This window comes from Acetanaerobacterium elongatum (assembly GCF_900103835.1).
Taxonomy (GTDB): domain Bacteria; phylum Bacillota; class Clostridia; order Oscillospirales; family Ruminococcaceae; genus Acetanaerobacterium; species Acetanaerobacterium elongatum.
Genome location: NZ_FNID01000009.1, coordinates 1 through 57,671, shown reverse-complemented (window position 1 = coordinate 57,671; position 57,671 = coordinate 1). Strand labels below are relative to the sequence as shown.

Here is a 57,671-nt window from a genome sequence, read left to right as displayed (position 1 = left end):
CTACCATATGGTAGAGCACGTGCGGGGTGCTCACCTGAAACTCGTAGCCCTCGCGGCGCATGGTTTCTATGAGGATGGAAAGGTGCATCTCGCCGCGGCCGGACACCTTGAAGCTGTCGGCGGAGTCGGTTTCCTCCACGCGCAGGGATACATCCTTTAAAAGCTCCTTAAACAGGCGGTCGCGCAGGTGGCGGCTGGTTACAAACTTGCCCTCGCGCCCCGCAAACGGGCTGTCGTTTACCGAGAAGGTCATCTCCACGGTGGGCTCGGAAATCTTTACAAACGGCAGCGGCTCTACGGCGGCCGGGTCGCAGATGGTGTCGCCGATCGAGATGCCCTCGATGCCCGAGAGGCAGACGATATCGCCGATCTTTGCTTCCGTTACCGGCTCGCGCCTAAGGCCCTCAATCTGATAGAGGGATACGACCTTGGAGCGGTAGGGGGTTTTGGTGTTGTGGTAGTCGGCTACCATGACGTCCATGTTCTGCCGGATAACGCCGCGCTCTACGCGCCCGATGGCGATTCTGCCCACATACTCGTTGTAGTCGATGGAGGATACCAGCATCTGCAACGGCTGTTCCGGCTCGCCCTCTGGGGCGGGGATATAGTCAAGAATCATGTCAAACAGGGGTTTCAGGTCGGTGCCGGGTGAGTCGGGGGAAAGGGTGGCGGTGCCGTCGCGGCCCGAGCAGAAGATTACGGGGCTTTCAAGCTGCTCCTCGGTGGCGTCAAGGTCAAGCAGCAGCTCGAGCACCTCGTCGCCGATCTCGTACAGGCGGGCATCGGGGCGGTCCATCTTGTTTACCACCACGATTACCTTGTGCCCTAGCGCCAGCGCGCGCTCCAGCACAAAGCGGGTTTGCGGCATGGGGCCTTCAAACGCGTCTACCAGCAGCAGCACGCCGTTTACCATCTTTAAAATACGCTCTACCTCGCCGCCGAAGTCGGCATGGCCGGGGGTGTCTACGATATTGATCTTAACGCCGTTGTAGCGAACGGCGGTGTTTTTGGCAAGGATGGTAATGCCGCGCTCGCGCTCGAGGTCGTTGCTATCCATTACGCGGTCGTTTACCACCTGGTTTTCACGGAACGCGCCGCCCTGCTTGAGCATCTCGTCCACCAGCGTGGTTTTACCGTGGTCTACATGTGCGATGATTGCAATATTGCGCAAATCTTCTCTTATCAAACGATATTACTCCTTCTATGCGAGGCGCTTATGGCGCACTCATGCGGCAAAAATCATACTTTTTTATTATACTGCTATTATTTCAGTATTTCCACAAGCCGTTTCGCTAAACTATGAGGCAGGATATTACGGTTTTTTGCCGTTTATTACAAAGAAAGTGATATGTGCGATAAAGAGAGCGACGGCTTGAACCCTTGCTTTTACTTTTTAACGGGCAGACAATATTTTTTACGGATAACTATTTGACTTCACAAAGCTTTTCTGCTATAATTACCTATGGTAATTACCAGTGGTAATTAAAAGAACGACAACCGGAGGGTAAAGCCTAAATGAAAGCAGTAATTGTGAATGGTTCCTATCATCAAAATGGTGTAACGGCGCTTATGGTGCACGAGTTTATCCGTGGCCTGAAAGAAAGCAAAAGCGGTATTGAAGTAGAAGAGGTTAACCTGTCGCAGGTGCCGCTAAAGCTTTGTAAGGGCTGCGGCTGTTGTGTTAAGAATGACGGGAAAAGCCTTGCGGAATGCCCGCAGCCGGATTACCCGGCGATAAAGGGAATCCTTCAGGATATGATTGATTGCGATATCCTGGTTTATGCATCCCCCGTTTATGAAAAAGCGGTGACAGCCCTGTTGAAGCGATTCTTAGAAAGGTCGATGACGATACTGTATCTGGGCGAAACGGGGCCGGTACCCAGAAATGCAGTGAACGATAAAAAAGTTGGTGTTGTGCTGGTATCCTGCGGAACCCCTTTCCCTGTGAACAGAATACAAGGCATTACAAAATATCCCTTAGATATTCTGGGTATGTTTTGCCGAGGGTTTGGATGCAGTAAGGTAAAGAAAATTGAGGTTACGAGTGCGTACTCCAAAGAACAGGTGAGCGATAAGCAAATCAGGCGGGTTTACAAGCTTGCAGTAAAACTGGGAAGCATGCTTTAAGGATGCTTCCCAGTTTTTTATGGTATTTAGGAGGACAACAAGAGGTTTAGACCTCAGCCTTCCTTTTTAATCATAAGCCGGATGCCGAAGAACACCAGCAGGCACCCCACGGCAGCATTGAGTACGGTGAGCACGATGGCGGGTAAGAAGGTGTTGAAAATACTGCCCAGCAGAGCAACCGCGGTTAAAAACAAGAGGGTGGCAAGCACGCACCCTAGGCCGAAGAAGAACAGCCCCGACTTGCTCATATTCTTTTCCGCCGCCTTGGCCGAGAACACCCCGCCCCAGAACAGGATGGTGAGCGGGTTTGAGGCGGTAAGCAGCAGCCCCTGCACGAAAACACCGCCCGCGGGCACCTGCCCGAACAGGCTGAGCTTGGGCAGCAGCGAAAGGCCGAAGACGCTAAGCACCATGTTCAGCCCGAACAGGCAGAGGATGACGCAGCCGAACAGCTTTACACACAGCCGGACGCGCGGGCGATTAAAAAATACCGAGGCGCCAAACCCCGCAAGGGTGATATAGGCGGCATCGGCGAGCGCTGCGGCAAGCACGCACAACAGCCCCGCCAGCAGCCCCCTGCTGCCGGAGGTTTGGAACACAAACAGGCACACCGGCCCGACGGAAAGCTGCAGCAGCATCCCGAATTTTAATCCGTCGAAAATCATGGGGTGTCCTTTCTGCATTGATAGCGCAGGGTTGATTGTATAAAAGACCTGTGCTCTATCGCGGAACATGCGATTATATAACCGTTCATCAGTTCGCTGTGGGGCCGGGGTTATTCCGCCCGAATGTATGATTCACAGTCTACGGTAATATGTAGGGGCGCGCATTGCGCGCCCGCGGTATTTCAGCGAATGCGTTAGGCCGCGGGCGCTTAGCAAGCGCCCCTGCATCCCCATCGTGGATTTGGCTGTAGACTGTGGGGCGCCGAGGGCGCCGCACTATATGTGTGCCCCTGCAGGAGTGCGCATTATACGTTTGCAGTATTTATAAAAGCCCGAAGAGCCTTGAAACGTATACGAGCACAAACATCGTTACCGCCGACACCGCCGAGGAGATGACAACCAGCTGCCCGGCAAGCTCGCCGTCGGCTTTTTCACGCACTGCCATCACATAGCTGGAAACCGCGATGGGGGTGCCGAACACGCACAGCAGCACCGCGTAGCCGGTTTTATCAAAGCCCGCGAGCGCCGCCAAAGAGAGCATGAGCGCGGGGAAAACAAGCAGCTTAAGAAACAATACAGCGGTAAGCGCGCGAGCGTTGTGCGGGACGGCCTTGAACTCAAACCCCGCGCCGAGCATGAGTAGGGCAAGCGGGGTGGCGATAGCCGCCACATCCGATACGGCGGAATTTACTGCTTCGGGCAGCCTGATGCCGGCAAGCGAGAAGGCAAGACCGATAACGCTTGCGATAATCAGGGGGTTGAGCAGTACCTTTTTCGCTACCGCAGTGAATTTGGGCTTTCCGTTAAACGAATAGCGTGCCAGCACAACGGTAGCCAGCAGGTTGAAGGTGGGGATGACAAAAGCGGCCATTAGCGAGGCGGCCTGTGTACCCTCGCAACCGGTTAAGCGTGTGCAGAGCGGAACGCCCAGCAGCAGGAAGTTGCTGCGGAACAACGCCTGAATGATTACCCCGCGGCGCGGGTTTTGTTTGATAATAAGGGGGACGATCACGCTCATTAACACACAGAGCAGCGTAGTGCCGCCCACGCCGAACAGCAGAGTTTTCAGGTTAAAGGCGGTTTTAAAATCGGAAGACGAGATATTATAAAAAAGCAGTACGGGCAGAAAGACCGTAAAGCACACGTTGTTGGCCTTTTCAACAAAGGGCGGGGTAAAAACCTTTAAGCGCGAAAGCAGATAGCCCGCGCTCATGATTAAAAAGATGGGCAGGACGGCGTTTAAAGAGAAGATGAAATCGTTCATGGGTAAGCTCCGTAATCCCTGTTTATTTGACAGTGCTGTATTCATTATAGTGGCTTGAGGCTAAATAAACAATAAGGGGAGCGAGGTGTTGCGTTCTGTCCTTTGTCTGCGTGCTTTAGCCTCTGAAAGCCCACCCCAACCCCTCCCGTTTTTTGGGTAAGGGAGAAGTTTTTAGCGTACCAAAACGGGAGGGGCAATTATCAGCCCTTGTGCGGTTATAATCGGATGGTACAAATACCGCGGGCGCGCAATGAAGCCCCTACAATTGCCGTGGAAATATCACAGGGGGAACAACAGGTGTTTCCCGGGAAATAAGCGGGGGCAATCGTCTGGCGACGAAGCCCCCGGACATTTCTCCCCCTCCCGCATATGGTTGCTTAAAATTCAGAACCAATCCTGTTGTGGGATGAGGGTAAAGCTTTGCTGCGGCGAAGCTCTGGGGGTGGGTAAATAGCAGCTTTTTTGCAGGGAATGGTCTTGACCATTCCGCAAAAATTATGTGGCTGCGTTAGAATCGCGGGCGCTTAGTAAGCGCCCCTGCATCCTGTTGAGGGTTTGATGAATTTCCGCGGGCGGGAGAACCCCGCCCCTGCGATGGGGATTGCGGAAAACGGTGGGCAACGGGATTGCAGTTCTCGTTTCTCCTTGTAGGGGCGATTATCAATCGCCCGCGTGTATTATCTGTAATTGCATCAGAGCGGCGGACGCGTAATGCGCGCCCCTACATGTATCAGGCTATGAGGTGGATTAGCAAAACGGCCAAGACCTTTCCCTACAATTCTTATCCCAACGTTCGATGGCTAACGGGGCAGAAACCGGGGGAGAGGGGTAGAAGCGGCAGCCATTCCCTGCAACCGTGGACGGTTTAAATATAATGAAAGGGCGGACGCACAGGTCCGCCCCTAAAGCCGTATTGTTATAGCCGTTTACCATTCATAGGTGCGAAGGATGCCTTCGGCGACCTCTTTTTTGGTAATGCGCATATCCATGGCCTGACGCTCGATGTATTTGTGTGCCTGCTCCTCTGTCATGCTTAAGTATTGTATCAGCGCGCACTTGCCGCGGTCGATGAGCCGAATCTCCTCGATATTCTTCTGCAGCTTGAGGTTTTCGCGCTTGAGCATCTGCAAACGCCGGCGGGCGGCGGTAACCAGCTTTAAGGTTTGAAAAAACAGCTGACGGGAAAGGGGCTTGGGGAGGACAAACACACCGAAGTTTTCCACCCTGGCTGCGACATCGTCGGCAAGCTCGCTTTTTACCATCATGATGACGCCCGACATGGTTTTTTCGGCGGTGATAATCGCAAGCTCATGGCCGAATTCATCGGAAAGAGGGGCGTTGATGATAATCAGGTCGTAATCCTGCCCGGAATACATGCGCCGGGCCTCGCTTCCGCTCTGCGCGGTGGTAATCTGCGCCGCGGAGTCCTCCTTGAGCAGCTGTGAAATAAACTCTATGCTCTTATCGGTGCTTGAGACGAGAAGCACGCTATCCATACCACCACCACCAATCCGCTTTAGCGTATACTTATCTCGATAGAGATTCGCGTTGTTGTTTTAAATCGTATTAAAGTACATATCGCGCTCGATGCCGTCTTTATCGGTGTGCGCGCTGAACTTTTCCCATTCGCGGCGCTTTGCCATAAGGAAGTTGTCGATGGTTTTAGCAGGCAGCACGGTAGATAAAAAGCTGCTGTTCTGTGCTTCTACAATCGCTTCAAACAGTGATTCGGGCAGGATGCTGAGCTTGTTTTCGGGCACCTTCACGTTAGCCTGCGACGGAATATAGTGCAGCGTGTCGGCAAGAGGCAGGTTTTTTTCAATGCCCGAAAGCCCCGCGCGCAGCGCAAGCGCAAACGCGATGTAGGGGTTGCAGGAGGGGTCGCTGGAGCGCAGCTCTACAAAAGGGGTATGGCTTGTGCTGCCCGGTACACGCAGAATCTGCGAAAGGCTGGAGGACGACCACCCCACATACTTTAACCCCTCGGGGCTGCACAGGCGTGCGTAGGAATTGGTGAGCGGATTTAAGAAGATGGTGGTTTCGCGCGCATACTTGAGCAGGCCCGCGATAAACGATTTACCCTCGGTGCTCATCTCGCCCTGCTCACTGTGAAAGATGTTAAACCCGCTTTTGTACAGCGATATCTTGATATGCAGCCCGCTGCCGCATTCATCGTGGATGGGCTTGGGCATAAAGGAGGCGAACAGCCCGTTTCGCGCGGCCATGGTTTTTACCACCGATTTGAAGGTGGCGAAGTTATCGGCTGCGCGCAGGGCCGCACCGCTTTTAAAGTCGATCTCGTTCTGCCCGGGCCCCATCTCATGATGAGAGCTTTCGGGTTTGATATCCATCTCCTCCAGGGTGAGGCAGATATCGCGCCGCACATTTTCGCCCTTATCGAGCGGCGCTACGTCGAAATAACGCGCGCTGTCGTGCGGCGTTTTGGTGGGGCGGCCGTCGTCGTCGGCCTCGAACAGATAAAACTCGCAGTCGGAGCCGATGCGGCAGGTGTAGCCCATCTCCTCGGCCTTTTGTATTGCGTTGCGCAGGATATAGCGGCCGTCGCCCTCGAAGGGGGAGCCGTCCTGGTGCTTGATATCGCAGAACAGGCGCACCACGCGGCCCTGCTGCGGGCGCCACGGCAGCACCGAGAGGGTGGAGGGGTCGGGGAACAGGCAGAGCTCCGATTCCTCTACATAGGTAAAGCCGTTTACCGCAGATGCGTCAAAGAAGATGCCCTGTTCAAACGCTCTGGAGAGCTCATCCGACATAATAGACATGTTTTTGAGCGTGCCGAACACATCGCAGAACGCAAGCCGTATAAACTTCACATCGTTTTCGCGAACAAACTGCAGAACCTCGGTTGCCGTGTAGTCCATAGCTAATCCACGCCTTTCTTTCAAAAAAAGGGCGCGACGCACCCTTTTATTAAGCCCAATCCCACCGGCAGACACCAATGGTTTTATACTTATTGATAGTATTATACTACTTTTTTATTCAACAATAAACTGTGCAAAGCCAAATTCTGCATAAAGAATCGAGTTACGCAGATGTGGATAGACCTGATAAATTCCGCGGCTTTCCTTGTAGGAGAGGTTATCAACCTCGCACGGGATTATCTGCGGTTGCGTAGGAGCCGCGGGCGCTTAATAAGCGCCCCTACATCCCCATCGAGGATTCGGTTGTAGGCCACGGGCGTCAGGGATGCAGCCCCCTACATCCCGCCGCTGGGCAGCGAATATATGGGGGTATCCGTCCGGGGGCGAAGCCCCCGGACATTTCTCCCCCTCCCGCATGGGTTGGCTTGGATTTTTCGTCTGCGCCGTTGCGGGAGGGGGTTGGGGGTAGGTTTCGAGAGGGCAGAAGCAAACGCCGTAGGGAACGGTCTTGACCGTTCCGCGGAAATTATGCGGCTGTGTTAGAAGCGCGGACGCGCAATGCGCGCCCCTGCATTTCTGCCGCGAGTCTGATGAAATTCTGCGTTCGATTGATAATCGCCCCCCACATTCCCGCCGCGGATTTGGTTGCAGACCGCGGGGTGCCGGGGACGCCGCCCTCTACATCCTGCTGCGGGGCTGATGAGGCTGCATGGTGGCTGCCGGCTTTATGCAAGAATCTTAGTCTACGATAAACAGCTTGGCACCGTTTTTTGTGTGGGAGCGGTGCGGGTTCAGCTCGTCAGACACCTGATAGCTCATTCCGGCGGTTAAAACAAAACTGCGCCCGTCGGAAAGCTCGGTGACAAGCTCCCCCTCCAGCACAAGCAGAACGTGGCCGCGGCTGCACCAATGGTCGGCAAGGTAGCCGGGCGTATACTCCACCATCCGCACACGGATATTGCCCATCTCGAAGGTTTTCCAGATTGCCTCTCCGGTTACGCCGGGGTGAACAGTCTGGGAGACGGCACTCCAATCAACGGTACAAAACGGAACATTCTCAATCTTCATCAGTCAATCATCCTTAATGTCAGATTAAATACCAGCGCGGCTATACCGTCTTGAAAAAAGACTGGTATTATGGCCGCGCTGAATAATTCCTTTTATTGTACAGCAACTAGTTGTGGGTGTAAAGCTGCTTGTAGGGGTTTTTGGTGTCGGGCACCAGCACAAGGAACTTCTCTTTAATGATCTCTTCCTTGCTCTCGCCGAAGGCTGCGCAGAACTCATCGATATACGGGGCGATTTCGTTTAAATCCTCCACCGTTGCCTCGCGCACGGTTACCTGCTTGGGCAGGCCCTCGGGCGGGGTATCGGTGCGCAGAAAGATCTTGCCGCCGTGCATACCGGTGCCGCAGAAGCTGCAGTAATCCTTATCGCGCGTCTGGCGCAGGCCGAGCACCACAATCAGCCCGCCGGCCTGATACTCGCCGAGGAAGCTGCCCGCCTTGCCGCCGATGATGAGCACCGGCAGCTTCTCCTTGTACGCCTTCATGTGAATGCCCGCGCGGTAACCCGCGTTGCCCTGCACATAGATTCTGCCGCCGCGCATGGCGTAGCCGGTGGCGTCGCCGGAGGAGCCGTGGATGATGATGCGCCCGTCGTTCATGGTGTCGCCGGTGGCATCCTGTGCGTTGCCGTTTACCTCGATGGTGGCGCCGTTTAAGTAGGCCCCCAGTGCGTTGCCCGGCACGCCGTTGATGGTGATGTGCTTATTGCCGAGACCGCTGCCGATATACCGCTGCCCGATGCAGTTGTCGATAACTACCTCGGCATCTGTTGTTTCGCGAACCTGTTCGTTTAAAAGCTGAAAATGCAGAAGCCCTGCAGTAATTTTCATAATACCATTCCCTTCATGAATAGTTGTTTCTCTCGCCATCCCCTTCTTGCAGGGAACGATTGTAGGAAAGGCCATTGGCCTTCCGCGGTATCCGTACAACCTCCCGATAAGCAGGGGCATTTGGCGGCTCATCGAATCCAAGCCTTCCGGTGAAACCGCGGGTGCGCAATGCGCGCCCCTACAGGCTGTGGCTGTGTTCCGCCAGCTTGTGCGCACGGTCGGCTTTGCTGAAGGCCATGAGCTGGGGCTTTTCCTTAATCAGGTCGAAGTCTATGGTATCAAGCGGTGTTTTCTCGCGGATGAGCGCGGTGTAGATGCCCGCGCGCGCAACCTCGCCGATGAGGATGTAGCCCTTGAGAAGGCCGTCTCTGGTTACCAGCTTCTTGTAGCTGCCGTTGCCCCTGCTGATGGTTTCATCGCCCTTGTAGCTGCCCGCGGTGATGATGTGCAGCCCGAAGAACCCGATGGCGTTCATGGGGATAGCCTTGTTATACAGCTTTTCGCCGCCCGCCATGTTGATACCCGCGCACTCGCCCTGCATATAGGCGTTGGGCAGAAGCGCCAGCACCTTTACGGTGTCGTCGGTGATGTCGGTGCTCTCGGTGCAGTCGCCCGCGGCATAGATATCCGCAAGGGTGGTTTGGCAGTGGTCGTTGGTGGCAATGCCGCGGTTTACAACGCCGCCAGCCTCTTTTACAAGCTCGGTGTTGGGGCGTACGCCTACGGCGATCACCAGAATATCAAAATCTATTGTCTTGCCGCTGTTTAGAACGGCGGAGTGCTCGGAGAATTCCTTTACGCTGTCGCCTAAGATAAACTCAACGCCGCTTTTTTCAATGTGCCGCTGCATCATGGCAGAGCCCTCGGTATCCAGGATGCTGGGGAGGATACGGTCGGCAAGGTCTACCACCGTGATGGAGGCAACGTCTTTGCGAATACCCTCGGCGCATTTTAAGCCGATTAGGCCCGCGCCGATGATGAGCACGCGGCTCTGCTTGGTGAGCGCTGCCTGCAGGGCCTTGGCGGAATCGAGCGTCATGAAGGTAAACTGGTTCTTCACCTTCTCCAGCCCCTGCATGGGGGGCACGAACGGGCGTGAACCGGTGGCAACCAGCAGCTTGTCGTAGGCAACGGCGCTGCCGTCGTCGAGCATTACCTTCTTTAAGTCTTTATCAATCTTCACGGCGGTTTTGCCCAGCAGGGCGGTAACGCCGTTTTTCGTGTAGAAATCGTCGGGGCGGTACTTCATGCGCTGCTCGTCGGTTTTGCCGTATATAAGGTAGGAGATCAGCGGGCGGGAGTAGGTGTGGTGCAGCTCGCTCGAGATTACGGTGATGACACCCTCTTTATCTACCTGACGGATGCCCTCGATGCAGCCGACAGCGGCGGCGGAGTTGCCGAGTATTACATAGTTCTTCATTTCGCCTAACCCCTTTCCTCAAATACGATTGCGCGGTTGGGGCAGCCCTTAACGCACGCGGGCTCGCCGCAGGCGTTTTTGGTGCACAGCTCGCACTTCTGCACGGCGCCCGTTTCTGAAGGCATTACGGCACCGTAGGGGCAGGAGAGGATGCAGGTGTAGCAGCCCACGCATTTGTTCTGGTCGATGGAGATGACGCCGTTTTCCACCGTGAGCGCGCCGGTGATGCAGCCCTTTACGCAAAGTGGCTCGTCACAGTGGCGGCAGGATACGGCAAACGAGATGTCGCCCTGCTCCTCGATCTTAATGCGCGGGTTGATGGTAATGTCTTTAAGCGCCTTGGCCATGTCGTCCTCGCCGGAGGCGGCAAAAGCGCAGTAATATTCGCAAAGATGGCACCCGAGGCACCATTTCTCATTGACGTAGATACGCTTCATTCGTAACAAATCCTTTCGGTTTAATCCCTTACTGCAAAAAATGACCTTGTTGCCGGTATTGTAGGGAACGGTCTTGACCGTTCCGCCTTTTACGTTTCATCCGCTGCCGATGTGAAATAACCCTTGTAGGGGCGGCCATCGGCCGTCCGCGGTATTCCTGCGGCTGCCGGTGAGACCGCGGACGCGCAATGCGCGCCCCTACATTCCCGTCGTGGATTTGGTTGTAGACCGCAGGCGGGAGAACCCCGCCCCTATGCCTCACCGCACGTCTGTTCAAAATCCGTGGGGCATCGGGGACGCCGCTCCCTACATCCCACCGCAGAATGCGGTGAATATACGGGGGTACCCGTTCGGGGGCGAAGCCCCCGAACATCTTTCCCCCTCCCGCATAAAGAAATCTTGGACAATATCCGCCTTAAAATGCGGGAGGGGGTTGGGGGTGGGCCTTATCAGGCGCCCCATGCCACGCGGTATTCATGCGGCTACCGGTGAAACTGCGGGCGAACACAGTTCGCCCCTACAGGCGGGCCATTTTCTGCGTTGGTTGCAGGGGCAGAAGAAAGACAGATTAGAACGCCTCGCCCGCATGCTTGATGCCGAGCATCTCCAGCTCTTTCTCGTTTAAGCCTACGCCTCTGAGCATCAGGCGGTTGCCTCTTAATGCTTCAATCGAGTTGATGCCCATGCCGCCCATGATCTCCTTTACCTCGTGGTCCCACGCGGTAATGAGGTTTACCAGACGCTTGTAGCCCACATCGGGGTTTAGGCGCTTTACAAGCTCGGGGCGCTGGGTGGCGATACCCCAGTTGCATTTGCCCGCATGGCAGCTGCGGCACAGGTGGCAGCCGAGGGCCAGCAGCGCGCCGGTGCCGATGTATACCGCGTCGGCGCCAAGGGCCACGGCCTTTACAACGTCGGCGCTGCTGCGGATGGAGCCGCCCACAACGATGGACACGTTGTTGCGGATGCCCTCCTGACGCAGGCGCTCGTCTACGTTGGCCAGTGCAAGCTCGATGGGGATGCCCACGTTATCGCGGATGCGGGTGGGCGCAGCGCCCGTGCCGCCGCGGAAGCCGTCGATGGCGATGATATCGGCGCCGCTTCGGGCAATACCGCTGGCGATGGCGGCCACGTTATGAACCGCAGCAATCTTTACGATAACCGGCTTTTTATACTCGGTGGCTTCCTTCAGCGAGTAAACCAGCTGACGGAGGTCTTCGATGGAGTAGATATCGTGGTGCGGGGCGGGGGAGATGGCATCGGCACCCTCGGGTATCATGCGGGTGGCGGAAACGTCGCCTACAATCTTGGCACCGGGCAGATGCCCGCCGATGCCGGGCTTTGCACCCTGGCCCATCTTGATTTCGATGGCGGCGGCAGCCTCGAGGTAATCCTTGTGCACGCCGAAGCGGCCGGAGGCTACCTGAACGATGGTGTTTTTGCCGTACTGATAAAAGTCCTTATGCAGGCCGCCCTCGCCGGTGTTGTAGTAGATGCCCAGCTCCTGCGCGGCGCGCGCAAGGCTCTCGTGCGCGTTGTAGCTGATGGAGCCGTAGCTCATGGCCGAGAACATAATCGGCACCGAAAGCTCTAGCTGAGGGGTGAGGTTGTTTTTAAGCTTACCGTCTTTATCGCGCACAATGCCGTCGGGCTTTTTGCCTAGGAAGGTGCGGGTTTCCATCGGCTCACGCAGCGGGTCGATGGGGGGGTTGGTTACCTGCGAGGCGTTGATGAGCATCTTATCCCAGTAAACGGGGTAGGCCTTGGGGGTGCCCATCGAGGAAAGCAGTACGCCGCCCGATTCGGCCTGCTTGTAGATTTCGGAGATCGTCTGGTTGCTCCAGTTGGCGCTCTCTTTAAAGGTATTGTCGGTTTTAACAATCTTTAATGCGCGGGTGGGGCAGAGCGAAACGCAGCGCTGACAGTTTACGCATTTGGTTTCGTCGGCCTTCATACGCTTTAGGTCTTCATCGTAGCGGTGCACCTCGTTGGCGCACTGGCGCTCGCACACACGGCAGGCGATGCAGCGGTCTGGGTTACGGATTACTTCGTATTCTGGGTAGATATAATTAACAGCCATCTAGCGCACACCTCCGTTTAAGGTTACAATTACCGGCTGGCCGCCCTTGGGCGCCCAGATACGGTCAACATTCGGCTCAATTACGCGGATGGCGCATTCCTCACTCGCGATATAAACCATATCATCCTTTTCGCCCACTACCATCGAGCGCAGCTTTAGGCGGTCGTTTAGCGCCATCATGCCGCCTTCAAAGCCCAGCAGGATGGAAAACGGCCCGGTAATCAGCATGCCCGCAAACGCGTTGCGCAGGTATGTAAGGCGCGCCTTCTCCTCTTCGGGCAGGCGGTCGATCTCTTTCCAGAAGGGGGCGGCGATTACGCTCGCAACCTCCTCCAGCGTAAGCCCTACCTTGCGCACCAGATAGTCGATGATATAGGTAATGGCCTCGGTATCGGTTAACAGGGTGCACTTGTAGCCGAACATCTCGATGCAGCGGCGGTTGGCGTCGTAGCTCGAGATCTCGCCGTTGTGCACGATGGAGTAGTCAAGCAGCGCAAAGGGGTGCGCGCCGCCCCACCAGCCGGGGGTGTTTGTGGGGTAACGGCCGTGCGCTGTCCAGCAATAGCCGGAGTATTCCTCCAGACGGTAGTACTCGCCCACATCCTCGGGGAAGCCTACGGCCTTGAACACGCCCATGTTTTTGCCGCTGGAGAACACAAAGGCGCCCTGAATTTTGGTGTTGATTTCGGTAACCACCTGTGCCACAAATTCCTTTTCATCCACAAGGCTGTGCTCCAGCTTCTTGGGCAGCGGCAGCATAAAATACCGCCAGATGAGCGGCTCGTTTTTGATAATCAGCATCTTTTTTACGGGGATCTCGCCGCAATCGGCTATCTCAAACCTTTTTGCAAGATACTCCTCACAGGTTTGCTTGGCAGCCTTGTTTTCGTAAAAGATGTGAAACGCATAAAGATCCTTGTGCTGCGGGTAGATGCCGTAGCCGGCAAAGCCGCCGCCCAGGCCGTTAGAACGGTCGTGCATGGTGGCGATGGATTTGATGACACCCTCGCCGCTTAAGCGCTTGCCGCTTTTTGAGAAGATTCCCGAAATGGCGCAGCCCGACGGGATTCTAACCTCGCCTTCTCTTGGAATAGTCTGCATGGTACTCTCTCTTTCCTCCAACGTGATATAGTTCTGCGGTAATACCGGCCTTTCATAGCGGCGGCCTTTCGCCGGCGTTCCCTCTTTTTCTTGTGAAATGTGCAAAAAAAGAAGATGCCCATAAAAAGCTGTATCAAGCACGTTTAGATAGCGGCACCCCGTGGTGCAGCCGCCCCGTTGGCAGGCGGCATTCGCGCATTGCTCCCCGCACACGGCGTTTGATGCAATGCTTTAAAGTTTTACCCCTGTGAATTGCCATGGTCTAAAAGAAGCCGACCGCAAAGGTGTCGGCTGTCGGCCCGCCCGTAACCGGTCAGGCAAAAGACAAAAAAATAGCGTTCACCAAGGGGACGCGTGGCTTGCCGCCTCGTGCCCCTTGATGAACGCCATTGTTCATTGCTTTATATTATACATTATACGGGCCTGATGTCAAGCAAATTGAATGCGAAAACTAAATTTACTGCAATATACACAAATATTTACCGCTGACATGCCGCTGCTACGGTGTTTTAACAATTGTATAATGCAAGATTGTTTTTATGTTCTTGCAAAATTTTTGGCAAAAAGGGGGTTGACAAATTAAAAGCCCAAGTATATACTGTTAATATCAACAGCGAAGGCGCTGTGGGCATAAACCCACGGTGTCTTTTTTTGTTTTAATCGGTATTTTTACAGGGATAGCCGAGATGAAAACTTTTTAGAATGTGAGGTAAATGGTATGAGCAATGTTCCAGAGTTATTCGGAAGCTTGGTGTTTAACGACAAAACCATGAAAGCCAGACTTCCCAAGGAAACCTACAAGGCCTTTAAGGCAGCGGTTGCAGACGGCAAGCCGCTGGATGTAGGAACCGCAGGCGTTATTGCAAACGCCATGAAGGATTGGGCGATTGAGAAGGGCGCAACCCACTTCACCCACTGGTTCCAGCCCATGACCGGCATTACCGCCGAGAAGCACGACAGCTTTATCTCCCCCACCAAGGACGGAGAGGTTATTATGGAGTTTTCGGGCAAGGAGCTTATCAAGGGCGAGCCTGATGCCTCCAGCTTCCCCTCCGGCGGCCTGCGCGCCACCTTTGAGGCGAGAGGCTACACCGCATGGGATCCCACCTCCTATGCCTTTATTAAGGACGGCACCCTCTGCATTCCCACCGCCTTCTGCTCTTACGGCGGCGAGGCACTGGATAAGAAGACCCCGCTGCTGCGCTCGATGGACGCCATTGACGTGCAGGCCATGCGCATTCTAAGGCTGTTCGGCAACGACAAGGCGAAGCATGTAAGAACCACCGTTGGCCCCGAGCAGGAGTACTTCCTTGTAGATGAGAAGCTTTATAACCAAAGAAAAGACTTAATCTATACCGGCAGAACCCTGTTTGGCGCAAAGCCCCCCAAGGGCCAGGAGCTGGATGACCATTACTTCGGCGCTATCCGCGCCCGTGTATCCGCATTTATGAAGGAGCTTGACGAGGAGCTGTGGAAGCTCGGCATCCTTGCAAAAACCAAGCATAACGAGGTTGCACCCTGCCAGCACGAGCTTGCGCCGATCTTTACCACCACCAACATCGCCACCGACCACAACCAGCTGACCATGGAGCTGATGAAAAAGATAGCACCCCACCATGGCCTGGTTTGCCTTTTGCACGAGAAGCCCTTTGCGGGTGTAAACGGCTCGGGCAAGCACAACAACTGGTCGATGTCTACCGATACCGGCGTAAACCTGCTGGAGCCCGGAGATTCCCCGCTGGAGAACGCACAGTTTTTAACCATTTTAAGCGCCGTAATCAAGGCGGTTGACGAGTATCAGGATCTGCTGAGGATTTCGGTATCCAGCGCTGCCAACGACCACCGTCTGGGCGCCAACGAGGCCCCTCCCGCCATCATGTCGATGTTCCTTGGCGAGGAGCTTTCTGCGATTGTTGACTCGATTGTTGACGGCACCGCCTACGATAAAAAAGAGAAGGTTCAGATGCAGATTGGCGTAAACGTTCTGCCCACCTTCCCGAAAGACACCACCGACAGAAACCGCACCTCGCCCTTTGCCTTTACCGGCAATAAGTTTGAATTCCGCAGCCTTGGCTCGGCGTTCTCGATTGCGGGGCCGAACATCATCCTGAACACCATCGTAGCCGAAGCGCTTAAGCAGTTTGCCGATGTGCTGGAGAACACCTCCGACTTTACCGGCACCCTTAACAAGCTTATTAAGGATACTATTAAAGAACACAGGCGCATTATCTTTAACGGCAACAACTACTCGGAAGAGTGGGTGGCGGAAGCCGAGAAGAGAGGCCTCTTAAACCTCAAAAACACCGTAGAGGCGCTGCCTTACTTTATAAGCCCCAAGAATATCGCGCTGTTTACCGCGCACAAGGTATTCTCGGAGGTTGAGATGCACTCCCGCTACGAGATTCTGCTGGAGAGCTACTCTAAGATTATCAACATAGAGGCGCTTACCATGGTTGATATGGCGAAGAAGGAGATTCTGCCCGCCGTTATGAGCTATGTAAGCGAGCTGAGCACCACTGCCGCAGCCAAGAAGAGCGTTTCGAGCGCCATTACCTGCGACGTGGAGGAGAAGCTCATCACCAAGCTTTCCAACCTTGCTTCCTGCATGTATAAGAAGATTGAGGCGCTGGATGCCGTGATGCTGGATGTAAAGAACTACAGCGACGGCATGGAGCTTGCGAAGTTCTACAGGGGCAGCGTAATTCCCGCCATGGTGGAGCTGCGTGCGATTGCCGACGAGCTGGAGGGCCTTACCGCCAAGAAGTACTGGCCGTTCCCGACCTACGGCGACCTGCTGTTTTACGCATAATCACTGCCTTGGCAGCTGCGCGGAGGGGATGCCGCACAGCCGCCGTAAAAAAAGGTTTTAATGCTTTCTGGGGATAGAGGGCGTTAGAATAAATAAGTAACACCAGCAAGTGTGTATGAGGAGGAGTAACTATGTCGGAGGTTTTTTCAACTTCCAACACGATTTGGCTACTGGTTGGCGCCGCGCTCGTATTCTTTATGCAAGCCGGCTTTGCAATGGTAGAAACAGGCTTTACCCGCGCCAAAAACGCCGGTAACATCGTAATGAAGAACCTGATGGACTTTTGTATCGGCACACCGATCTTCTGGATTCTGGGCTTCGGCATTATGTTCGGTGCCGGCAACGGCTTCTTTGGCTGGATAGACTTTTTCAGCCGCGGCGACTACTCTCATGTGGTTGCCGGGTATCAGGTGCCGACACTCGCGTATCTGGTATTCCAGACGATGTTCTGTGCCACCGCCGCGACGATTGTATCCGGCGCGATGGCAGAGAGAACCAAGTTTATCTCTTACTGTATCTACAGCTTTATGATCAGCGCCGTGGTTTACCCGATTTCCGGCCACTGGATCTGGGGCGGCGGCTGGCTGGCTCAGCTCGGCTTCCATGATTTTGCCGGTTCCACCGCGGTACATATGGTAGGCGGCGTTTCGGCGCTGATTGGCGCGGCGTTTCTTGGCCCGCGTATCGGGAAATACGATAAGCAGGGCAAGCCGAAGGCGATTCCCGGCCACAGCATTACCCTTGGCGCTTTGGGCGTATTCATCCTTTGGTTCGGCTGGTTCGGGTTCAACCCCGCCTCCACCATTGCGGCGGAAGGCTTTGAAGGCTTAATGGGCCATATATTCGTAACTACCAACATCGCTGCGGCGGTAGCTGCATGTGCCACCATGATCTTTACATGGATCCGCTATAAAAAACCCGATGTTTCGATGACGCTTAACGGCGCCCTTGCAGGACTGGTTGCCATTACGGCAGGCTGCGACGCGGTTTCTCCCGCAGGCGCTGCGATTATCGGCCTTCTTGCCGGTATTATAGTTGTGCTGGCAGTTGAGTTCTTTGACAAGGTAGTTAAGATTGACGACCCGGTTGGCGCTATCAGCGTTCACGGCGTGTGCGGTGCCTTCGGCACCCTGTGCGTGGGCCTGTTCGCAACAGACGGCGGCCTGTTCTACGGCGGCGGCTTTGCCTACCTTGGCAAGCAGGCGCTGGGTGTGTTCTCGGTAATGGCGTGGGTAGTTGTTACCATGACCATCATCTTCTTTGTAATTAAAAAGACAGTTGGCCTGCGCGTTACCAAGGCGGAAGAGATTGTTGGCCTTGACGTGGAGGAGCACGGACTGGTTAGCGCATATGCTGACTTTATGCCCGCAGTTGAATCCATCGGCAGCGAACCTGCAGAGGCTTCGGCGGTAAGCGGCAATGTGCCGATAGAGAAGGCTGTACCCGTAAAGGTAATCGACAGTACCCCGGTTGACGGCGTAAAGATGTCAAACGTAGTGATTCTGATGAACCAGAACCGATTTGAAGCCCTGAAGGCGGCGCTTAACGAAATTGGCGTAACCGGTATTACCGTAACCCAGGTGCTTGGCTGCGGCCAGCAGAAGGGTGCCCCGGAGTACTATAGAGGCGTGCCGATGGAGATGACGCTGCTGCCCAAGATTAAGGTGGAGGTTGTTGTGTGCAAGGTGCCTGTTGCCCAGGTGGTTGAAACCGCCAAGAAGACGCTGTACACCGGCCGTATCGGCGACGGTAAGATATTCGTATATGATGTTGAGAATGTGATAAAGGTTCGTACCGGCGAGGAGGGCTACGACGCCCTGCAGGACGAATAGCAGACAATTGATTGTTTAGAGGTTACCCTTACTACTCTGCTTACTTCTTTTTATCCCTGTTTACCATAAAATGATGCGTAAAAGCGGCTGCTGTGATGGGCGGCCGCTTTTACGTTGTTTTTATCTTTGCGGTATATACTATACAAATAGAAGGCACCCTAATATCGGTATAGGCAGACGGGCGTTGCTTGTATTCGGCATAACAGGCGGAAAGGGTAGATTATGCCTAAGCAGATTCTGGGGTATAATATCAAGATTTACTTTAATCTTATGAAATATTTAAAAATAATTCTGGAAAAATAAAAAAGGATTTGCTATAATAAATTGATAACTGCATAAATGGCTTAACACTGCGTTTTCGCAGTTTAATATAAGTTGTATATTATTTCAGGAGGTAGAATGATAGTGAGCAAAAAGTTTGTTTACCTTTTTTCCGAAGGTAACGGAAAAATGAGAGAACTGCTGGGCGGCAAAGGTGCTAACCTTGCAGAAATGACCAACCTTGGTCTGCCGGTTCCTCAGGGCTTTACCGTAACCACCGAGGCCTGCACCCAGTATTATGCTGACGGCGGCAAGATTAACGACGAGATTCAGGCAGAGATCCTCAAGTATATTACTGAGCTTGAGAAAATCTCGGGCAAAAAGTTCGGCGACCCCAAGAACCCCCTGCTGGTTTCCGTTCGTTCCGGCGCTCGTGCTTCGATGCCCGGCATGATGGACACCATCTTAAACCTCGGCTTAAACGAAGAGGTGGTTGAGAGCTTTGCAAAGCTTACCAACAACCCCCGTTTCGCCTACGACTCCTACCGTCGTTTCATCCAGATGTACTCCGACGTTGTTATGGAGGTTGGCAAGAAATACTTCGAAGAGCTCATCGACAAGATGAAGGAAGAGAAGGGCGTTAAGCTTGATACCGAGCTGGATGCCGACGACCTGAAGGAGCTGGCAAAACAGTTTAAGGCTGAGTATAAAAAGGCCAAGGGCGTAGAGTTCCCCTCTGATCCGGTTGAGCAGCTGATGGGCGCAGTTAAGGCTGTGTTCCGTTCGTGGGATAACCCCCGCGCTATCTACTACCGCCGCATGAACGACATCCCCTCCTCTTGGGGTACTGCCGTTAACGTACAGGCAATGGTATTCGGCAACATGGGCGATACCTCCGGCACCGGCGTTGCGTTCACCCGTAACCCCTCCACCGGCGAAAAGAAGCTGTACGGCGAGTTCTTGATGAACGCACAGGGCGAGGACGTGGTTGCAGGTGTTAGAACCCCTCAAACCATCGACCAGCTTGCAAAGATCATGCCCGACGCTTACAACCAGTTTGTTAAGATCTGCGGCATTCTGGAAAACCACTACCGCGATATGCAGGACATGGAATTCACCATTGAAGATAAAAAGCTCTATATGCTTCAGACCCGTAACGGCAAGCGCACCGCTGCCGCCGCTTTAAAGATTGCCTGCGACCTTGTAGAGGAAGGCATGATTACAAAGCAAGAGGCTGTTTGCATGGTAGACCCCAAGCAGCTTGATGCGCTGCTGCACCCGCAGTTTGATGCCGCTGCCCTGAAGAAGGCACAGCCCATCGGTTCCGCTCTTCCCGCTTCCCCGGGCGCTGCCTGCGGCCGTGTGGTATTCACCGCCGAAGATGCTACCGAGTGGGCCAAGAGAGGCGAGAAGGTTGTTCTCTGCCGCCTTGAGACCTCTCCTGAGGACATCGAGGGTATGCACTACTCGCAGGGTATCCTCACCGTTCGCGGCGGTATGACCTCTCACGCCGCTGTTGTTGCGCGCGGCATGGGCACCTGCTGTGTATCCGGCTGCGGCGACATTAAGATGGATGAAGCAAACAAGAAGTTCACCCTTGGCGGCAAGACCATCAGCGAGGGCGATTATATCTCGCTCGACGGCTCTACCGGTAAGATTTACGGCGAAGCAATCCCCACCGTTCCCGCTTCGATCTCGGGCTACTTCGGCACCCTGATGGGCTGGGCCGACGAGTTCAGACAGCTGAAGGTTCGCACCAACGCCGATACCCCCAAGGATGCGAAGCAGGCTGCTTCCTTCGGCGCGGAGGGCATTGGCCTGTGCCGTACCGAGCATATGTTCTTTGATACCGACCGTATCGCCGCTATGCGCGAGATGATCGTTTCCGAGACCGAGGAGCAGAGAAGAACCGCTCTTGCAAAGCTTCTGCCGATGCAGAGAGGCGACTTCGAGGCGCTGTATGAGGCAATGGGCGGCTATGCCGTAACCATCCGCTTCCTTGACCCGCCGCTCCACGAGTTCCTGCCCACCGCCGAGGATGACATTGTTGCCCTTGCCGGCGAGATGAAGATGAGCGTTCAGGCTCTGAAGGATGTTATTGCATCCCTGCACGAGTTCAACCCGATGATGGGTCACCGCGGCTGCCGTCTGGCTGTTTCCTACCCCGAAATTGCCGAGATGCAGACCACTGCCGTTATCGAGGCTGCTATCAACGTTAAGAAGAAGCACTCCGATTGGGATATCGTGCCCGAGATTATGATTCCGCTGGTTGGCGATATCAAGGAGCTGCAGTATGTTAAGAACGTGGTAACCACCACCGCAGACGCTATCATCGCCAAGAGCGGTTCCAGCCTGCACTACAAGGTTGGTACCATGATCGAGATTCCGCGTGCTGCCCTTACCGCTGACGAGATTGCAAAAGAGGCTGAGTTCTTCAGCTTCGGCACCAACGATCTTACCCAGATGACCTTCGGCTTCAGCCGTGACGACGCCGGTAAGTTCCTGGAGGCTTACTATGCAAAGAAGATCTACGAGAACGATCCGTTTGCTAAACTCGACCAGATCGGCGTAGGCAAGCTGGTGAAGATGGCTTCCGACCTCGGCAAGCAGACCCGCCCCGACATCAAGCTGGGCATCTGCGGCGAGCACGGCGGTGATCCTTCCACCATCGAGTTCTGCCACAAGGTTGGGCTCACCTACGTTTCCTGCTCGCCCTTCCGCGTGCCGATTGCCCGCCTTGCCGCTGCACAGGCCGCAATCAAATATCCCCGCTAATCAATAACAAAACCGATTTGAAAAGTGTCGTTGCCGCTTTAGCGGCAGGAGTGGTTTTACCGCGACAGACATTTTTACAAGGATTGAAAGATGTTCTTTCAATCTACTGCCTGAAATAATGGGCCGCCCGCACCGTAGATTGCTTCGGTGCGGGCGGCTTGTTTATGTTGCAGCAGAACTCACTTTTGTAATGTTGAAGTTAATTATTCTGCTGTATCGTATCATATATGTAAAGAAAAGAGTATACAGATATAAAATATGAGGTTAGTCTTTTGAAAACAGCCGGATGGAAAACATTTACTTGCCGCTGTTGAAAGACAAGCATCGTTATGTTATACTTCAAGATGTAAAGCACAAAAATGTAAATCAGTGGCTATAACCTGCCATATTACAGTGGGAACAGCCGCTACTTATAAAATTTATGCCGATATATAACGGCGGATTGGATGATGAATCATGTATTGCAAGAACTGTGGCAACGAACTGTTTCGGGGCGCAAGCGTTTGTACAAAGTGCGGTGCGCAGGTAGGCGCAGGCGGTAACTTTTGCCCCAACTGCGGCCAGCAGACTGATCCGCTTGCCGTTGTATGCGTAAAATGCGGCTATCAGCTTACCGGCCGACCGATCCCTGCCTACGGCACCGAGCAGAAGAGCAAGATTGCTGCGGGCCTTCTGGGTATCCTGCTGGGATCGTTGGGCATACATAACTTCTACCTTGGCTTTACCAACAAGGCAATTGCCCAGCTGCTCATCACCGTATTATCCTGCGGCGCTCTGGGTGTGGTTTCGGGCATCTGGGGGTTTGTTGAGGGCATTATGATCCTGACCGGCAGTATGAGTTTTGACGCAAACGGCGTTCCGCTCAAGGAGTAAGCCGCTGCTATCACAGAGAGACGCACCGTTAGGTAACGGCAATAGAATAGTTATTCAAGCAGCTGATTTTGCGCAGGCAGAGTCGGCTGCTTTTTGCTTTGCCGTTTCTTTACCGCCCGCATAGAAGCGTTGTTTGTATGCGGGCGGCTTTTTATTCCACGGTTATAAACTAACATACATTAATTTATGTATTGAAAAAACTATGGAATGATAGTATAATATTAAAAAGGGGAGAAAATACTTAATATGCTAGAAAACAAAAATACAAACAAAAGAAAAAAGGGACTAGAAACGCAGCAGCAAATCCTAGAAGCAGCCTCAGATTTATTTGCACGAAACGGATATGAGGGTGTCTCGGTACGGGAGATTGCGGAAAAGGTCGGGATTAAGGAAAGCTCGCTGTACAACCATTTTAAGAGTAAATCGGATATTCTTGAAACACTCTTTGACGATTTTATACGGCATGTTCCCGAAACAAGGCCATCTGACCAAGAGCTTGACAACATGCTTATGATGATGGAGCCGGAAGAGGTATTTAAGGCCATACTTTTTCATGTAGGAAAAAGCGTAAACGGAACGCTCTCTAACACGGCAATGATTATAAACTATGAGAAGTTTCGGAATCAACGCGCTGCCGAGATGTACTATCAATATGTAATAAATGAGCCTGCCGGATATTATGAGCGCCTGATTAACAAGATGATTGACCGAAAGATGGTGAAGCCTGTTGACGCACGCTTAATAGCAGAGCAGTACAACTATATATCAGTTGCGTTGACAAAGGAATTCATCATGGCACGGTATGGCTTTGCAGATATCCATGCCGTTGTGGCGTATATGGTTAAGACATTAAAGTTCTTCTGTGGACTGATGAAGAATGACACCGGTGACTGCAATGAAAAGAAAGAAGAATAGGTCTTTAAAAGAAAAATATCCTTCCTCCGAGCCGTGCAGCTGTGAAATATGCAGATCATACTGCGCTCGTCCCGGCTGGTGGACTGTAGAAGAGGCGGCACAGGCAATCAGGGCAGGCTATGGTGGGCGAATGATGCTGGAAATAGCCCCCGATATGACGTTTGGGGTGCTTTCCCCCGCATTCAAAGGCTGCGAAGGGAATTTTGCATTGCAGGAATATGCAAACAACGGATGTAATTTTATGAGAAACGGTCTGTGCGAGTTACACGGAACAGGCTTTGAACCGCTGGAATGCCTTTTCTGTCATCACGAGCGAAAAGGGCTGGGGCAGAAATGTCATGAGGATATTGAAAAGGATTGGAATTCGGCGGCCGGCAAGCGATTAGTCAACAGGTGGGTTAATACTAATCTTTGATGAAATTATTGATAATAATCTGAATCAAAAATTATAAACAAAAGGTTTTGGTTTTATTCTTATATACTTCTTAATCGGGTATTAGTATAAGCAGATGATGAAACAAGGAGAGGAATAAGATAAATATATATAATAGCTAAAGCCCGTCGGTATATCATCCGGCGGGTAATCTTTTTATTGCGGGGATAGATTGTCGTCTGCATTCATAGCCGTGCGCTCTGTGGGTATCCTAATGGTGTATATCAGTGAATCGGAAAACATAGGAGGCTTGCGGGATGAACTACGCGTTTCAGATTACCCCCACGCAGGTGGACGGACAGTACTATTGGTCGGCGGAAAGCACGGTGCTCAAGGGCTGTGCGGCGCAGGGGGAAACACTGGCCGAGGCGATTGCGCGGCTGGAGGTAAACGAGCGGGAGTGGCTGAGCTCTGCGCAGAAGCACGGCATTCCTATACCCGAGCAGGGGGCGCCGCCCGAAGAGTATAACGGCAAGCTGACAATACGGCTTTCTAAAACCCTGCACCGGCAGCTTATGCGTTATGCGGAAAGAGAGAATATCACCGTAAACCAGTTTATCAGCGACGCGGTTGCACAGCGGATTGGATATCATAACGGGCTGAAGGAAGCTAGAGAAACCGAGGCGCTGCCGCCCTCGGTTTAAGCCTTGACGGCGGCAGGGTTTTGTATTACGATTATTGAAACGACAACAGCCGAACGGGGGCGTAAAGTATCAAGAAGATTAACTCCATCGGCTATGGGTATAAGCTTGTTTTAGCAATCCTGCTGTTTTTGGTTGTGCTGCCGTGCGTGATACTGCTGCTGCGGTGGTTTTGGCCGCTGCCGGTGTTCTGGGTGCTGCTTACGGTTTCGCTGATGATCGGCGGGCTGCTGGCGGTGTTTCTGGCGGTGCTGCTGATGACAGAGCTTAGGCAGGATAAGCGTATAGCCCGCTACTATGAAAAGCACCAAAACCGGGCGCTGCCGCTTTCAGACGGCAGATACGAATGTCAGCACTGCGGGAGCACAAGGTTAAAGCAGGGCGACAAGGTGTGCCCCACCTGCGGGGTGCGATTTGAAAACGATTCATCCATTTATAATACAGCAGCTCGGCAGGAGGAACAAAAATGGAATATTCACAGTTAGGAAATTCAACTCTTCAGGTTTCACGTCTTTGCGTAGGCTGTATGAGCTTTGGTGACCCCGAAAGCAATTTCCACGCATGGACATTAAGTGCCGGGGAAAGCGAAAATCTTGTTAAACACGCGCTTGACCGGGGTATTAATTTTTTTGACACCGCCAACATCTATTCAGCCGGAACCAGTGAGGAATATCTGGGCCGGGCGATCAAGAACAATATTGCACGGGATAAGGTAGTACTCGCAACAAAGGTTTATTTTAATGAGGGTAAGCTTTCAAAGTCGGCAATACTGCATGAGATTGACGGGTCACTTAAAAGGCTGGGCACCGACTATGTTGACCTTTATATCATTCACCGCTTCGATTATGATACCCCGATTGAGGAGACGATGGAGGCGCTGAATAGTCTTGTAAAGGCAGGCAAGGTGCGAGCCCTTGGTGCTTCCGCAATGTACGGATACCAGTTTTATAATATGCAGATTGCTGCAGAGAAGAATGGTTGGACGCCATTTGTTTCCATGCAAAACCACTATAATCTGCTTTACCGTGAGGACGAGCGGGAACTGATTCCCATCTGCACACAGCAGAAGGTCGCGCTTACTCCATACAGCCCCCTTGCGGCGGGCAGGCTTTCGCGCCTCGAGTGGAATACGGATACAAAACGCAGCCAAACCGATAAAACGGCCATTTCTAAATATGACAGCACACAGGAAACGGACTATACTATTGTTCTTCGTGTACATGAAATCGCACAGAAATATGGAGCCACAATGACGCAGGTTTCTCTTGCATGGCAGTTTGCCAAGGGGGTTACAGCCCCCATTATCGGAGCAACCAAGGCAAAATACTTTGATGATGCGGTTGGGGCCTTCGATGTAAAGCTTGCGTCGGAGGATGTAGCCTATCTTGAGGAATTATATATTCCGCATAAAATCGTAGGTGCCATTTAACGCTTTAGTTAAAAATATATTGCAGATTAGAGGTTCAGCCATGTTTTTAGATAACCTGTTTAAACCCCGCAAAAGCGAGCAGGAACTGAAGGAGGAAACCGAGGAGCTTGGAAGGCTGGTTTTTCCGCTGGGCGACGGGCAGCGCGCAAAAATCGAGGCATTGCTTAAGGAGATTGATTCGAAGAAGATAGACCAGATCGACCTGCTGATCTGCTTTATCGCCGGAAAAAAGCAGTATTTAAAAGAGGGCAGCCTCGGCTTTGTATACCGTAAGGCGATGGGCAGCAACGCCACCCTTACCAAGCAGCAGGGCAAGGAGATTGCAGCACTGGTGGCCTTAGACAGCAAGGCAGAGACACTGGAGCAGCTGCCCACCATCGAGCAGATTCGCGCCTACGCGCAGCAGCTTGAGGTGGAAGGCTGATTGTGGCCTATGGCTTTACACCGTGCATGAATACAAGCGATACATAAATATACTGCTCCGCGGATGGAACCTTGAAGAAGGCTTATCCGCGGAGTTTTCTTGTTAAAATCGGTATATAGCCTAAAAGGAAAGAATATTTAACGGTAGGTAAGCTTAAGCACATTCTCAAGCAGGTATTTAATGCCGCGGATCGGGCTGGGAACATCCACCCCCATGGCGTACAAAAGACATACCACGAAGGAGAAAACAAACAGCACCGAAAAAACAACAAGCTCGCGCCACATCTTCTTTTGAATGAGCGCCGGGGTTTCGGTAAAGCCGATAAGGGCAAAAACGGCGACGACAAACCATACCATTTTAAGCTTCTGTCCTTTCACAAACTGATTTTAGTGTAACCAATGACGCTTTGCTTCAGGAGCGGTGATGCTAACGACAGCTTCCTATGCATACCCCTTTTTAGCCTTTTTACTCTTCAGCTTGGCAATAAGTGCCCGTAACAGGTAAATTAAAAGCGTTAGCAGCGGCAACAGAATGTTAAAAAAGCTGGAATACACGGCGGCGGTATGCTGCCCCCAGTCGTAGCTTTCGGAGGCTGATTCAAATGCAAACAGCGCAAAGAAAGCCGCCAATATGCCAAGGGTTGAAACAAGAGGGACATAATCATTAAACTCAAAAATCTGTGCCAGACAAAGCGCCGCCCCATATAAAAGAATGCTGATTTTGAAAAAACGCAGGACGATGAGTATAAGCCCAAATATAGTATCCATACGGCTGATGACATCATATACATCAATAAGTCGAGCCGATTCAAAGCGGGGTATGGTGAAATACTCGAGCAATGGGCCGAGCACCGCGGTATCGGTCAGTACAATCATAAGCATGACAGAAGCGCCCAGAGTAAAGCCGCCGAAAAGGGAACGCTTCACCTTGTTCTGCTCGGTAACCAGCGGCATAAACATCATAAGGATAATCAGCTCGTTAAAGGGCAGTGCAACGATGGTATTAACGCCTTGAAGGAAGGCTTTAGGGGTTATATCAAAAAGCGGAAGCATGTTATAGGGCTTCATGTTCGGAAGCAGCAGCAATGCAAAGCTTATTGTGACGATTAGCTGCATAATGCTGAAAAAGGGGCCAAGCCGAAAGACGGCATCAATCCCTTTTCTAACGGCAAAGATGACCACCACTAAGCACAGTATGCTGATGGCAACAGGTGGGGTTTCGGGCATCATGTAATTATCGATAAATGCAACAACATCCGCCGTGTTCAGCGGAACCAGCGAGAGAAAGTAAAAGAAATATAAGAATGAAATTGCCTTCCCCGCTATTTTGCCAAAGACGGCCTCGTTCAGCTGAACCAAACTCTTGTTTGGGTGTTTGCTTAACAAAAAAAGGTATAGCGAAAAGGTGGCGAGTGAAACAAGGTAGGCTATCAACACCCCGATCCAGCTGTTTTGCTTTAAGCCGCCTACAAAAAAAGAGGTAAGCAGAGAAGACCCCTGCACGAATGCAGCAGCCGAGAAAAACAGCTCGCGCGGGACAATCTTATCAGATGCTTTCATAGGCCGCTCCTTGGAGTGACAGCTTTAGGACGTTTTTGCCTTAAGCTTTTTGAGTAGTAGTTGAATCAGATATACGATAAAGGTTAATAGAGGCAGCAACGTATTAAAGAACGTACCGTATATTCCGGCGGTGTTTGCTGCCCATTCTGAACTCTCGGAGCCGGAACGAAAGAGAAACAACGAATAGATGGCGGTAAGTATGCCGAGCGTGGAAACTAAAGGGACATAGCTTTTTAATTCAAAGATCTGCGCCAGAAGTAAGGAGCAGACGTACAGCAGGACGCAGAGCTTAAAATAACGCAGCACAATCAGTACATATGCATACACGATATCCATGCGGGTAAAAACATCGGCGACATTAATCAGCCGAATGGATAAAAAGCGGGGCAGAGTGATGTTGCTTAGCAGCGGGCCAAGCACCAGGGTGTCTGTAATAACAATCAGCAGCGTAATCACAGCACCAATGGTAAACCCCTTAAAAATAATACTTTTATAGTTTTTGATGTTGCTTACGGCGGGGATGGCCAGTATTACGATAAACAGATCCCCGAAGGGCAGTGAGTAAAGCGTGTTGGTTCCCTGCCAAAATTCCTTTGGGGTTAAATCTAAAACAGGCAGCATATTTGCAGGCTTCATATTTGGTATAAGCATAACCGTAAACAGGATTAACGTAATAATCTGCAAAGCACTGAACAGTGGGCCAAGCCTAAAAACGGAATCAATCCCTTTGCGTACCGCTATAACACAAACAAGCATCAGGGGCACAACGATGGCAATAGGCGGGGTGTCGGATAGGATGTAGCTGTTAAGAAACCCGTTTAGGTCCCCGATATTTAGTGAAACGAGGGTGAAGATAAAGAAGAAGTAACAAAAAGAAACAATCCTGCCCGCTACCTTGCCAAAAACCGCATCGTTAAGCTGTACCAACCCCATACCCGGGTGCCTTTTGAATAAAAAAAGAAGTATGGCCAGTAAAATAAGCGCCAGAGCATAGGCGGCAACCGTACCAACCCAGGAGCTTTGCCTTAAAGTACCCGTGATAAAGGCCGTTAACAGGGAAGAGGCCTGTACATAAGCAGCCGCAGAAAAAAGCAGATCTCGCGAGGATATTTGGTCTTTGGCAGCGGTATTCATAGCGGATCCTCCTCGGTGAACTGCAAATTAACGAGGTTGTTTTGAGCTTAATGGGGTGGGGCATAGAATCAAGCGGCAGAAATAACCCGCTTGGATAAAAAAGTCAGGGCAAGCGAGGGCTTTAACCGGCTATCCTTGTTTCTGCACCGGCGGATAGGCCGGCCTTGTAACCTTCCCCGTTGCATTCAGCTGGGTTTTTACCGTAACCTCTACCTTCAAATCCCGGTAGAGGTCTTTCCATTTGTCCTCCATAGCCTTCCATTCCTTGTGATAGTGCTGGTGGAAAAGATCGCCGAAGCCGTAGATATCGGTGCCAAGCACCTTGGTTTTTTGCAGGGTATATAAAATCTCAGACTTTATTACCTCGGCGGAACGGTTTTCAAGCATGTTCATCATTTCTACCGAGCTCATATCAATCATACTGTTCTGGGCACCAAGATTGCTGGTCTCGGTAACCTCCACCTTTACCATCGGGGTGCCGTCGGGGAGCAGAATGGGCTTTACCTTGCTTTTAGCCTTGATAATCTCGAGCGAAACATCTCCGTCCATAAAAGGAAAGTTGATAATACCGCTTTTAACCTTGCCCTTTACCCATAAAAAACCGCGGGTTTCCACGCCGTTTAGGGCACTGACGAGCTTGTCCCCCTTAAAGATGCCGGTACCCGCCACCACCGACTTGGTTTTGTCGCCATCCTTTTCAATCGAAACCAACGGGGCAACCGCAGAGGTGGTGGGGCTTATCAGTGCCGTTAGCAGGTCTAAAACCTCAATTTGAGGGGCCTCGGAGGTGTTTTCCTGCGACTGCAGCATATTGACAATATCTATTACCGGCGCCCCCTCCATAACCGTCGGCTGGTTCATAGCCTCAGAGGCCTTGCCCATCGCCACAAAAACCATAACCGTCATGCGGGTTTCCGGGTCGCGCAAAAAGAAGTCGAGCTGTTTTCGTATGCCTTCCTTGGCAAAATCCTCGCCGAAGATGAGAACCTGATTGTGCGGAAAGTACAGCTTGCGCCCCAACTGACTGTTGCAGTCGCGCAGTATGGTAAACACATCAGTGCCCTTGTTGACAACATTGAGAAATTTGGCTGCAGGTGCGCCTGCTCCGCCCTCACCGCCGGCCGGCGAGGGTTTTTCTATCTGACAGATTAAATTGATCTCGCCGGGCTTTTCTCCCTTATCAATGCCGCAGCCCAGTACAATCGACATGGTATCGAGCTCCCGCCGGTTCCAGCAGCCGCAGAGCAGCAGCAGCGAAAGAAGTATGGCGGCAATACGAATGCCAAAGTGCCGTACAGCATGTGTATTCACAAGGCTGCCTCCTGTTCCTTAGGGTTTTGAGGTGGGGTCCTTCACCGGTGCGGTGATGTTGCGGCGTTTGCGGTCTTTGCCCGCAAGGGCGGTGGGGCGGCTGATCATCATCCACAGGGGTGCGCGTATAAAGCTGTCCTTTAAATCCCGCGGGTGCAGCGGAGCATAGGGTGACAGATACGGCACACCGTAGGAGGTGAGGGAGGAGAGGTGAACCAGCATCAGCAGCAGGCCGATAACAATGCCGTACCCGCCCATAGAAGCGGCCAGCAAGAGCAGCAGGAAGCGTACCTGGGTTGCTACATCGGACAGGGTAGGTACTACGAAGTTTGAAACTGCGGTAATCGCTACCACAATAACCAGCGGCGCGCCCACCAGGCCCGCCTGAACGGCGGATTGGCCCATAACCAATGCGCCGACGATGCTGATGGCCTGACCGACAGGCCGCGGCAGACGAATACCGGCCTCGCGGATAATCTCAAACGCCAGCAGCAGCACTATCGCCTCCAGTGCGGCGGGAAAGGGCACGCCTTCACGCGCCGAGGCCATGGAGATTAGCAGCTTGGTTGGAACAAGCTCCTGATGAAAGGTGGTAAGCGCCACATAGATGGCGGGCGCCAGAACGCTGATGCCAAAGGAAACATAGCGCAGCACACGCATAACCGAGGCAAAGAAGTAGCTAACATAGTAATCCTCGCCGGTTTGAAAGCATTCCATAAAGAACATGGGTACACTCACCACAAAGGGGGTACCGTCGGTAAGCACAGCAACCCGCCCTTCCAGCAGACGAGCCGCGATAACATCCGGCTTTTCGCTGTAATGGGTAGTGGGAAAGGGGGAAAAGGGCGCATCGCCGATATACTCTTGAATATAGCCGGCTGCAAATATACTGTCGGTATCAATCTTTTTCAGACGGTCGCGCACCATCTGTACAATATTCTCATCCGCAAGATTTTTCATGTAGGCAATCATTATAACGGTGCGGGTTTTTCGCCCGATCGTCAAGGCCTCTAGGGTAAAGTCGGGGTTTTTTAGCTTGCGGCGCAGCAGCGAGGTGTTCACGCGTATGCTTTCGGTAAAGCCTTCCCGCGGGCCCTTTACCACCGTTTCGGTGCTCGGCTCGGTAATGCCGCGCTTTTCCCACCCGCGGGTGCTGATCTGAAGCGCCTTCGGGCAGCCGTCGACCATAAGCACCGTATCGCCGTTTAAAAAGGCGTCGATGGCTTCGTCTATCTGGGCAATCTCTTTTACCTCGCCTACCGAGAGCAGCGACTGCATCACCTGCTCGATGCCGATATTCTTATCCTTTGGCAACGGTACCATCTGGGATTTATACATCAGCGGTTCAATAATACTCTCGTTGATGGTTTGGGAATTGGTAAGGCCATCTACATAAACCAGCCCCGCGTGGATACCCTGATTAAGACCAAGCGAAAATTCACGCACAATAAAGTCGTTGCTGCTGCTCATAATCGTTTTAAGATTATTCAGGTTGGTTTGCAGCGATTTGCTCAGCGCCTCGTTTATCTTGCTTGCGTCGGGGTTATTCTTGTTTTGTTCGGCATTAAGCTGCTTGTTCATTAAATAAAGCGACAGCTTGTTAAGCATATTCTTGAGCATGGTGTGAACCTCCCTTCACAAGAGCGAAACAAACAAAAGGAATAAATAGTAGTATTTCTAGCAGGGAGATATTTATACGAAATACCCGGCCGCATATACTATCGTTTCCTACAAAAACTAATTGTGAAGGCCTATATTTTTTCATAAACAGATAGTTGGATTTTTGGAAAGCAACGATAGGAAATGAAAGAAAACCAAAGTTATAAAGAGAAAAACAGTGTTAAGCCCGCAGTTAAAGTGAACAAATATAAGATTATTAAGATATTTCACAAAATTCATTGACATATTCAAGTTTTTACTGTATTGTAATGTTCGAGTTTGAATAAACTTACGAACATAACGAACTTATTGAAAGGTTGTGATGGCAGGGTTGGAGAACAAGCTGAAACTTTACGGCTTTAACAACCTCACAAAAACACTTAGCTTTAACATCTACGATGTGTGCTATGCAAAAAGTGAGCGGGAACAAAAGGACTATATTGCCTACATCGACGAGCAGTACAACTCCGAGCGGCTTACAAAGATTCTTTGCACGGTTACCGAGATGATCGGGGCTCATGTGCTCAACATCTCGAAGCAGGATTACGACCCCCAGGGCGCAAGCGTTACCCTTTTAATTACCGAGGAGGCGCTGCCTGCGGAGGTAATTGATAAATCCTGCAACCGCGGAGAGATTTCGGTGCTTGAAACGCGCGAAACGGTGGTGGCGCACCTGGATAAAAGCCATGTGACGGTGCACACCTACCCCGAATACCACCCCGGCAACGCTATTGCTACCTTTCGGGTAGATATAGATGTTTCCACCTGCGGGCGGATTTCGCCGCTGAATGCGCTGGATTACCTGATTGGCAGCTTTGATTCCGACATTATTACAATAGATTACCGCGTGCGCGGCTTTACGCGCGACGAGGACGGCAACAAGCTTTACATGGACCATCGGATGGATTCGATTCAAAACTATATCGCGGACGATACCCTTAGAAAGTACGACGCGGTGGATATAAATGTGTACCAGGCCAACCTTTTTCACACCAAGATGCTGATTAAGGAGATCGACCTGCAGAACTACCTGTTTAACAACGATGTATACGAATTCCCCCCCAAGCAGCGCCTGGCTATTACCGACAGCCTGCGCAAGGAGATGATAGAGATCTTCAGCGGCAGCAACATCTACGCCACGGGGAAGGACTAAGCGCATGGCGGGATTAAATCAAAGCAGGGCACCGATCTTTGAGGCGCTTAAGGCCTACCGTGCCGCGCGCATCGTGCCGTTTGACGTGCCGGGGCACAAGCAGGGGCGCGGCAACCCCGAGCTTACCGAGTTCTTGGGCAAGGACTGCCTTTCGGTGGACGTAAACTCGATGAAGCCGCTGGATAACCTTTGCCACCCCGTTTCGGTGATACGGCAGGCCGAGCAGCTTGCCGCCCAGGCGTTTGGGGCAAGCCATGCGTTCTTTATTGTAAACGGAACCTCCTCCGCAGTACAGGCGATGGTGATGAGCTGCTGCAAACGCGGAGAAAAGATTATACTGCCCCGAAACGTACACCGCAGCGCCATCAACGCGCTGGTGGTGTGCGGAGCTGTGCCCGTGTATGTGAACCCCGGCGTGGAAAAGAGCCTTGGCATCCCGCTAGGGATGACCACCGAGGATGTAAAGCGTGCCATCGAGGCGCACCCCGACGCAAAGGCGGTGCTGGTGAACAACCCCACCTACTACGGCGTGTGCTCTGATTTAAAGGCGATTGTAGGCCTTGCACACCAAGCGGGGATGAAGGTGCTGGCAGACGAGGCCCACGGCACCCACTTCTACTTCGGCGAGGGGCTGCCCCTTTCGGCGATGGCCGCGGGCGCGGACATGGCGGCGGTGAGCATGCACAAAACGGGCGGGTCGCTGACGCAGAGCTCGTTTTTATTAACCGGCCCCTCGATGAGCGAGGGCTATGTGCGGCAGATTATCAACCTCACCCAGACCACCAGCGGCTCGTATCTGCTGCTTTCGTCGCTGGATATCTCACGCCGCAATCTTGCGCTGCACGGCAAAGAGATTTTTGACAAGGTGGTGCGGTTTGCCGAATACGCGCGTGCCGAGATCAACAAGATCGGCGGCTATAATGCCTTTTCGCGCGAGCTTACCCGTCACCCCGCGGTGGCGGATTTTGACGTGACCAAGCTTTCGGTTCATACGCGCGATATCGGCCTTGCGGGCATTGAGGTGTACGACATTCTGCGCGACGATTACGGCATACAGATAGAGTTCGGCGACCTTGGCAACATGCTGGCAATTATCTCGGTGGGGGATACCGAGCTGATGCTCGAGCGCCTGATTTCGGCGCTGTCCGAGATCAAGCGCATATACGCTAAGGATAAAATAGGGCTGTTTGACCATGAGTATATTAACCCGCTGGTGGAGATGACGCCGCAGGACGCCTTTTACGCCGAGAAGCGCCCGGTGCCGATTGCGCAGTCGGCGGGGCTTATCAGCGGCGAGTTTGTAATGAGCTACCCGCCGGGTATTCCGGTGCTGGCCCCCGGTGAACGCATTACGAGTGAGATTGTGGAGTATGTGGCCTATGCCAAGGCGAAGGGCTGCTTCTTAACCGGCACGCAGGACGCGGAGATTGAGCATATTATGACGGTGTGAAATCGCGCGGCCTGAGACGCCCTGCAGGTCAGCCCTGTGGTCTGCCGTGGATATTATATGTCGGGCTGGTTTTGAATGCGGGCGAACACAGTTCGCCCCTACAAAGAAAACGCGATAGTCGCTGTAGGGGCGCGCATTGCGCGTCTGAGGACTAACCGAGCGCTATATAAATACCGCGGACGGCCGATGGCCTCCCCTGCACCCAAACCCTTGGTGGACGGAGGTAAGGGTACCCGTACGGGGGCGAAGTCCCCGTACATTCCTCCCTGCCGCCTTTGAGTGCCGACATCTCGCAGGAAACATCGTGACCGTTTTGCATATAGTATCGTTTTTAGATATATCCTCAAAAAAGAAAGGACAGTTCATCATGGAGTTATGGTATACCGAGGAGCACAGCGAGCATGTGCGCTTTTCGATTAAGGTAGACAAGCAGCTCTGCTCGAAGCAGAGCCGGTTTCAGCGCATTGATGTATTTGAATCCCCCGAATTCGGGCGGTTCTTCACCCTTGACGGGCTGATGATGCTCACCGAGAAGGACGAGTTTATCTACCACGAGATGATTGTGCATGTGCCGATGGCCACCAACCCGAACATCAGGCGCGTGCTGGTAATCGGCGCGGGCGACGGCGGTACCGTGCGCGAGCTTACCCGCTACAGCACCATCGAGCATATTGACATGGTGGAGATTGACGAAGAGGTGGTAAACGTTTGCCGCGAGCTGCTGCCGCAGACCGCCTGCAAGCTGGACGACCCGCGCGTATCGCTGCGGTTTGAGGACGGCTTAAAGTTCGTGCGCAGCAAGGAAAACGAGTACGACCTGATTATCGTGGACTCCACCGACCCGTTCGGCCCCGGCGAGGGCTTGTTTACCCGCGAGTTTTACGGCAACTGCTTTAAGGCGCTCACCGAGGACGGCATCCTGGTGAATCAGCACGAAACCCCCTATTACAGCACCTATGCCAAGAGCATGAAGCGCGCGCACAAGCGCATTAAGGAGTTCTTCCCCGTTTGCCGCGTGTATCAGGCGCATATCCCCACCTACCCCTCGGGGCACTGGCTGTTCGGCTTTGCCTCGAAGAAATTTGACCCCATCAGGGACTTGGATGCCGACCGGTGGAACGCGCTCGGCCTTGCCATGCGCTACTACAATACCGATATCCACACGGGGAGCTTTGCCATCCCCACCTATGTAAAGGAGCTGCTGGCCGGTGACGAGGAATAGAAACGTTCACACCTTTATAGGCTGCGACAGCGAATATGACGCGGCGAAGATTGTGCTGTTCGGAGCACCCTTTGACGCCACCACCTCCTACCGCCCCGGCACGCGGTTTGCCTCCTCGGCCATGCGGAACGAATCGTTCGGGATAGAGACCTACAGCCCGTATCAGGACAAGGACCTGCTCGACCTAGCGGTGTTTGACGGCGGCGACTTGGAGCTTCCGTTCGGCAGCCCCGCGAAGGCATTGGAGGAGATTGAGCGTTATGCGGCCGAGGTGCTGGGCGACGGCAAGCTGCCCTGTATGATCGGCGGCGAGCATTTGGTAACGCTCGGTGCGGTGCGCGCGGCGGTGAAGAGATACCCCGGGCTGCACATCATTCATTTTGACGCACACGCCGACCTGCGGGAGGGCTATCTTGGAGAAGACCTTTCCCACGCGAGCGTCATCCGCCGCGTGTGGGAGCTGACGGGGGATGACACCATCTACCAGTTCGGCATCCGCTCGGGCGACCGCGAGGAGTTTCTGTGGGGCAAGGAGCATGTTTTTACCCAGAGGTTTGATTTCACCGGGCTCACCGAAACGGTGCAGAAGCTCAAGGGCAAGCCGGTGTACCTGACCATTGATTTAGACGTGCTTGACCCTTCTGTCTTCCCCGGCACGGGAACCCCCGAGGCGGGCGGGGTGAGCTTTACACAGCTGCTAAGCGCGATACTTGCGGTTGCGCCGCTAAACATCGTGGGCATGGATGTAAACGAGCTCTGCCCGGTGTATGACCAGAGCGGGGTTTCCACTGCGGTGGCCTGCAAGGTGCTGCGGGAGCTGCTGCTGGCGGTGGATTCACAGGCGGCAGAATAAAGCCCATTTTCTTGCAACGGATAACATAGTGATATAGAATGGTGTTTTAAGGTGAGGAGGATTCCTCACCTTTTTTGCTGCTGATGGTATAGCCTTGGCTGATTCTATCGCGCCGGAACTTTACAACACAGGCTCTGCTTGAGTGAAAGGAACGGAATAGTCTTTGCATGAATATGATATACTGCAACGGTTTTATATACAGGGTACATATCTCAATGAAAGGAGGTATACCTGATGTGTTGTAATCGTTGCCGAAACTGGCGATGCGGCTGGGCTTGGGACGGCCGCGGCTGGCGCTGCTGCTGTGGGCCGATTCTCAGGTGATTTATATACCGTAAGCGTTTAACGGCCCTTGAATTATTGATATAGCCGGGGCACCTGCCTTTATGGGTGCTCCGGTTTTATTGAATAGCGGGTACAGAGCGCTTACACAGTTTAAAGCGTTACAATAATATTTTCATAAAGTAATTGACATGAGCGAGCAGGTATGCTATTATCTGGTTAAGCAATCGTTCTAAATGAATAGCGATGAAACCGACGAGTAAGAAGAGTAGGTAATCCTTTAATGGTTACAGAGAGCCGCTGCCTGGTGTGAATGCGGTGCCGTTTGCTTTACCGAATGGACTTATGAGGGTGGCCGAAAGGCATACATCATGGTAATGATGTTGTTCAGTAGTAGCCAACGGGAGCTTCACCCGTTACAAAGGAAGCGTGCATGATGGTGCATGGAGAAAGCGGGCAATGGGATGAACAATTCCTTGCCAACGTGGGTGGTACCGCAGGAGAAATAATAACTCTTGTCCCTGTTATTACAGGGGCAGGAGTTTTTTGTTTTGTAAAAAAATATATTAAAAGGAGCGAGAGTATTATGGCAAACATTCCGTACAGAACCTATCTTACCGAGGAGCAGATGCCGAAGTATTGGTACAATATGCGCGCGGATATGAAGCAGCAGCACGACCCGTTCATCCATCCGGGCACGATGAAGCCCGCGGTGAAGGAAGACCTGCTGCCCGTATTCTGCGAGGAGCTGGTGAATCAGGAGATGAACACCACCGACCGGTACATCGAAATCCCCGAGCAGGTGCGCGAGTTCTACCGCACCTACCGCCCCGCGCCGCTGATTCGTGCCTACAACCTGGAGAAGGAACTGGGCACCCCCGCGAAGATCTACTACAAGTTCGAAGGCAACAACACCTCGGGCAGCCACAAGCTTAACTCGGCGGTGGCGCAGGTGTACTACGCCAAGGAGCAGGGCATTACCAGCCTGACCACCGAAACCGGAGCGGGCCAGTGGGGCACCGCGCTTTCGATGGCAGCAGCTTACTTTAAGATTCCGCTTACCGTTTACATGGTAAAGGTAAGCTCCCAGCAGAAGCCCTACCGCAAGGCGATTATCGAGACATTCGGCGGCAAGGTAATCCCCAGCCCCAGCGACACCACCGAGGCAGGCCGCAAAATCCTTGCCGAGAACCCCGAAACGGGCGGCAGCCTTGGCTGCGCCATCTCGGAGGCGGTGGAAAAGGCGGTAACCACCCCAAACAGCCGCTATGTGCTCGGCTCGGTGCTCGATCAGGTGCTGCTGCATCAGGCCATTATCGGCAGTGAATGCAAGGCGGCGATGGAGCTTTTAGGCGAGCAGCCCGACATCATGATTGGCTGCGCGGGCGGCGGCTCCAACCTTGGCGGGTTTATCTCGGAATACATGGGCGAGCGCCTGCAGGGCAAGAACAACATCCGCTTTATCGCGGTGGAGCCTGCCTCCTGCCCCTCGTTTACCCGAGGCAAGTACGCCTACGACTTTTGCGATACCGGCCGCATGACCCCGCTTGCCAAGATGTACACCTTGGGCAGCGACTTTATGCCCTCGCCGATTCACGCGGGCGGGCTGCGCTACCACGGCATGTCGCCGATTTTAAGCAAGCTGTACCATGACGGGATGCTGGAAGCGCGCGCCGTAAGCCAGACCTCGGTGTTTGACGCGGCGATTACTTTCTCTCGGGTGGAGCAGATTCTGCCCGCGCCCGAAAGCTCCCACGCCATTCGTGTGGCTATCGACGAGGCGCTCAAGTGCAAGGAGACGGGCGAGGCCAAGACTATCCTGTTTAACCTCACCGGCACCGGCTACTTTGATATGACCGCATACCAGCAGTACAACGAGGGCCGCATGACCGACTATATCCCCACCGACGCAGACCTTGAGGTAGGGTTTGAATCGCTGAGGAAGCTGCCGGTGAATGAGGGGCTGCTGTAAGCTGAACTTGAGCGGGCAGGTTTTTCCTGCCCGCTTTATATCCGTGCCGATTAGTGTTGTTATATGTAAATAAGTGTAGTATCATGGAAGATGACAACATTAAGGATGTGACAGCATGGATAATGCTCCGCTTGAAAAAATGAAAGCAGTAGGCCAATATAGATCAATCTATAATGAATTGCTTCATATCAACTTACCTTGTACAAGCATTTATCAATCAGAAGGTTTACAGGTGCATATTTATAAACGTCATCCCGAATGTATGCAGTATTTATCTAAAATACCAGAGATTATTTCCTGCCCTGATTTTGTAGGAACAAATTCAGATGAACCGGACAGCATAGAGTTTGTAAAGATATATGATAAAAATATTCTGTTGGCTGTAAAGCTTGACATCGACCACAATTACCTTTATGTAGCTTCACTATTTGATATAAGTCAGGGAAAGATTGAACGCCGATTGTTTACCGGAAGATTGAAAAGGTTGTTACCGGGTGCTCTTGACAGTTTGTAGGGCTGATTGTATAATGTAGGTGTGAAATGAATATATTATGGTTGGATATTGAGGTCGGAAATGGTTCCCGACGCACTTCTAATGAAGTACCTGAGATGCAGGATACACCGCCCTGCCAATATCCAAGCAGGCACCAAAAAGGCGCTCGCGTTTGCGGGTGCCTTTTTTTGAGGTTATGTGACTTTATCACCGACGGTTTTCTACTATGCTGATATAGTGTATATAGGCCTTATGGGAAGTCATAACAGGATTGCATTCTAGTTTCCGTACATATCCTACGACTATATATCGGATGAATCGTACCGCTGAAATGAACTTGCGCTGTACCAAAGATTTAGTACGAACTGTTCCAACGGTTGCAGATTTAAACGGCTAAAGCTGCTGCACAATCACATTCTCCGATAAGGCCTTTCTAGGGGACGCATAGATGCTCTGTTTAGGGCGTCTTTTCTTTTGTAAAGGTGATTTTGTCACCGAGAATGTTGGGCGGCTGTGTTATATTCTATACCGGCCCTTATTCTAAAAAACCTATTAGTATAAAGGAGAACAATAAAATGAGTGCTTTTTCGAATTTTTTCGGCACCAGCAAGGGTACCGAGAACAAAACAGACAAGACACTGGTGGTAAAGGCGGCGCGCTGCCCGCAGAACCATCCCTGCCCCTCGGTGCGCGTTTGCCCGGTAGGGGCGCTGACGCAGAAGGGCATGGCGGCACCCGATGTAAACGCAGAGAAGTGCATCAAGTGCGGCAAATGTGTGAACTTCTGCCCCATGCGCGCGCTGGTGCTGGAATAGACTGAATACAATACACTCAGCCCCCATCTTTTACGATGGGGGCTGAGCTTTTTGTTGGTTATGGATTATTGGTTCTACTTTGATTGGTTTGCGGCGATATCCTCCAATGATTTATCCTGCTTTGCGCGCGCTAAGTCCTTTTTCTTGTTTTCTATCTTGCTCTGAAGATCTTTTATTTCCTTTACAAGACGGGACTGTTCCTTCTGAAGCTCGGTTATGATTGTTTCGTTCTGTGAAGAGGCTTTATTCTGTTCAGTCTGAACCTCTTGTAACTTACGTTGTGTGTTGGTAAGTTCCTTCGAGCGGGCGGATAAAGAAACCTCTACATCGGCAATCTCTTGTTCAAGCTGCTCTATGATTTCTGACTTGGATTGGGGTTGTACAGGCGTAAGCTTTTGAAGATACTCTTTAATCTTGCTATATACCTCTTTTGGTGCGTAATACTCTGACGGCATCTTGGAAAGGAGCAGGCTTTTGGTAAACGTGATAAGGGTTTTACCGTTTACATCACCGAATATCTCATAGACCGGCCCTGCCATAACCGTGCCCTGCAGGCTGATATCCCGCGGCAGGTTCAGGCTTGGATATTCCCCCTCGGGCAGGGCTTCCCAATCCTCTTTATTGCCCATCAGCGCATAAAGCCCGTCGCTATCCTCTTTACTTAAGTTGTACTGAGCCAGAGGGATGGGTGAGCCGTTGGCATCATACTGAGGGTTTTTAGTGTCAAACAGGTAGGCGGTGGTGAGCGGGTTTTGGTTATTGTCTGTGCCGGATTGCTGCTCAATCCCTTCGTTGTTATCCGCAACGGGCGCCAGCCCATAGGCCGCCCCGCCAGTGCCGACTTCTGTAATCAGGTAGTCGCTATTGCCGAGACTTTTCACTCGGAACTCCATATAACGATCGTAACACCGCACACCCTTGCCGTCTTTGGCGGGCTCGGATTTGCCGTTAGAGCGGGTGAAATAGGTTTGGGCGGTGGGGGTAGTGAAGTCGATATTTATGCTTACGCAGAACTCCGCGGCATCCCCGGCTACCAGTCTGACATTGGTAACCGAGAGCTCCGTGATACGGTGCTCCTCCGGTATGTTTTCGCCCATGAAGGCACTGTAATAATGCATTGCCGCCTGCTCGCCAATCTTCACAAGGTCAGTTTCCTGCGTAGTGAACTGCTTGGCAGAGGCTTCCGCCTTTTCAAGATCGAATGCCGTGCGTGGGTTTGCCATAAAGCCCACAGTGACAGCTGCCACCGCCGCAACGCAGAGAATCAGCACCCAGAAGGCGGGCTTTTTGTAGCTGAGAATATTCTTGATGCGCGCTTTTACGCCGGTTTCGCCGAAGGCCAGGGGGGTAAACAGGCCGCTTTGACGCTCGGAGAAGGTGAGCAGCGAGCCGGAGTAATCCTTTTTTATGTCGCCGCCAAGACGCTTGATGACGCTTTCGTCGCAGGACATCTCCATGTCCCTGCACATCAGGTACCAGCATACCCACACGAGCGGGTTGAACCAGTGCACGCAGACGGCGAGAAAGGCTATTGGCTTGATGAGATGGTCTACCCGTTTGAGGTGCACCTTTTCATGCTTCAGGATATAATCAAGCTCATTAGGCGAAACGCCGGCGGGCAGATAGATTTTCGGCCTGATAAAGCCCATCACAAAGGCGGTTTGGATGCGGTCGGTTTCATAGAGATTATCCCGCACCCGTACGGCGGTTGCGAGACGGTGCCTTAGGCGCAGATAGCTTACAGCCGAGTAGCACAGCAGCAGAAAAACGCCTGCAAGCCAAACCACCGCAAGAACCTCGCGCCAGGTGGGTGGGGTATGCATAATAGGGGAAAACTGCGGTGAAAAGGTTTGCTGATACACCAATTCGGTAGAGAGAGCAGGGTTGATTACCGTACTGTTGATGAACGAGGGCTTCGATATGGCCTGCGAAGCCTTAGGAATACCGGACGGAATCAGGCTGAACATGCTTTCAAAGCTAACGGGGCAGACAAGCCGAAACCAGACCACCGCCCACAGCGCATAGGAGAATACCTTGGGCGCTTTTTTAAGCAGCAGCCGAATGAGCAGCACCCCAAATGCCGCATAGCCGGCGGTTAGGCTCATGGATAAAACGGTGTTGAATAGTGCTGTCATTCTTCGGCCTCCTCGATCATGCGGCGAAGCTTGGCGGCCTCCTCCTTGGTAAGGCGTTTATCCTTTAAGAAAGCCGCCACAAAGGCGGGAAGGGAACCGTCGAAGGACTTTTCCACCAGCGCTTCGCTTTCATAGCGCTGCACCTCCTCGCGCTTTACAAGTGCGGTAACGGTGGCGTTTTCGTTTTTTAAAATGCCGCGCTCGCACAGCTTGCGAATCATGGTGTAGGTGGTGGGCTTCTTCCACCCTAGCTTTTGATCGCACAGCTTGCAAAGCTCGGTGGAGTTGACAGGCTCGACGCCCCAGATGATGTCTAAAAATCGCAGCTCCGCTTCAAACAGCTTGAACGGTTCCATATAAACTCCATTCCGCCGCCCAAGGCGGCGATAAGAATAATCGGGCGAAACAACCTTCACACGAATCATTCCGCCAAAGAGATGATAGGTTTACTTCAATAAACCTGCAAGATAAGTTTATCAGAGTAAACCTATGCTGTCAAGAGTAAAAAATACAAATAGTTAGAAAAAATGGGCACCTGTGCAGGTGCCCGTAAGTTTATGCCTGTTTATTGTGGGTTAGAGGCCGGGGGACTTAAAGTACGCCTTGGTCTCGCGCGCCACCACGCCGCTCAGCACGAAGAGTGCTACCAGGTTGGGGAAGGCCATCATACCGTTAAAGATGTCGGCGATGTTCCATACGGCCTTTACCGTCATGTACGGCCCGATGAAAACCGCAAGGATATACAGCCAGCGGTAGATAATTACCGGCGTGCGTTTACCGCGCGCAAGGTATTCAATGCAGCGTTCGCTGTAATAATCCCACCCGAGGATGGTGGTAAATGCAAAGAAAACAAGGCTTAGCATAAGCAGGAAGGAGGATACTTCCGGCGCAAACGGCAACCCCTGCTGAAAGGCGCGGGTGGTTACGTTAACCCCCTCCAGCCCGATGTTCCAGGCACCCGTGATGACAATGCACAGGCCGGTCATGGTGCAGATGATGATGGTATCGATAAAGGTGCCGGTCATCGAAACCAGGCCCTGACGAACCGGAGAATTGGTTTTGGCTGCCGCGGCCGCAATCGGCGCGCTGCCGAGGCCCGATTCGTTGGAGAAGATGCCGCGCGCGATACCCTTTTGCATGGCGACAATCATCGCACCCAATGCTCCGCCCGCCGCGGCACGAAGCCCGAACGCTCCGGCAATAACCTCTGAGATTGCCCCGGGAATGGCCTTGTAGTTGCAGATGAGCAGAATCAAGCAGACACCTACATAAAGAATTGCCATGAACGGCACCACAAACTCGGCAACCTTGGCGATGCGTTTAAGCCCGCCGATGATTACCAGCCCGGCGCAGACCGCGACAATCAGCCCGGTAATGATCACGCTCCAGGAATAGGGCTTGCCGAACAGTGTAACGGCAAACTGATTATTCGGGTCGAAAAAGCTGTTGGCTGCGGTGGTGATGCCGTTTACCTGTGTGAAGGTACCGATCCCCATCATACCCACCACCATGCCTAAAAAGGCGAAGAGCTTGGCAAGCCACTTCCACTTGGGGCCCATGCCTTTTTCGATATAGTAAAACGGCCCGCCCAGCACATGGCCGTCTTCCTCTATATGGCGGTATTTTACGGCGAGAAAGCCCTCCGCGTATTTTGTTGCCATGCCTAAAAAGGCGGCAAGCCACATCCAGAACAACGCGCCCGGCCCACCGGCAACGATTGCAGTGGCTACGCCAACGATGTTACCCGTACCGATAGTTGCCGAAAGCGCCGTGCAAAGGGCACCGAAGCTGGTTACCTCGCCCTTGCCGCCCTCCTCGTTCTGCACCATGAAGCGTAGCGCCTTGGGCAGATGAATGACCTGCAGAAAACCGGTGCGTACCGTGAGCAGCAAGCCGACCAGTAAAACCAGTGAGATGAGGGGGATGCCCCAAACCAGATCATCGGCCCATGTTAGAAAGTTGTTCAGCTGTTCCATTTTTTACGTTATCCCTCTTTACAAAAAAAATAAAGTCGATAAATTATCGACTTCCAGAGAGAGACATAAGCTATAAACCGCTCTGTCCTTTTGCCTGAGAGATCGTCGTTTTAAAGCCAGCGGCACTAAAGCGACTTACACCTTCGGCGTCCATGATGGAACTCTCCAGAGGAGCCCGGCACTTCTGCCGAACAGTTTATATTGTATAGGGTTTTTATTTCAAATTCAAGGGGTTTGGAATTTTAAAAAGAAAATTGTCAAAAAAAGCAGAAATCGGCACAGAACATGTACAAAATACACGAACAAAATTGAAAAAGAGCAGGAGGTTTAAGATCCCCCTGCTCTGAAAGTGCTTGATACTTATCTTATTAGAATATCTTGAACAATCGGGCATAAACTCTGGCTTATAGTGATATGCAAAGATAATTTATAAAGTTTTAATTAGAAAACAGCATCAGGCTTCTTTCTCCATGCAGATAATCTGCCTGTTTTCGGCTATCTGTACGTCAACACGCTTAAAGCCAAACGGCTCAAAGTTGCGGAGAATCTGCTTTGCGGAATAGAACCGCACATCCCCATCTGGCAGCAGCGGCACAAAGGGGTTTAGCACAACCCTGCAGAAGGTGGGAAGGTAAATCTCGGCGATGTACAGCCTGCCGCCGGGCTTTAGCAGGCGCTGTGCCTCTTTGGCGAAGGCCTGAACATCGGGAAAGTGGTGGTAGGCGCAGCAGACGGTGATGATATCAAACTGCCCGGCCTTTAGCGGGATATGCTCGCATCCGGCTGATACAAACGTCATGGACGGGTTGGCCTTAGACGCAACGCGCACCATCTCGTCCGAGAGATCGGCGCCAAAGCCGCTGATATCCGCTTTGCCTGCCAGCATCCTAAGCAGCGAACCGGTTCCGCAGGCAACGTCTAAAACCATGTCGCCGTCACGCAGTGCTATCACCTGTAAAAGATGCTCCTTAAAGGGCTGTGTAAACCGTCCTTCATAGTTATTGTCGTAGTCTGCCGCCATCTTATTGTAGGCGGCTTTTGATTTCTCGGTGAACGATTTCATTATGTCATCCCCTAATCAATAGATTTATGGTGTTGAAGAACAAACTACCTGCTTTGGGGAGGCGAACTCCTGCGCAATACGGCGGATATGGGTATCGTCCGTTCCGCAGCAGCCGCCGATAATCTTTAAATCGATCAGCTCCGACAGCTTTCGGATAGATTGTGCAAGCTCGATGCAGTCGGAGGTTTTTAACTCGGCGGCGTTATCCAGCGCCTCGGGGGGCAGGTCGGCGGTGTTGGCCTGTATGCCGTGAAAGCGTTCGCGCACAAGCGCGGTTCGGTTAAAGTCACGGCTCAACGCCTTATAGAGGATGTTGGGATGAACGCAGTTGGCCATGTAGCAGACGGGCTTTTGCGCAACACTGCCGTCAATCGCCGCAACAGCGTCGTGGATGGTTGTGCCGTCAATCAGCCTGCCGTTTTCGCGCAGCATGAAGCTGATGATGTAAGGAAGCCTGGTTTGCTCCATTGCTTTCGCCATGCCGATGGCTTCGGGCAGAGCGGGCATGATTCCCGCAAACAGAAAGTCTGCCCCCGCCTGTAAAAACAGGCCGGCCTGCCACGAGTGGAATGTAAACGCCTCATCGGGCTGCAGCACCTCGGTGGCCTTGTAGGCGTCGCCCTTACAGCCCATCAGCCCGCCAACATACATCTCAATGCCCGAACGGTCTCGGATTTCCTTCAAAAACGCCGTGTTGTCAAGAATAATCGATTCATCAAACCCGCCTTGAGCCGTACGGGCCTTATTTGCGCGCCGGGTGGGGGTGGTGGCGATAAAGGGCAGATTGTATTGCCGTGCGCAGGCAATGTATTGGCTCCAAAGCTCAAGCAGGGCCTGCCTGCCGCCCTGTTGATAGAGTATGCCCGCAAGCGCCGCGTTCTCATCGGGCTTAAGATGATATTCTCTTTTCAGCCGTTCTCCCAGGGCTCCTTCCATAAGCAGGGTGGGGCGTTGTTCATAGCAGGTGAGAAAGCTCATAGGCTTACCTCCTCGTAAAGAGCCGCCAAGTCGGTACGCTCATATCGGTGGTGCCCCGGCAGGGCCTTTTTATAGTTCCAGCACCGGATTGCGTCCTGCAGGGTTTTGCCCTGATTATCGGAGAAGAAATCGCGGATATAGGTGTTGTATTCAAACTGCTTATCAATCTTGGTGGGGTTGGCCTTTTTGTCTGCAAGGATCTTTCGGTATGCCTCAAGGGCGTCGCCATAGGTTTTGCCTGCGTTTTCCTTCAGCCAGTTCTGAAACAGCACATTGAATGAAAACTGGCGGCCAAGTTCCCTTTTAAAGAAGGCGCGGTGCTTTTCGGAACAGACGATATTCGGCTCGATGATACTCTCGGCGGTAAGCTCGCCGATATCGGCGGCATATCGTTTTTCCGCCTTGGCGCTCTCTTTTTTGCCGGCACTTAAATAAACGCAGATACGCTGTGTAAGCGCTGCTTTACTGCCCGTAGCCTGCAAGCCCTCCTGACGGCAGAACGCTGTCAGTTCTTCTTTCAGGTAGTAAAATGCCTTGAAGGTATCGCTGTCAAGAGTAACGGTTAGTGCGGGTCTGTCAGTCATCTTCAATTGCTCGCTTTCATACGGAAACTCTATTCTATAAAGAAAAAAGTCGATTGCCTACCGCAACCGGCTCTCTGATTATACCTGATATTACTGGTGAAATCTGCTCACACCTTAATCAATAGTATAGGATAAAATTGCCGGACTGTCAACAATAAATGGATGTAAGCTTCAAAAACACAACGAATGTGCTCTTTTTAATCCATATGGTTCGTCAGCAGAGAAAACGGCGTTTTACTTCCTGCGGCAGATTTTCTATAATGGAGGCATTCTAACAGAAAAGAAGTGTAAAGCATGAAAGAGGTAAAACCCGACTGGTACAAGCGCATCTGGACGCTGGATATCAAGCAGATGTCGTGGGTGGAGGAAACCGGGCGACAGGTGGATTTTCTGGTTCGTGAGATGGGGCTGAACGGCTCCGAGCGGATACTGGATTTAGCCTGCGGGTTTGGCAGGCACAGCATTGCCTTGGCAAAGCGCGGGTTTCGGGTGGTGGGGGTGGATATCACACCCGACTATATTAGCGACGCCGTAAAAACCGCCAAAAGCGAAGGGGTAGAGGCAACGTTTATCTGCTCGGATATACGGGATATTCGCTTTGATGCGGAGTTTGATGTGGTGCTGAATATGGCTGACGGCGCCATCGGCTACCTTGAAAACGAGCAGGAAAACTTAAAAATCTTTGACCGGATAGCGGCGGCGCTCAAGCCCGGCGGCAAGCACTTTATGGATATCTGCAACCGCGAGCATGCCGAGAGCTGCTTTCCCAAGCGGCACTGGGAGGTTGGGAGCAGCTCGGTTTCACTGGCGGAGTTTTCGTGGAACAGCGAAAGCAAGCGCATGCTGTACGGCGGGTTTGAACTGCCGTTTGGCAAGGTAGCACAGCCGCCCGCCGAAATCTGCCCGCATTCCTGCACAAGGTTGTATCACAAGCAGGAGCTTGCGGACATCCTTGCGCAGAGAGGGATGAAGCTGCTTAAAACCTGGAGCGACTATGACGGGAGCCCCGACAGCTTTAAGCAGATGCAGCTGATGGTGTACTCACGCAAAAGCCTTGCTTCATGCAAAAACAGGATTTCGCAACCGATCCTTTAATTTAGTATTCATGATTCTACTATATCTTTTTCCAATTCAAAACACCAAAAAACCGCTTTCCAGGCGGTTTTTTTAGTTGAAAGCAAAAAATATTTTGTATTTTTTAGTCGGCTATTGTAAAATGAGTTTGACGATGATTTACCGCCCCTTTAGCACAGACATCATGGGTGCAGATTCAAAAAAAGAATAATGGCGATGACATCGGTGGATTGTGCCTTTTTGGCGCAAGCGCCGGGAAGGTGTGGTTGTACAGTGAAGAAGCATATGCTGCTCATCAGCAATCTGATTATTATCCTTTCCATTATGGTGGGTTTTTTAGGGATGGCGTACACCGATACGCAAACCTATCAGAACCTTGCGGAAAACAATCTGGAGAACACGCTAAGCCTTGCCGATGTGGATATTTCTAAGCATATCGAGAATTCGATGTCAAAGCCGGTGATGGTTTCCAAAACCATGGCAAACGACGAGTTTTTAAAGGCGTGGCTTGTGCAGGAAAATACCGCCGATGATGCAAGGCTGAAGCAGTTGTACGACTACCTCAAGGCTTATCAGACAAAGTACGACTACACCACGGTGTTCTGCGTTTCGGCCAAATCCGGGAACTATTATTATCAGGACGGCTTGAACAAGACCGTTTCAAAAAGCGACCCGCATGACGTGTGGTACTATAATTTTGTCAATTCAAAGCACGAATACGATCTGGAGATCGACACCAATCAGGCAAACAACGATAATATTGCCGTGTTTGTGAACTTCCGCGTAGAGGGCGACGACGGCAGCCTTTTGGGCATCATCGGGGTGGGGCTGCAGGTGGATTTTGTGGAGAAGACCATCCGCTCGTATGAGAAGGACTACGGCCTTTCGGTTTATATCATCAACGAGGGCGGCTCGCAGAACTCCTTTACCGGCGACACCGATATCTTTATCAACCGGGAGGACCTTGCCAAACGAACCGGCATCGACGAAGCGATTGCGATGGACCAATCGGAGGAATCGAAGATGCAGTGGTTTACCTCGGGCGCCGAGCGGAAGTGCCTGATTACCAAGTATGACAAAACGCTGCGCTGGTATCTGGTGCTGGAGAAGGAGACCAGCTCGATCAGCAGCTCGTTCCAGAAGCGGTTAAAGAGCAATATCCTCTTTATGCTTATTTCGCTCGCGGTGTGCATACTGGTGACGACGGGGGTATTTTGTAACTACAACCGCCGGATGATTGTGGTGGAAAACACCGACGAATTAACCGGGCTGCTCAACCGCAAGCTGTTTACCAAGCAGTATCCGTCAATTATTCGCAGGCGCCCCGAGCAGAAAAAGACGCTGTTTATGTTTGATATCGACCATTTTAAAACCGTAAACGATACCTACGGGCACCTGTTCGGCAACGCCGTTTTAAGCATGGTGGGCGAAGAGCTGCGCAAGACGATAGACGGGCACGGCATAGCGGTTCGCTGGGGCGGCGATGAATTCCTTGGCATCTTAACGGCAGACACCGAAACGGCGCAGCAGATTATTGCCCGGTTTATGGAGGCTGTTAAGAACGAGGAGAAGGATGACCGCTATAACGTGACGGTGAGTGTGGGTATCGCCGAGCTGAGCGGAAAGATGAGCATAGAGGAAGCGGTAAAACGGGCCGATCAGGCGCTGTACCGCTCTAAGAAGGACGGGCGCAACCGTATTACGGTGTATGAGGAAGAGGTTGAGGTTGCGAACGTATAACTAAATAATGAGCCGCCCTTTCCCGAGTGGGGGAGGGCGGCTTTGTAATATTGCAGTTAGTCGCTTAAATCATCTAGTCTATTAATAGATATTTTCTTACAGCGCTCCACGCAAGCCCGCGGCAGCACTCTTGAATGGGCTGCAGGGGCACGCCCTGCATACGCTTTTCAACAGCATTCAGATCGTAACCGCCCTTGAGCACCATGAAGTTGGTGGAATGCATGGCGTGAACGGGGCAGGCATAGATGCAGCGGAAGCACATCACACAACTATCCTTGAAAACCGGCCTGCCGTTTTGAATTTCGATATTCTTTGTTGGGCAATGATCCGCGCACCAGCCGCAGCCTTTGCAGCTTTCATCAACGGTAATTGATTCGGGAAAACGCTTGGCATTTTGCTTTTCGGCTTTGGTGATACAGGCGCGAAGAGGGCTTTTTTTGTTGTATGTACGAACGCTTCTGCCGGAAAGCACATCGCTCAGAATCTGTTCCACCTTTCGGGGCACCGCTTGAATCAGGTGCATGGCGAGATGGTCGTTTACCGGGGTAACCCAGTTGGAGGGCATGCACAGCATGCCGTCATATACCACCGTCAGCCCCTTTTCCTCTAGTGCCTTACAGCAGGCGTTTCGGCAGCCGGTGTTTGGCCAGGTCTCTCCGCCGCCCGAAACCGAGAGCACCACTGCGCGCTTCTTCGAGGCGGGCAGCTGCTCGAGCCAGGTGTAAACAGGCAGCGGGGCATCAAACGCGTGAACGGCGAAGAGGAGGATTATCAGCTCGGCGGAGCTGTTAGCTGACGCATTCGCACCGCAATAGTCCGGCGAGGAGCAATCTAAATTCAACAGCTCGGTTTGAATTTTGCGGGAATTCAGGGCTTGTTCAAAGCAGCGGGCAATCCTTTCGGTTCCGCCGGTTCCCGAGAAGAATACAATCTGCACCGCCGCGGGGCTTTTAGGCTTATTCATAGCATCACGACCTCTCATATCTGTTTAAGCAACACTATTTTATTATAGGAGTTTATCTATAAAATCTATGGCAATGGATCGGTTATCGCTTTCGCCTTCAGGCATTCAGCGTTGCGCTATGCACATAAAGATTATAATTTCCCCGACAAATAGAAGTTTATATTTTTCTCATTTCGTCTATTTTCTTTGCCTTTTGATAAGCCAAATTCAAAAACTGCTGAATCGATAGATGTTCATAATCCCAATTCATCGGCTCTAAGGATGTAGCACCTTGATATCCGGTAATTGCTATTTTCCTCATGACACTAATCCAATCTATACTGCCATCAAAGGGCAACCGATGTTGATTATGCTTTCCGCCATTATCTTGTAAATGCAGAGCTATTAATCGATTCCCGTATAGTTTCAACAAATCATCATTAGGGGCGTAATTTTGGTGATGACAACTATCATAACAATATCCTACATTTTTCGATTGGAATGTACCTAATATCAACGCCAAATTATTAGTATTACTCAGATTTTCGAAAGCAACTTGAACATTCTTTCTTTCTGCCTCACTAATAATATTTTCCAATCTTTTAATACCTAATTTGTTTATAGGATGCCCATCATCTGGTAAATGAATAACCATTGTTGCAATATTGTTTTCGAAGCAATCTTTTACGCATTGCAAATAACTTTGAAAGACACTTTCTCCATCCCAATTGTCTAATGACAAACAGTTTTGTTCATGAACTGGCGTGTGAATGTTTTCTATATGCAATCCTGCATTTCTTGCAAATTGAACATCTTTCTGATAACCAATGCCTCTGCCGAACTTGTCACTCCACCACAGCATTACGCAATCAAAGCCAGCTTTTTTTATCAATTTATATCTTTCCTCAAAAGGCACATCATAACTTGCACCATAACCAAAGCAATCATATATCCCTATCATTGCAGTCCCCCACAAATTCTGGTTTGTCAACCCCTCGGATTATATAAATAATTCCAACTGAGTATATCACAAAGCGCAAACGAATAAAAGGATTCGAACTGTGACGGTTCGAATCCTTTTATCATCGCTATTGGCGTTCCCGAGGTGATTCGAACACCCGACCTACCGCTTAGGAGGCGGTCGCTCTATCCAGCTGAGCTACGGAAACAGATGACTTTTTATATGCGGGAAATTCCCCCGGCAATAGGCAAGTGCCCATAAAAGCAGTATTTATGTTACACCAAAACCCTCTCTTTGTCAACCGCGCATTCGCGTCAGCACATGGTATGTAGGGCGCAAGCAGGGGAACGATAAAATTACACGCAACCTGCAAGGATGTTGATGACTTTGTGCTATTCTTGTGATAAAATAATGTCTATCCCAACATAGAACAATTGGTAAGCACACTGTTTTTATAGGTTAGAACACCGGAAGGAAGGACATGTTGCCAGATGAAACATGAAAAATCATGCGGTGCGCTGGTGTACCGCATTCATAACAATACCTTCGAGCTGCTGCTGATTAAACACCGCTTAGGCGGGCACTGGTCGTTCCCCAAGGGGCATGTGGAGCAGGGCGAAACCGAGCGGCAGACCGCGCTGCGCGAGGTGAAGGAAGAGACAGGCCTGGATATAGAGCTGAAGAGCGGCTTTCGCGAAAGCGTGCAGTACTGCCCGCACCCCAACCTGAGCAAGAAGGTGGTTTACTTTATCGGCGAGGCACTCCCCGGAGAGGTGCATAAGCAGGAAAAGGAGATCATGGATATCCAGTGGGTGCCGTTTTCATCAGCGGAGGAGATTGTTACCCACGAGAACGACAAACGGCTTATTCAAAAGGCCAAGGAGTATTTGTTTTAATAAGCCCGCTGAATAAATCTGAAATGCTGCCCTAAGCGTTTCTAAATGCTTCAGGCAGCAGGCACTATAATCGTGTATGCAGTAATAATGTTTTAAATCAATATACTGGGTAATGATCAGGGTGCTGTTTGCAATATCGTATGCAGTTTGATATAATACAGTTTAGCTTTTAGCACAAACAAAAGAGACAGGGACGAATACTATTTAAGGGAAGGGATTTTGTGTTTCATACCGAAAAGCGGCACCATTTTGTGCAGCAGCCGGTACAGACCATCTGCATCAGCTTTGTGTTGGTAATAGTGGTGGGCGGATTTTTGCTGACGATGCCCTTTTGCTCAAAAGACGGAACCTTTTTGCCTATACTGGACGCATTCTTTACAGCCACTTCGGCCACCTGTGTAACCGGCCTTGTGGTATACGATACCTACCAAAAGTTCAACCCCATCGGGCAGGCGATTATCCTGATGCTTATACAGATAGGCGGGTTGGGCTTATTAACCATCACCTCGTTTTTTAACGTGGTTCTCGGGCGCAAGCTGGGGCTGCGCGGTGCGCATCTGGCATCGGAATCGACCAGTTCCATGGAGCTGCCGGACACCCCCAGGCTGCTGAAAACCATTATGAAGGTTTCGCTTTTGTGCGAAGCAACCGGCGCACTGCTGCTGATGTTTGCTTTTATCCCGCGTTACGGCGCGGAGGGGATATGGATTTCGGTATTCCTGGCGGTTTCGGCGTTTTGCAACGCGGGCTTTGACATTCTGGGGCGGGAGGCCCCCTATGTAAGCCTTTGCAACTACAACAACGACCCCTATGTGCTGATTATCATCTCCAGCCTGATTATACTGGGCGGCCTTGGCTTTGTGGTTTGGAAGGATGTTGCGCAGTATAAAAAGAACCGAAGGCTGATGCTACACACCAAGATTGTGTTGTTTGGAACGGCGGCGCTGATTGTAACAGGTATGATAGGCTTTTTGCTGCTGGAGTGGGGCAACCCCAAAACATTGGGCGGGCTTGAGGTGCCGCAGCGTTTTATTGCCGCTTATTTTCAGTCGGTAACAACGCGTACCGCAGGGTTTAACTCGATTGATAATGCTGTGATGGGCAGCGTTTCTAAGCTTTTAACGGTGCTGCTGATGTTCATAGGTGCATGCCCGGGCTCTACCGGCGGCGGTATTAAGGTAACCACCTTCACGGTGCTGCTGCTTACCGTGGCAAGTGTAGTACGCGGGCGGGAGGATACCGTGATTGCCAAGCGCCGTATTGACAGGCAGACGGTTTACAAGGCGCTTGCTATCTTCTTTTTGGCAGGGGTTGTGGTGCTGATAACCACCTTTATCATCTACTTTACCATGCCGGATAAGGTGGACAGCATCGACGCGCTGTTTGAGGCCACCTCGGCGTTTGGTACCGTGGGGCTTTCGGTGGGTATCTCGCCCAAGGCGAGTGCCGCCTCGAAGATTGCCATGATACTGACCATGTTCCTTGGGCGTGTGGGCCCCGTTTCGCTGCCGCTGGCGCTGGCGTTTAAGCAGCAGAACCGCCATGAGGTGATTCCCGAGGGCAAGATTCTGGTTGGATAACGGATATTTAAAAGGAGCAGCCGCGGCTGCTCCTTTATAGTCTATTGAGAATATAATTTTACTTAAATTAGCTATACAGCTGCATGTAAACAAAGAACAGGTCGTTGCCCTTGTTATCCATCACATACAGGGGGATATAGTCGGAATCGGAGTTGCCGGTGTAGATGTAGGTGAGGTCCTTGGTGGTTTTCTCACCCGGCATCAGCACCGCCTGTTCCAGCGGGTTGTGGAAGGAATCCGGCTTGCCGTAGTATTGGTAGGTGCCGCCGGTGGCATCCTCCAGCCTGAAGAGACTGGGTGTGAGCGTGAAGCTCTCGCTGGAGTTGTTATGCACCGTGATGCCGATGACGATATACTTGGTGCCTGCCTTCTGCTCAATGCGGGAGGAGTTGAAATCGTAGGCGATATCGTTGTTGTTTACCGTTTCCCCCACAAAGTGCTGCGGCAGTGCGTTGTTCTGCTTACTGTCACCACCGTCGTTAAAAGGCGGGATAAATTCATCGGAATTGCCGTAGGAATCGGGGAAGGACTTTTCGCTCTGGTAATTGCCGTTGCGGATATCGGAGTAGATGAGGATGGTAAAGATTAAAACCACCACCATGCACAGGGCCGCGAAGCCGCCGAGGATAATACCCGCAATGGCCAGGCCATGCCCGTTTTGTTCGGGCTTGCGGTACCGATAGGGCACACCGTAGGGGGGTTGTGCCGAGGGAGGAATATACCCCGTGCCGGCGGGTTGATAGTTTTGCGGCGGTGGGGGCGGGGGAGGCGGCGCTTGCTGCGGCATGGGGGGCATAACCGGCTGCTGCCAGTGATGATTCATCGGGGCGGCAGGCGGTACCTGTGGTGCCGGAGGCGGTGTTACGGGCGGGGCTGCCGGTGTTACCGGCGGCTGCGGACGGTAAACAGGGGGCTGATAAGCAGCCTGCCCCATGGCCGCAACGGGCGGCATACCGTAGGGTATTACAGGCGGTTTCGGCTGCGGGCGCGCAGGTTCTAATCCGCGAAGGCTGAACGCGCACACCAGGCAGAAGTTCTGGTTCGGGACGGTGTTGCGGCAGCGCGGGCAGACGGTAAAGCTTTCCTGCTTTGGCATATCTGCCTGCGGGGGAGTATTCTCCTCCACGGCCGGTTTTTCGTCGCTTTCGGGCATACCGGCCTGAGCGGCTGCGGCATCGGGGTTTGCGGGGAAGGGTTGTTCCTTCGGTGTGCTTTCGGGCATCGGAAGCCCCTCCACCGAGGTATCTACAGGCTCTGGTACAGGCTGGCTGCCGCCGCGAAGCTCCTCATCCGAGGGCTCGGACGCGGAGGCGGTATCCACATTAACTTCAGCCTCAGCCATGCTGTCGCCGGAGGACAGGGTTTCGTCTTGTATGGTATTTTTCTCGTAGCTGTCGTACATTCAAAGGGCCTCCTTATCTGCATCCAGATAATTCTATACCTACAATATTAACATAACCCTGTTGGATATACAAGGATACATAATGTTAATTTACTGTTGAAAAAGTGCGAATAGGAGTTTAAAAAGCTATGAACAGCAAAAGAGAATGCAGCCATGAATGAACCTGACATACAGATGTCACAGAGTGTGTGATATTATCAAAGTAACAACTGCGAAAGGACAAAAGTTTGAAAATAAATTTTCAAACTATGGAAAATTGCTGTCGGAGTACAACTCCTCCTGCGGCAAAGCCGCATCGCTATTTTTTATGGCTATTTGTGCTTTCCGGCACAAATGCCGGAAAGGAAGGAATAAACATGAATTTTGTGGCTCCGCTGATTGCGGTAAAGGACATGAAGACGGCGCGCGCTTTCTATGAAAACGTGCTGGGGCAAGAGGTTACCCTCGACCTTGGGCAGAACGTTACCATGAACGGCAGGTTTGCGCTACAGGAGGATTACGCCGGGCTAATGGGCGTGGAGGGCCTTACCATCACCCCAAAGGGAAACGACCATGAGCTGTATTTTGACGAAGAAGACTTCGACAGCTTTATTGAGCGGCTGAACACCTTTGGCGAGATTGCTTACGTTCACAAGGCCAAGGAGTACCCGTGGGGGCAGCGCGTGGTGCGGTTTTACGACCCTGACGGGCACATCATTGAGGTGGGCGAGAGCATGGAGAGCCTGTTCAAGCGCTTTGCTTCACAGGGGATGAGTGTTGAGGAGGTTGCGGCCAGGACGATGCACCCGGTGGAGTTTGTGAAGCTGTATATAAAATAGTACCTGAATGAAAAACCGGGGCAGACCTGTAAAGCTGCCCCGGTTTTTGGCTGGTTGGGATTGTAAGCGGGCAGCCCGTAAAGCCGCCTGAAGATGGAGTGTCATGCTCTCTTAATAAGCCTCTTTTTCCATGCAGTAAGCTTGGATAGGTCGTGCCGCAGGCCGTAGATACCAAGGATATATCCGACAAATGCTAGCCCGGCCAAAAAGCCTTTTAGCATCTCGGGTACAAAATACAAGTGGTGGGTAAACAGCAATAAGCTGCCCAGTACAAGGCCGGCTCTCAGCGGCGGGTTGAGTTTGCTATTACAGCATTTCATATCCGGTGCACTCCTATAGCTTTTTTGAGTAGTAGATATATAAAATTTTATGGGTTACCGATAAAAATACACAGCAGGCAACCAGGGTGAAGAATACAACCGCGTTAAAATAACCTGCAAGAATGCCCGCGGTTAAGATGATAAGCGAGCAGGCATTCAACACATTACCGCCGGTTTTTTCGTTGATTGCGCGGGTGCGCTCGTCATTCTCTTCATAATACAGCTTCTTGAGCTCCGCTTCCTTGCCAAGCACCCGCAGATATTTTATAGAGCCCCAGATTAAGAAGAACTCAACCACGGTGGTTAACCCTACCTGAAAGCCCAGATGGAAGGATGAAAAATTAGTGGCGGCAGGCCATACGGTTACTGCGCCGATGATGACGCAGGCCAGAATAAATAAACCGCCGAATAGATTGACGGCGATTCTTGTGCGCAGTAATTTTTTGAACTGTTCCATGTTATAATTCCTCCACGTCTGAAAAATCAAAAACCTCTTCGATGGTCAAGCCGAAATAGTGAGCGATTCTGTAGGCCAGCACGAGGGATGCGGTATATTTCCCCACCTCGATGGAGGTGATGGTCTGGCGGGTGGTGCCTACGGCCAGTGCCAGTTCTTCCTGCGAGAGCTTGTGCTCCTTGCGCAGCTCTTTTATTTTCGTATTCAAAGCCGACCTCCTCAAACATATAATGCATAGTTAACTTTGCAAATTTAGTATAGTATACTTTGCAAGTTTTGTCAAGCGGACTTTGCAAAAATTTTGGGGTTTAAAATGTAGGGGGCTTGAGTAGAATGGGTAGGGGCGGCCATCGGCCGTCCGCGGGTATCTATAAGGGCGGTGGTGCAAGCACGGAGCGCAATGCGCGCCCCTACATTCTGCGTTTTACCCTCTTGTCGGGAACGGCACCCCATGAAAAAACGGACAGGCTTGCGCCTGCCCGTTTTTTGTTGTAGCTTCAGCGCAAAAAACCACCAGCTCTGCTGGTGGAATTAGAACGCTTATAGCGAAAAGAGGTCCTCCAGTGATAGAATGATGAA

General features: G+C 52.0%; 51 protein-coding genes, 1 tRNA gene, 1 riboswitch and 1 other annotated feature (1 of these 54 running past the window's edge). Of the genes, 23 read left to right on the top strand and 29 right to left on the bottom strand.

From position 1 onward, the window contains the following. A protein-coding gene (gene typA, locus BLR50_RS04375; protein WP_092638955.1) for a translational GTPase TypA crosses the window boundary here: on the bottom strand, positions 1–1,186 show its 5' portion. 650 nt of this gene lie to the left of the window's left edge; the window shows 1,186 of its 1,836 coding nt (coding positions 1–1,186); the start codon lies at positions 1,184–1,186; the stop codon falls past the left edge of the window. Positions 1,187–1,515: 329 nt separating this feature from the next. Here typA and BLR50_RS04370 point away from each other — a divergent pair, with 329 nt between their 5' ends. Next, on the top strand, positions 1,516–2,127 hold the full coding sequence (locus BLR50_RS04370) for a flavodoxin family protein (RefSeq protein WP_092638953.1): 612 nt from the start codon (positions 1,516–1,518) through the stop codon (positions 2,125–2,127). Positions 2,128–2,180: 53 nt separating this feature from the next. Here BLR50_RS04370 and BLR50_RS04365 read toward each other — a convergent pair whose 3' ends face one another. From BLR50_RS04365 to BLR50_RS04315, 10 genes are all read right to left on the bottom strand, one after another. Beyond that, a complete protein-coding gene (locus BLR50_RS04365) occupies positions 2,181–2,792 on the bottom strand; it encodes a LysE family transporter (protein WP_092638951.1) in 612 nt (203 codons plus the stop codon). A 322-nt stretch (positions 2,793–3,114) separates the two neighbouring features. After that, entirely contained in the window at positions 3,115–4,056 is a 942-nt protein-coding gene (locus tag BLR50_RS04360; protein ID WP_162840314.1) for an AEC family transporter, read from the bottom strand. Between the two features lie 926 nt (positions 4,057–4,982). After that, complete coding sequence (locus BLR50_RS04355; RefSeq protein ID WP_092638947.1) at positions 4,983–5,552, bottom strand: ANTAR domain-containing response regulator; 570 nt, start codon at positions 5,550–5,552, stop codon at positions 4,983–4,985. Positions 5,553–5,612: 60 nt separating this feature from the next. Further along, positions 5,613–6,935 carry a glutamine synthetase family protein gene (locus BLR50_RS04350; RefSeq protein WP_092638945.1) on the bottom strand — a complete coding sequence of 441 codons (1,323 nt, stop codon included), beginning with the start codon at positions 6,933–6,935 and terminating at the stop codon, positions 5,613–5,615. Between the two features lie 738 nt (positions 6,936–7,673). Beyond that, complete coding sequence (locus BLR50_RS04345; protein ID WP_092638943.1) at positions 7,674–8,003, bottom strand: DHCW motif cupin fold protein; 330 nt, start codon at positions 8,001–8,003, stop codon at positions 7,674–7,676. Positions 8,004–8,109: 106 nt separating this feature from the next. After that, positions 8,110–8,832: a GltB/FmdC/FwdC-like GXGXG domain-containing protein gene (locus tag BLR50_RS04340; protein WP_092638941.1), complete on the bottom strand. Its 723-nt coding sequence runs from the start codon at positions 8,830–8,832 to the stop codon at positions 8,110–8,112. A gap of 178 nt (positions 8,833–9,010) precedes the next feature. Continuing rightward, the gene (locus BLR50_RS04335) at positions 9,011–10,252 is read right to left on the bottom strand and encodes an NAD(P)/FAD-dependent oxidoreductase (protein WP_092638939.1); all 1,242 of its coding nucleotides are present in this window, start codon (positions 10,250–10,252) and stop codon (positions 9,011–9,013) included. Between the two features lie 5 nt (positions 10,253–10,257). After that, a complete protein-coding gene (locus BLR50_RS04330; protein WP_092638937.1) occupies positions 10,258–10,689 on the bottom strand; it encodes a 4Fe-4S dicluster domain-containing protein in 432 nt (143 codons plus the stop codon). Positions 10,690–11,257: 568 nt separating this feature from the next. Then, positions 11,258–12,769, bottom strand: coding sequence for a glutamate synthase-related protein (locus tag BLR50_RS04320; RefSeq protein WP_092638933.1), 1,512 nt, complete (start codon positions 12,767–12,769; stop codon positions 11,258–11,260). Continuing rightward, complete coding sequence (locus BLR50_RS04315; protein ID WP_143008045.1) at positions 12,770–13,870, bottom strand: class II glutamine amidotransferase; 1,101 nt, start codon at positions 13,868–13,870, stop codon at positions 12,770–12,772. It lies immediately after the preceding gene. Positions 13,871–14,588: 718 nt separating this feature from the next. Between BLR50_RS04315 and BLR50_RS04310 the strand changes: the two genes are divergently transcribed. The 10 genes from BLR50_RS04310 to BLR50_RS04265 all read left to right on the top strand — a co-directional run bounded on the left by BLR50_RS04310 (position 14,589) and on the right by BLR50_RS04265 (position 26,262). After that, positions 14,589–16,679 (top strand): glutamine synthetase III family protein, encoded by a 2,091-nt coding sequence (locus BLR50_RS04310; protein ID WP_092638931.1) that lies wholly within the window; start codon positions 14,589–14,591, stop codon positions 16,677–16,679. A gap of 131 nt (positions 16,680–16,810) precedes the next feature. Beyond that, positions 16,811–18,511 (top strand): ammonium transporter, encoded by a 1,701-nt coding sequence (locus BLR50_RS04305; RefSeq protein ID WP_092638929.1) that lies wholly within the window; start codon positions 16,811–16,813, stop codon positions 18,509–18,511. 399 nt (positions 18,512–18,910) lie between these two features. Then, positions 18,911–21,547, top strand: coding sequence for a pyruvate, phosphate dikinase (gene ppdK, locus BLR50_RS04300; protein WP_092638927.1), 2,637 nt, complete (start codon positions 18,911–18,913; stop codon positions 21,545–21,547). Positions 21,548–22,003: 456 nt separating this feature from the next. Continuing rightward, positions 22,004–22,420, top strand: a complete 417-nt coding sequence (locus BLR50_RS04295) for a zinc ribbon domain-containing protein (RefSeq protein WP_092638925.1) — start codon at positions 22,004–22,006, stop codon at positions 22,418–22,420. A 246-nt stretch (positions 22,421–22,666) separates the two neighbouring features. Continuing rightward, positions 22,667–23,335: a TetR/AcrR family transcriptional regulator gene (locus BLR50_RS04290; RefSeq protein WP_092638923.1), complete on the top strand. Its 669-nt coding sequence runs from the start codon at positions 22,667–22,669 to the stop codon at positions 23,333–23,335. 130 nt (positions 23,336–23,465) lie between these two features. After that, complete coding sequence (locus BLR50_RS04285; protein WP_092638921.1) at positions 23,466–23,750, top strand: hypothetical protein; 285 nt, start codon at positions 23,466–23,468, stop codon at positions 23,748–23,750. A 275-nt stretch (positions 23,751–24,025) separates the two neighbouring features. Then, on the top strand, positions 24,026–24,412 hold the full coding sequence (locus BLR50_RS04280) for a type II toxin-antitoxin system HicB family antitoxin (RefSeq protein WP_092638919.1): 387 nt from the start codon (positions 24,026–24,028) through the stop codon (positions 24,410–24,412). 146 nt (positions 24,413–24,558) lie between these two features. Further along, positions 24,559–24,894: a hypothetical protein gene (locus BLR50_RS04275; RefSeq protein WP_143008041.1), complete on the top strand. Its 336-nt coding sequence runs from the start codon at positions 24,559–24,561 to the stop codon at positions 24,892–24,894. Next, a complete protein-coding gene (locus tag BLR50_RS04270; RefSeq protein ID WP_092638916.1) occupies positions 24,876–25,838 on the top strand; it encodes an aldo/keto reductase in 963 nt (320 codons plus the stop codon). Before BLR50_RS04275 ends, BLR50_RS04270 begins: the two co-directional genes overlap by 19 nt. A 40-nt stretch (positions 25,839–25,878) precedes the next feature. After that, positions 25,879–26,262, top strand: coding sequence for a hypothetical protein (locus tag BLR50_RS04265; RefSeq protein WP_092638915.1), 384 nt, complete (start codon positions 25,879–25,881; stop codon positions 26,260–26,262). A gap of 137 nt (positions 26,263–26,399) precedes the next feature. On the opposite strand, the gene BLR50_RS04260 is transcribed toward BLR50_RS04265, so the two are convergent. The 5 genes from BLR50_RS04260 to BLR50_RS04240 all read right to left on the bottom strand — a co-directional run bounded on the left by BLR50_RS04260 (position 26,400) and on the right by BLR50_RS04240 (position 31,886). Then, the gene (locus BLR50_RS04260) at positions 26,400–26,618 is read right to left on the bottom strand and encodes a hypothetical protein (protein WP_092638913.1); all 219 of its coding nucleotides are present in this window, start codon (positions 26,616–26,618) and stop codon (positions 26,400–26,402) included. 84 nt (positions 26,619–26,702) lie between these two features. Beyond that, positions 26,703–27,821, bottom strand: coding sequence for a GerAB/ArcD/ProY family transporter (locus BLR50_RS04255; protein ID WP_092638912.1), 1,119 nt, complete (start codon positions 27,819–27,821; stop codon positions 26,703–26,705). A 24-nt stretch (positions 27,822–27,845) separates the two neighbouring features. Next, positions 27,846–28,955: a GerAB/ArcD/ProY family transporter gene (locus tag BLR50_RS04250; RefSeq protein ID WP_092638910.1), complete on the bottom strand. Its 1,110-nt coding sequence runs from the start codon at positions 28,953–28,955 to the stop codon at positions 27,846–27,848. Between the two features lie 129 nt (positions 28,956–29,084). Continuing rightward, positions 29,085–30,266: a Ger(x)C family spore germination protein gene (locus BLR50_RS04245; RefSeq protein ID WP_092638909.1), complete on the bottom strand. Its 1,182-nt coding sequence runs from the start codon at positions 30,264–30,266 to the stop codon at positions 29,085–29,087. 18 nt (positions 30,267–30,284) lie between these two features. Beyond that, a complete protein-coding gene (locus tag BLR50_RS04240; protein ID WP_092638907.1) occupies positions 30,285–31,886 on the bottom strand; it encodes a spore germination protein in 1,602 nt (533 codons plus the stop codon). A gap of 358 nt (positions 31,887–32,244) precedes the next feature. Between BLR50_RS04240 and speD the strand changes: the two genes are divergently transcribed. The 7 genes from speD to BLR50_RS04205 all read left to right on the top strand — a co-directional run bounded on the left by speD (position 32,245) and on the right by BLR50_RS04205 (position 40,165). After that, a complete protein-coding gene (gene speD, locus BLR50_RS04235) occupies positions 32,245–33,078 on the top strand; it encodes an adenosylmethionine decarboxylase (protein ID WP_205408661.1) in 834 nt (277 codons plus the stop codon). Positions 33,079–33,082: 4 nt separating this feature from the next. Beyond that, positions 33,083–34,528 carry an aminotransferase class I/II-fold pyridoxal phosphate-dependent enzyme gene (locus BLR50_RS04230; protein ID WP_092638903.1) on the top strand — a complete coding sequence of 482 codons (1,446 nt, stop codon included), beginning with the start codon at positions 33,083–33,085 and terminating at the stop codon, positions 34,526–34,528. 367 nt (positions 34,529–34,895) lie between these two features. After that, positions 34,896–35,750 carry a polyamine aminopropyltransferase gene (gene speE, locus BLR50_RS04225; protein WP_092638901.1) on the top strand — a complete coding sequence of 285 codons (855 nt, stop codon included), beginning with the start codon at positions 34,896–34,898 and terminating at the stop codon, positions 35,748–35,750. Beyond that, complete coding sequence (gene speB, locus BLR50_RS04220) at positions 35,737–36,603, top strand: agmatinase (protein ID WP_092638899.1); 867 nt, start codon at positions 35,737–35,739, stop codon at positions 36,601–36,603. The genes speE and speB overlap by 14 nt, the downstream gene beginning before the upstream one ends. Before the next feature lie 528 nt (positions 36,604–37,131). After that, positions 37,132–37,411: a binding site (T-box leader), on the top strand. A 60-nt stretch (positions 37,412–37,471) separates the two neighbouring features. Next, complete coding sequence (locus BLR50_RS04215; RefSeq protein ID WP_092639025.1) at positions 37,472–38,857, top strand: TrpB-like pyridoxal phosphate-dependent enzyme; 1,386 nt, start codon at positions 37,472–37,474, stop codon at positions 38,855–38,857. A 115-nt stretch (positions 38,858–38,972) separates the two neighbouring features. Next, positions 38,973–39,371, top strand: a complete 399-nt coding sequence (locus tag BLR50_RS04210) for a PBECR3 domain-containing polyvalent protein (protein ID WP_242871688.1) — start codon at positions 38,973–38,975, stop codon at positions 39,369–39,371. Positions 39,372–39,925: 554 nt separating this feature from the next. Further along, positions 39,926–40,165: a 4Fe-4S binding protein gene (locus BLR50_RS04205; RefSeq protein ID WP_092639021.1), complete on the top strand. Its 240-nt coding sequence runs from the start codon at positions 39,926–39,928 to the stop codon at positions 40,163–40,165. A gap of 74 nt (positions 40,166–40,239) precedes the next feature. Here the strand turns inward: BLR50_RS04205 and BLR50_RS04200 are convergent, their stop codons facing one another. From BLR50_RS04200 to BLR50_RS04175, 6 genes are all read right to left on the bottom strand, one after another. Further along, positions 40,240–42,300 (bottom strand): M56 family metallopeptidase, encoded by a 2,061-nt coding sequence (locus tag BLR50_RS04200; protein ID WP_092638897.1) that lies wholly within the window; start codon positions 42,298–42,300, stop codon positions 40,240–40,242. Further along, a complete protein-coding gene (locus tag BLR50_RS04195; protein WP_092638895.1) occupies positions 42,297–42,656 on the bottom strand; it encodes a BlaI/MecI/CopY family transcriptional regulator in 360 nt (119 codons plus the stop codon). The genes BLR50_RS04200 and BLR50_RS04195 overlap by 4 nt, the downstream gene beginning before the upstream one ends. A gap of 219 nt (positions 42,657–42,875) precedes the next feature. Continuing rightward, positions 42,876–44,276 (bottom strand): alanine/glycine:cation symporter family protein, encoded by a 1,401-nt coding sequence (locus tag BLR50_RS04190; RefSeq protein WP_092638893.1) that lies wholly within the window; start codon positions 44,274–44,276, stop codon positions 42,876–42,878. A 72-nt stretch (positions 44,277–44,348) separates the two neighbouring features. Next, positions 44,349–44,455: riboswitch (glycine riboswitch) on the bottom strand. 275 nt (positions 44,456–44,730) lie between these two features. Further along, entirely contained in the window at positions 44,731–45,339 is a 609-nt protein-coding gene (locus BLR50_RS04185) for a class I SAM-dependent methyltransferase (protein ID WP_092638891.1), read from the bottom strand. Positions 45,340–45,363: 24 nt separating this feature from the next. Further along, positions 45,364–46,317, bottom strand: coding sequence for a homocysteine S-methyltransferase family protein (locus BLR50_RS04180; protein WP_092638889.1), 954 nt, complete (start codon positions 46,315–46,317; stop codon positions 45,364–45,366). Beyond that, the gene (locus BLR50_RS04175; protein ID WP_092638887.1) at positions 46,314–46,901 is read right to left on the bottom strand and encodes a DUF6434 domain-containing protein; all 588 of its coding nucleotides are present in this window, start codon (positions 46,899–46,901) and stop codon (positions 46,314–46,316) included. The genes BLR50_RS04180 and BLR50_RS04175 overlap by 4 nt, the downstream gene beginning before the upstream one ends. A 294-nt stretch (positions 46,902–47,195) precedes the next feature. On the opposite strand from BLR50_RS04175, the gene BLR50_RS04170 reads away from it, so the two are divergent. Beyond that, entirely contained in the window at positions 47,196–47,996 is an 801-nt protein-coding gene (locus tag BLR50_RS04170; protein ID WP_092638885.1) for a class I SAM-dependent methyltransferase, read from the top strand. A 252-nt stretch (positions 47,997–48,248) separates the two neighbouring features. Continuing rightward, complete coding sequence (locus BLR50_RS04165; protein ID WP_162840313.1) at positions 48,249–49,715, top strand: sensor domain-containing diguanylate cyclase; 1,467 nt, start codon at positions 48,249–48,251, stop codon at positions 49,713–49,715. 73 nt (positions 49,716–49,788) lie between these two features. Here the strand turns inward: BLR50_RS04165 and BLR50_RS04160 are convergent, their stop codons facing one another. From BLR50_RS04160 to BLR50_RS04150, 3 genes are all read right to left on the bottom strand, one after another. Then, complete coding sequence (locus BLR50_RS04160) at positions 49,789–50,679, bottom strand: EFR1 family ferrodoxin (RefSeq protein ID WP_092638881.1); 891 nt, start codon at positions 50,677–50,679, stop codon at positions 49,789–49,791. 157 nt (positions 50,680–50,836) lie between these two features. Continuing rightward, on the bottom strand, positions 50,837–51,619 hold the full coding sequence (locus BLR50_RS04155; RefSeq protein WP_092638879.1) for a sugar phosphate isomerase/epimerase family protein: 783 nt from the start codon (positions 51,617–51,619) through the stop codon (positions 50,837–50,839). 131 nt (positions 51,620–51,750) lie between these two features. Continuing rightward, positions 51,751–51,827: transfer RNA gene (locus BLR50_RS04150), tRNA-Arg, on the bottom strand. Positions 51,828–52,110: 283 nt separating this feature from the next. Here BLR50_RS04150 and BLR50_RS04145 point away from each other — a divergent pair. Together BLR50_RS04145 and BLR50_RS04140 are read left to right on the top strand one after the other, a co-directional pair. After that, the gene (locus tag BLR50_RS04145; protein ID WP_092638877.1) at positions 52,111–52,515 is read left to right on the top strand and encodes a bis(5'-nucleosyl)-tetraphosphatase; all 405 of its coding nucleotides are present in this window, start codon (positions 52,111–52,113) and stop codon (positions 52,513–52,515) included. Between the two features lie 221 nt (positions 52,516–52,736). Continuing rightward, a complete protein-coding gene (locus BLR50_RS04140) occupies positions 52,737–54,095 on the top strand; it encodes a TrkH family potassium uptake protein (protein WP_162840312.1) in 1,359 nt (452 codons plus the stop codon). 67 nt (positions 54,096–54,162) lie between these two features. Here the strand turns inward: BLR50_RS04140 and BLR50_RS04135 are convergent, their stop codons facing one another. Further along, positions 54,163–55,497 (bottom strand): DUF4190 domain-containing protein, encoded by a 1,335-nt coding sequence (locus BLR50_RS04135; RefSeq protein WP_092638873.1) that lies wholly within the window; start codon positions 55,495–55,497, stop codon positions 54,163–54,165. Between the two features lie 356 nt (positions 55,498–55,853). On the opposite strand from BLR50_RS04135, the gene BLR50_RS04130 reads away from it, so the two are divergent. Beyond that, a complete protein-coding gene (locus BLR50_RS04130) occupies positions 55,854–56,315 on the top strand; it encodes a VOC family protein (RefSeq protein ID WP_092638871.1) in 462 nt (153 codons plus the stop codon). 101 nt (positions 56,316–56,416) lie between these two features. Here the strand turns inward: BLR50_RS04130 and BLR50_RS04125 are convergent, their stop codons facing one another. From BLR50_RS04125 to BLR50_RS04115, 3 genes are read right to left on the bottom strand one after another with little or no spacing between them, the layout of a single operon-like run. Beyond that, positions 56,417–56,635, bottom strand: a complete 219-nt coding sequence (locus tag BLR50_RS04125) for a hypothetical protein (protein ID WP_092638869.1) — start codon at positions 56,633–56,635, stop codon at positions 56,417–56,419. 13 nt (positions 56,636–56,648) lie between these two features. Further along, positions 56,649–57,092, bottom strand: a complete 444-nt coding sequence (locus tag BLR50_RS04120) for a hypothetical protein (protein WP_092638867.1) — start codon at positions 57,090–57,092, stop codon at positions 56,649–56,651. Between the two features lies 1 nt (position 57,093). Continuing rightward, entirely contained in the window at positions 57,094–57,300 is a 207-nt protein-coding gene (locus BLR50_RS04115) for a helix-turn-helix transcriptional regulator (protein WP_092638865.1), read from the bottom strand. Positions 57,301–57,671: the final 371 nt, after the last annotated feature.

Coding starts and splice junctions, on each gene's coding strand:
- BLR50_RS04370 (WP_092638953.1), top strand. CDS start 1,516: ATGAAAGCAGTAATTGTGAATGGTTCCTATCATCAAAATGGTGTAACG.
- BLR50_RS04365 (WP_092638951.1), bottom strand. CDS start 2,792: ATGATTTTCGACGGATTAAAATTCGGGATGCTGCTGCAGCTTTCCGTC.
- BLR50_RS04360 (WP_162840314.1), bottom strand. CDS start 4,056: ATGAACGATTTCATCTTCTCTTTAAACGCCGTCCTGCCCATCTTTTTA.
- BLR50_RS04355 (WP_092638947.1), bottom strand. CDS start 5,552: ATGGATAGCGTGCTTCTCGTCTCAAGCACCGATAAGAGCATAGAGTTT.
- BLR50_RS04350 (WP_092638945.1), bottom strand. CDS start 6,935: ATGGACTACACGGCAACCGAGGTTCTGCAGTTTGTTCGCGAAAACGAT.
- BLR50_RS04345 (WP_092638943.1), bottom strand. CDS start 8,003: ATGAAGATTGAGAATGTTCCGTTTTGTACCGTTGATTGGAGTGCCGTC.
- BLR50_RS04340 (WP_092638941.1), bottom strand. CDS start 8,832: ATGAAAATTACTGCAGGGCTTCTGCATTTTCAGCTTTTAAACGAACAG.
- BLR50_RS04335 (WP_092638939.1), bottom strand. CDS start 10,252: ATGAAGAACTATGTAATACTCGGCAACTCCGCCGCCGCTGTCGGCTGC.
- BLR50_RS04330 (WP_092638937.1), bottom strand. CDS start 10,689: ATGAAGCGTATCTACGTCAATGAGAAATGGTGCCTCGGGTGCCATCTT.
- BLR50_RS04320 (WP_092638933.1), bottom strand. CDS start 12,769: ATGGCTGTTAATTATATCTACCCAGAATACGAAGTAATCCGTAACCCA.
- BLR50_RS04315 (WP_143008045.1), bottom strand. CDS start 13,870: ATGCAGACTATTCCAAGAGAAGGCGAGGTTAGAATCCCGTCGGGCTGC.
- BLR50_RS04310 (WP_092638931.1), top strand. CDS start 14,589: ATGAGCAATGTTCCAGAGTTATTCGGAAGCTTGGTGTTTAACGACAAA.
- BLR50_RS04305 (WP_092638929.1), top strand. CDS start 16,811: ATGTCGGAGGTTTTTTCAACTTCCAACACGATTTGGCTACTGGTTGGC.
- ppdK (WP_092638927.1), top strand. CDS start 18,911: ATGATAGTGAGCAAAAAGTTTGTTTACCTTTTTTCCGAAGGTAACGGA.
- BLR50_RS04295 (WP_092638925.1), top strand. CDS start 22,004: ATGTATTGCAAGAACTGTGGCAACGAACTGTTTCGGGGCGCAAGCGTT.
- BLR50_RS04290 (WP_092638923.1), top strand. CDS start 22,667: ATGCTAGAAAACAAAAATACAAACAAAAGAAAAAAGGGACTAGAAACG.
- BLR50_RS04285 (WP_092638921.1), top strand. CDS start 23,466: ATGATGCTGGAAATAGCCCCCGATATGACGTTTGGGGTGCTTTCCCCC.
- BLR50_RS04280 (WP_092638919.1), top strand. CDS start 24,026: ATGAACTACGCGTTTCAGATTACCCCCACGCAGGTGGACGGACAGTAC.
- BLR50_RS04270 (WP_092638916.1), top strand. CDS start 24,876: ATGGAATATTCACAGTTAGGAAATTCAACTCTTCAGGTTTCACGTCTT.
- BLR50_RS04265 (WP_092638915.1), top strand. CDS start 25,879: ATGTTTTTAGATAACCTGTTTAAACCCCGCAAAAGCGAGCAGGAACTG.
- BLR50_RS04260 (WP_092638913.1), bottom strand. CDS start 26,618: ATGGTATGGTTTGTCGTCGCCGTTTTTGCCCTTATCGGCTTTACCGAA.
- BLR50_RS04255 (WP_092638912.1), bottom strand. CDS start 27,821: ATGAAAGCATCTGATAAGATTGTCCCGCGCGAGCTGTTTTTCTCGGCT.
- BLR50_RS04250 (WP_092638910.1), bottom strand. CDS start 28,955: ATGAATACCGCTGCCAAAGACCAAATATCCTCGCGAGATCTGCTTTTT.
- BLR50_RS04240 (WP_092638907.1), bottom strand. CDS start 31,886: ATGCTCAAGAATATGCTTAACAAGCTGTCGCTTTATTTAATGAACAAG.
- BLR50_RS04230 (WP_092638903.1), top strand. CDS start 33,083: ATGGCGGGATTAAATCAAAGCAGGGCACCGATCTTTGAGGCGCTTAAG.
- speE (WP_092638901.1), top strand. CDS start 34,896: ATGGAGTTATGGTATACCGAGGAGCACAGCGAGCATGTGCGCTTTTCG.
- BLR50_RS04215 (WP_092639025.1), top strand. CDS start 37,472: ATGGCAAACATTCCGTACAGAACCTATCTTACCGAGGAGCAGATGCCG.
- BLR50_RS04210 (WP_242871688.1), top strand. CDS start 38,973: ATGGATAATGCTCCGCTTGAAAAAATGAAAGCAGTAGGCCAATATAGA.
- BLR50_RS04205 (WP_092639021.1), top strand. CDS start 39,926: ATGAGTGCTTTTTCGAATTTTTTCGGCACCAGCAAGGGTACCGAGAAC.
- BLR50_RS04200 (WP_092638897.1), bottom strand. CDS start 42,300: ATGACAGCACTATTCAACACCGTTTTATCCATGAGCCTAACCGCCGGC.
- BLR50_RS04195 (WP_092638895.1), bottom strand. CDS start 42,656: ATGGAACCGTTCAAGCTGTTTGAAGCGGAGCTGCGATTTTTAGACATC.
- BLR50_RS04190 (WP_092638893.1), bottom strand. CDS start 44,276: ATGGAACAGCTGAACAACTTTCTAACATGGGCCGATGATCTGGTTTGG.
- BLR50_RS04185 (WP_092638891.1), bottom strand. CDS start 45,339: ATGAAATCGTTCACCGAGAAATCAAAAGCCGCCTACAATAAGATGGCG.
- BLR50_RS04180 (WP_092638889.1), bottom strand. CDS start 46,317: ATGAGCTTTCTCACCTGCTATGAACAACGCCCCACCCTGCTTATGGAA.
- BLR50_RS04175 (WP_092638887.1), bottom strand. CDS start 46,901: ATGACTGACAGACCCGCACTAACCGTTACTCTTGACAGCGATACCTTC.
- BLR50_RS04170 (WP_092638885.1), top strand. CDS start 47,196: ATGAAAGAGGTAAAACCCGACTGGTACAAGCGCATCTGGACGCTGGAT.
- BLR50_RS04160 (WP_092638881.1), bottom strand. CDS start 50,679: ATGAATAAGCCTAAAAGCCCCGCGGCGGTGCAGATTGTATTCTTCTCG.
- BLR50_RS04155 (WP_092638879.1), bottom strand. CDS start 51,619: ATGATAGGGATATATGATTGCTTTGGTTATGGTGCAAGTTATGATGTG.
- BLR50_RS04145 (WP_092638877.1), top strand. CDS start 52,111: ATGAAACATGAAAAATCATGCGGTGCGCTGGTGTACCGCATTCATAAC.
- BLR50_RS04135 (WP_092638873.1), bottom strand. CDS start 55,497: ATGTACGACAGCTACGAGAAAAATACCATACAAGACGAAACCCTGTCC.
- BLR50_RS04130 (WP_092638871.1), top strand. CDS start 55,854: ATGAATTTTGTGGCTCCGCTGATTGCGGTAAAGGACATGAAGACGGCG.
- BLR50_RS04125 (WP_092638869.1), bottom strand. CDS start 56,635: ATGAAATGCTGTAATAGCAAACTCAACCCGCCGCTGAGAGCCGGCCTT.
- BLR50_RS04120 (WP_092638867.1), bottom strand. CDS start 57,092: ATGGAACAGTTCAAAAAATTACTGCGCACAAGAATCGCCGTCAATCTA.